The organism is Micromonospora sp. NPDC049049 (assembly GCF_040649115.1).
Taxonomy (GTDB): domain Bacteria; phylum Actinomycetota; class Actinomycetes; order Mycobacteriales; family Micromonosporaceae; genus Micromonospora.
This window is the reverse complement of sequence record NZ_JBEZEX010000026.1, coordinates 1-56,316: the sequence shown is the minus strand read 5'-3', so window position 1 is coordinate 56,316 and position 56,316 is coordinate 1. Positions and strand designations below refer to the sequence as shown.

Here is a 56,316-nt window from a genome sequence, read left to right as displayed (position 1 = left end):
ATCTTGCCGGATACGATCTGCGGCTTCGTCCCGTAGCAGGCTGAAGTCCTCACGTGCCGAGAAGCGATCACCTTCGTGCAGGGCGGTCAGCGCGCGCAGGGCCACGATCAGCAGGTTGCGCCCGCCCGGACGTTCCCGGGCCGCCAGCACCGCCCAGCGTCGGGCTTCCTTTGGCGCGCCGGCTTGCAGTGAGGCGAAAGCGAGCGTGGTTCGTGCGCGCTGGAGCGCGATCCCGTTACCAACTCGCCGGGCAATGCCTTCCGCTTCCGTCGCGTGAGCCACCGCCGCCTCGATGTCCCCTTCGGCGAGCAGTTGCTCCCCGAGCTGATCGAGGTACGCCGCGCGAGCCCGGTCATCGGTCTTCTCCTCTGCCGCGGCTGCTAGATGGTCCTGGGCCCGCGGGTCGCCGTCCATTGCATACCAACGCGCCAGGCGCAGGTTCAGCCGGAACCGCGTGCCGGCGCCGGCGTGCGCTAGGGCTCGGTGTAGGTGATCGAACGCGGAGTCGAGCTCGCCCCACCGGCGGTGACAGTTGGCGATTCCTTCCAGCGGGAGAACCTGCTCTGCCGGGTCAGGCCGCGTTTCGGCGGCAGCCAGCGCCTGCCGGTACCCGGCGAGGGCGTCTTTGGTGCGCCCCACTCGCATGAGTGCCGTGCCCAGGTTGACGTGCGTTGCCCAGGTCAGCTCCTTAGACGGAATCGAGGCTGCCAGAGTTTTGGCCCGCAGCAGGATCATCAGGGCCTCGCGATACAGGCCGTTCTCGAGGTAGATCTCGCCAAGGGCCGTGTCGTTGACGAACTCCAGGAAATCCCGGGGGAGTCGGCCGCGGAGCCGCAGGCGCTGCTGGAGCAACAGCGAGCTGCGATTCCAACGGACGAGATGCCGGTCGATTTCGTCGATGCGCCTGGCAGCGTCCTCGTACTCCTCGGCCGTGATCAGCGCGTTGATCGCGGCGATGGGATGGTCGAACTCGTCGGCGCTGCGGGGGCACGCCGGACGCTGCCGCCAGAGCACATCCGCAGCCGTGGTCAGCAGGGTCAAGCGGCCCCGGCGTGGCACGTCTCGAGTGTCGTCGTCTTCAAGCGGCATCCATCGCAATATGCGCTGCCGGTCCGGGTCCTGGAGGTAGAAGAGGCCCGCCACGGTGCTGACGGCGTTGCGCGAGACCAGCCAGCGCAGGATGTTGCTCAGTCGGCGTGGCTCGAGCGTGATCGTCGCAGCTTCAACGATCATGTGCTGGATCGTCGCCTCGTCAACCGGTGTCCCGAGCGCGGCCAGCGCCTCCAGGACGATCCTGGCGTGGCCGTCAAGAGCGGCAATGAACTCGTCGAAGACGTACTCCGCTGTACCAGTTGGATCGATTATCTCGAGTTCGGCCACCACTTCGTGGATGGTGTCGAAGCCGCGGGAGGCACGGGCGTAGACGAATTCAGCGAGCCGGGGGCGCCCGTGCAACAGCCGGCACGCGTCGGCGATGAGAGTGTCCGGCGTGGTGGGGGGCACCAGATCTGACCGGCGGTCGAGGTCCTGCAACAGCCGGCCGAAGCTCTCCGGATCGAGGCCGTTGTCGACGCGGACGTGCCGGGCGGTGAGCAGCCAATTACTGCGGTGCCGCGGCCGCGGCAGGTCGCGGGTAACCACCACGACCTTGAGGCGATGGCTGCGCAGCCGGGAGATCCGCTCGAGAACTTCGTCGAGGTCGAGGTCGAGCAGACCGGCGCCGTGTCGGTCGACGAGGTTCTCGAAGGAATCGATCGCGAGAACGGCGTCCGTGTCGCTGGCCAGGCCGAGGAGCTCATCGATGTCGGTAGCCAGGTAATCGCCGGCGGAGCCGTCCTGCTCGCGGGCCCGGGTCGGATCCGTGATGACGGACTCCAAGATCGCCGCGCCGAGCATCTTGCCGGGCCTAGCCACACGGTAGTGGATTGTCGGCCCATCCACGCTTTCGAGCTCCGCCAATTCGCTGCGGACGATCGCGGACTTGCCGATGCCCTCGGGCCCCGAAACGACGATGATGCCGACGTCCTCGCGGGAGAGGAAGCCGCGCAGGTCTTGGCGGGGCCGTTCGTGGCCATGCATCCGGATGGGCCAGGGATCGCCGCGTGTCTCGCCGGCGAGCCACGCCGGCGTCGCGGGCGTCCCTCCCCGTCCGCGCAGCTTTCGGTCCTGTGCTCGGTGCAGGCGGTAGCTCTTCAGCTGATCCTGCCCCTCGGGGCTCTGCCACTGACGGACGCGTTCGCGGAGCGTGGCCAGGCCGAGTTCGCGGCCCTGACTGAAGTCGATACTGCTGTACCGATCGGTGTACTCGTACGGCGGCGTGTCGGCCTCTATGTCGAGGACCGCGATCAACAAGGCGTTGTGATCGGCTACCTCGACCTCGAAGCGGCAGTACGGCGAGCTGAGACTGAATCGCGACCGAACGAAGAGCAGGATGTCGCAGCCGCGGATGAGTACCGGCAGGCTTTCCCGCCACGGCGGTCCGAGCGCGAGGTTCTTACGGTCGATGAGCGGATCGAGGACTGAGTCGGGCTCCTTGAGCTTGTCGTAGAGCCAGGAGGCGAACCGCCGATCGTCCGGTTCATGCGAGTAGCTGATGAACGCTTTCATTGCATGGCCGTCCCCGGGTTCATTGGGGCGAGCTTGTCCGCGTCGGGAATTTTTAGCTGGTGGCGTACGGCGCGGTAGAAGGCGAACAGGCCGTCGAGGGTCCGGTTGCGATGCCGAGCTGCGTCTTCGGGCTTCGTGGACGCCGTCATGCGCAGGCCGTGCGTGGATGCCACGACGCTGCGGGCTGCCGCCTGCACATCGAGCCCGCCGAGGATACGGACCTCCGCCATGTGTACCTGAAGCATGCGATGCTCGGCTTCGAGGGCACCTTCGTCGCCGGTCGGCTCCTCGGCCAGATCAATGATGCGGCGGGTGCAGGCGGCGAATTCGGCACATACCTTTTGCAGCTCCTGGTCCCAGCGGGTACGCAGCGCGGCTGCGTTCCTGATGCGCTCCAACAGTAGCGTCGGGAAGACGCCAATGACCGCGCCAGCAAGGACTGGGAGCAAGAGTTGGAGCAGTTGCGCCCATGTGACACCCATGCCCACCTCCGGAACGAGGGATAGCCGACGGCGCCGCTAGGGAGCGACTCTTCCCGATGGTGTGGATCGATGCAACGGCATCAGATAAGCCTGACGCGAACCTGACAGACCTGGTTACCGAAGCTGCTCGCAGCAGAGGGCACCGGTAACAACTTGGCTCGCCTGTTGCAGCCAGCCCCGAACGCGGTGGCTGCGAGATGCGCGCACTCGCGGCAGCGGCAGCGGTGGCAGGTGCAGCGGGCGAAGAGTAGGGCGTCGTACTTGGCGAGAAGGTGCTCGCCGGGCTGATCTTGAGTCCGCCCTACATAGCCTTACCCGCGCGCCGGCAGCTACCCCTGCCCAACGACAACTCATCCAGCCGCTCTCTTGTAGAGCTTGACCGATCGGCTCCAGCGGATATTCTTTCGACCTCGGTTCTCTCTGTGCACCTGTGGTTGGTATAGAAGAGGCGGTTCGTCAAGCTGGTCGCCCCTCACCGGTATACCCAGCCTCACTCGACCTGAGCTTTGCGCCCAACGGACCTGTCGATCAGCTAGGGAGTAAGCGGATCATGAACGATAGTGCTGCGATCATCCCTCCCCGCGACGACGAATTGGTCCGCCGTGTTGGCTGGGAGCTTCTCGAGCACGGCTTGAGTCGAGGCGGATCCCTTTTCACGCCCGGGCGTCCAGTCTGGAGTGCGGAAACAGCGAAAGAGCTGTTCGACCTGTACAACGAAAGGGTCGATACCGGCACGGATTCGTTCATGGTCAAGCTGCACAGGCAGCTCGACACTGGATCCGACCTCGCGATCCAACTGGCAGCGGAGCTGTTGACGCTGCAGGGATTACCGTTGGTCAACCTGAGCGCCGGCAAGCTGCGCGAACGGGTGAGCACAGTGCTCGGCTGGATGAAGGAGCCAGTAGCCATCCCTGAGCAGGTGCTGGCCGCGTTCGAGCAGGGGACATGGAACGGTGGCATCGGCGGTCACACGATGATCTGGAAGTGGCTGGCGGACGCAGTCGTCCTCCTGCGCCAGTGGTGGACTATCCCGGCCGACCGTCGGCAGCGTGCGCTGGCCGACCCCTGGGAGTGGCAGGCCCTGGTGGACGAGGCCAGCATCGTTCCATCCCTGCGAGAGTCGCTGCTCTATCTGCGGTTTCCCACGCACTTCCTGCCGATCGTTAACACTGGACACAAGCGGGCGATCCGCGACGCCTTCAGCGATCCAGGCGATCGCACGCCATCTATCAACCGCGATCTGCTCGGGATCACCGCCAGAATCCAGAGCGAGACCGGCCAGCCAGTGGACTACTACCTGCCGCCATTCGTCAATCAGTGGCGAGTCAAGGAGAGGCCGTCCGGTGAACGGCGAGCCTGGCTGGTCCGTCCGGGTCAAGGTGGTCCTAGCCTGTTGGCTGACTGGCTGAAGGAATCGTTCGTATCCCTCGGCGCCGCGCATCTCGGGGAGGTCACGTTAGGCGCGTCCCGAGCCGACATTCGGTCGGCCGTGGATAGCGGATACCAGCATCTCGACTACGCCCAACGTGTCAGCCACGCCAACGAGTTCCATGCTTTCCTGAGCCAGATGGAAAGTGAAGACATCGTGACGACCCTCATCGATGACCGGATGTATCTGGGAATCCTGGCCGGCGCGCCGGAGTTTCGTCTGGCCGCAGCCGGTAGTGAGCTGCGCCGGTCGGCCGAGTGGGCCGTCGCGTCGCTCGAGGCTGCCGCGCTTCCCGCGCCCCTGCCAGCGGAGCTGGATCAGCAGGGCAATGTGGTTGATCTGACCGGTGCACTGCCAGTGCTGAGCGAGCTCTTCGAGTCAATCAGCCAAGTAGAGCAGGAAACCGGCACGGCAAGCACGGCGAATGTCGTGGACCGAGCGGTCGGCCCCGCCACCCTGAAGCTCAACGCCGCCACCGTGGCGTTGGCTGAGCATGTACACATGAGCACCGACTGGCTCACCCGGCTGGTCGAGCTCTGGCAGGAGCGGTCGCAGATCATTCTGTACGGCCCACCAGGCACCGGCAAGACTTACCTGGCCCGAGCGCTGGCGAGCCACGTGGCCGAGCGGGACGCGATACGCCTCGTGCAGTTCCACCCGTCGTACGCCTACGAGGACTTCTTCGAAGGTTTCCGGCCGGTCGAGAACGTCGAGGGCGGCGCAGTGAGCTTTGTTAAGACACCGGGCCCGCTGCGGGAGATCGCTTCGCAGGCAAGAAACGACCGGCACCGCCCGTACGTGCTGATCATTGATGAGATCAATCGGGCGAACCTGGCAAAGGTCTTCGGTGAGCTTTACTTCTTGCTCGAGTATCGCGAATCCACGGTGCGGCTGCAGTACTCGCCGTCCGAGGCCTTCAACTTGCCGCCCAACGTGTTCATCATTGGGACGATGAACACGGCTGATCGGTCGATCGCGATGATCGACGCGGCCATTCGACGCCGCTTCGCGTTCTGCGAACTGCACCCGGACGAGGATCCGGTTCGCGATGTGCTCCAGAGCTGGCTTGCCGTCAATGGCCGCGAGGACGACGAGCGTGCCGGGCTGTTGGTCTCACTCAACACCCTGATCGGTGCCCAAGACCACGACTTCAAGATTGGGCCGTCATATCTCATGCGGCCCGGCCTCGACGATGAGGCTGCGCTTCAGCGCGTCTGGCGGCACGATCTGCTGCCGCTGCTCGAGGAGCACTACTACGGTCGACTCAGCCGGGCGCAGGTGCACAGCCGATTCGGACTGGCTGCGGTCCGTGCCCAAACCGCTTCCGTCGACGTGGCCGATGATTCGGATGATGTGCGGTAGCAGTGGACAGCGTGGATGCAATCATCCTGCCAGAACTGGATAACAGCGGTGTGCTGCGGCCCCTCGACGACGCTCAGGTTCGGACACTCCGGGCATCCGGCCTGGTCAAGCTGACTCCCGAGGGCAGGAGTTGGCGTATTCGACCCGGCGGCAAGGTGGGTGCGGTCCGCGCCGGAGACCTCGACGTCCAGGTGCAGCCGAAGGTCGGCGTGGTGAGGCTGCTGTTCTTTCTCGGGTACGCGAAAGATCCGCGGTTCCGCCCGGAGGATGTGACTGCGGCACCGGCGTCGGGGCTGTGGCCGGCAATGGCCGAGTCATTGATCCGTCAGGCCGAGCGGGCCCTCGCTGGTGGTCTCCTGCAGGGGTACACCTCGTTCGAGGAGGCACTCCCTCTGATCCGGGGGCGCGTTCGATTCGCCGAGCAGTTCGCCCGTCGGCCAGCCATACCGCTGCCGATCGAGGTGCAGTTCGACGACTGGACCGTCGACATCGTCGAGAACCGCCTGCTCCGAACCGCTGTACGCCGAATGTTAGCCGTGCCCCGGCTCCTGCCGTCCGCACGGGAGCGGCTGGAGCGGCTGGACGCACGCCTTGCCGGGGTACCCGTCCTTCCACCCCATGCGCCGGTTCCCCTGTGGAGCCCCAGTCGGATCAACATGAGGTATGTGCCCGCACTCCGGCTGGCCGAGCTGATCCTCGATAACCAGTCCGCTGAGCCGGATGCCGGCGGCATCGCAATCGCCGCCTTCGCCGTCAACATGGCCACAGTCTTCGAAAACTTCGTCGCCGCCGCGATCCGTGAAGCGCTCGGATCCTGTCCGGGAGTGGTGGAGGAGCAGTATCGGACGTATCTGGATGCCGAAAAGACCATCCCGATTCGGCCCGACCTGGTCTATCTGGTCGACGGCCGGCCCGTCGCGGTGTTCGATGCAAAGTACAAGCTTGAGCATCCAACGTCGGGTTTTCCGAACGGAGACACCTACCAGATGCTCGCCTACTGTGCTGCCCTCGATGTGCGAACTGGATGGCTGGTATACGCGAAGGGAACGACTCCGCCGGAGCGCAAGCACATCCGGAATACGACGATAGAGATCATTCATCACCCGCTCGACCTGTTGAGGCAGCCGCACGAGATTCTGGATGACGTTGCGGCGCTGGTCCGGCGCGCAGCCGCGCCGAGCGCCTACTGAGGAAGGCGACGACTTGCGCACGGCCGGTTACGAAAGAGCGGCGCGGCATCTGATCGCCGCGGACTGGGTCATCCCCGTCCGACGACATCGCAGGCTCGTTGCCGACGATGGCATGCGCCGTTACCGCGGTGCGAATCTGTGAACAGGATCCGATCATCAACGTGCGGAGAGGCGCTGCCTGATGACCTCCAACGCCTCTCCCGGCGGCGGTCGACCGGGCTCGGACTGGTTTTGGGCCGCCCTTGAGCGCCCGGATGTGGGAGCCGTCGATCACCGCCCTCGACATGTCCAGCTGATCGGTGGCCGGCAGCTTGCTGAGCAGGATCTCGTGCAGCCGATGCCACACGCCGGCGTCGTTCCAGTCCCGCAACCTGCGCCAGCAGGTCATCCCAGAGCCGAACCCCAATTCCTGGGCAGGCCCTCCCACGGAATCGCGGTGTGAAGCACGAACGGGACCCTGCCACAACACTCTGCGGTCGCCGAAGGGGCTTGCGGCCGGGGAACCGGCCGGCGTGGTGGTCGGGATGGCAGCAGTGGTTTGACCTTGGCCCAGAATTCGTCCGGGACGATCCACGGCGGCTGCTCACCCTCCTCACGTTCAGACAGAACGATCCTCGTATCCCGAGGACACGCCCACCATCACTTCGTGTTGGTGTCGATGGTGTAAACCACGTCTGACCCGACGTCGTGGCGGGTGACGCCGGGTACGTCGGGGATGTTGAGCAGTGGTTCGTATGGGGTGCCTTGAACCCGGTCGCGCAGCAGGACGACGCTGCGGATGCCGAGCTGGTGCAACCGATCCAAGGCCTGCTGGCTGGGGAAGGTCGTCATAACGTCGCGGATCGCCTGACGGTTGGGTGTGGTGTAGCTGGCCGCACCGTTGACTACCGCGGGAAAACCGTCGGTCGACCAAAGTAGGACGTGGAGGTCGATGCCGTCGTCGGACGGCAATACCATGGTCGGAGCGTGCGCGGAGGCTAGCGCCATCGCGGCCGGTTTGGCTGGGGTTTGGGGGTGCTGCAGGTCAGGCAGGCCCTCAGCTAGCACGAGGACCAGCAACGGAACGGTCAGTAGCCGTGCCTCTTCCACCGACCATTTCGGCTTGGCGCCCCTGCTAGCCACCTCGGCTAGTTGGGTAACCAGGCCGGCCGCGAGAATGGCCAGGCAGATAGTGGGCCACAAGATCAACCGCCCTGGTGTACGGGATCCGTCGAACCCGGGCACGTAAAGATAGAGCAGACGGTAGATCGGCCCGTTCGTGCCTAGCGCGAACAACACTCCGACGACCGCCCCAAACAGCAGCAGAAGACGTTGCACCGGTGACCAGCGGGACAGGAACAGGCCAGCGAAGGCCAGTAGATACAGTGCATACCCGCACAGCAGCACTTTCTCAGTGGGTGCGCCACCAAGTGCGGCGCGGGCCTCGTTGTGGAAGGTGCCCCAGGGCAGCGAGGACTGCGGAGCCACGAGAAGTCCGCGCAGTGTCGGGGAGAAAAACGCGACGTAGTCCCAGTCCCGGGTGACATGTGGATTGAGCTCGCGCACGTGTTGGTACGCGTACGCGAAGTATCCGGTCACCGCGGTGAAGACCAACCCGCCGACCAGATCACTGACGATCAGCCGGGGGCTAAGGCGTGGGCGGTGGATCAGCCAGGCTGTCAGTGTGATCAGGCAGAGGGCGGCGAGGACGTATACGAATCCAAGCCCCACGCCGAAGCCTAGGCTGACCTGCCAGGCCGCGACCAGCCAGCCAGCGAACGCCCAGCCCGGTCGGACTCGTTCGGCAAGGTAGCCGCGGGTGAACGAGAGTCCGTGGCCGCGCGCCAGCATCGCCAGGGCCAGGGTGATGCCACCGGTGGAGAGAATATTCAAATGGCCGTCGTGGCCGTAGCGCCAGGGCGCGTAGGCGAGGGCGGCCCCGGCTACCGCGGCGGCGACCTTATTGGCGCCAAGCTGGCGCAGGAGCGCGTAGCCGCCGAGGAAGGCGAGCGCGAAGGCCAGCACGAACAGGATGTTGTAGCGCAGCACGGCACCGACTACACCGCTGCCTATCAGCCCTGCCGGGGCATAGCCGAGCAGGCTGTCGTTCAGGGCTAGGCCGTACTTGTCGGGATAAAAGGCGTTGGTGTCCCACAGGCCACGCAGACCGTGGGTGAGAGTGTGGCCACCCCATCCCACCAGCCATGCTTGGGCCGTCGGGTCACCCGCGTCACCGACGATGGTGTGGGCCGGGTCGGCGATCGGCACAGTCTTGGCGCCGCGAGTCACCACGCGAACCGCGTACGGCGGGATCAGCCAGATCATCGCGACAGCGAGGAGCACCGAACCGAGGCCCGCGATGCTCAGTTCCCGCCGATGGACCCCACGTTTCAGCCAATCCCTCGTGCCTGAACTGGCCCGCGCGAGTCGGCCATTTTGTCCAATCTCGCTGAGAGTGACGGTTGATGTGGGGCCTCCTGCTGGTGGCTCTACCTGCGTCATCACATTGACCCTCACTGTTGAACCGCCGCAATAAATCATGAGTAGGGCGGCGCATAGAGTCAAGACCTCGATCAATGCCGTTCAGGTAGCCGGGCCTTAGGCTGCTTTTTCAAAGCCGTGTTGTCACGCAGGAGTCGCGAGCGGCGCAGCAGCGCATCTTGCCGCTGTCGAAACAGGACACGCCAGGGTTGCTGCAGGCCCTCGCCCCCGGTTCCGGAGGGATCGTGCACTTCTACGACACCCACTCCGTCGACATCGACGGCGAGCTCGCCCAGCTCGACACCGACGGCTACCGGCCGCTGCGACTGGCCCCCGGCCAGCGCGGTAAGCAGCTGACCGGGGGTGGGCCCTTGAGGGGCATGACGAGCGGGACCGCGTCTGGCTGCAGGATCGCGGCGTGTGCCAGGCCGGTGCTAGGCGGCGATGGTGGCGTCGCTGGCCGAGTTCGATGCGGCGGTTGCCGGTGTGATCGGCGCGGTTCCTTGAGGGCCCCGTTGAGCCCGGAGACCGAGGCGATGACCGCCATCAGAGCGATGCACACCGCGATCAGGATCGCGCGACGCTGGCGCGGGTCGTGAATCGTCGCGTCGGGGACGCTCACGCTTGGGGAACTGTCGAGGGCAGGCATGCGCGGGGTTCCTTCCACAAGGGCGCGATGGGGTACGGCGCCGGGGTGGACCTCGGTCCCGGCGTCGCAGAGAAAGTGGCTCAGGGGCGGCGGGTGGCGCGCACGACGACGTCGTGCAGCGAGACCGCATGGCCGCCGGGCCCGGGCGCCGGGCGCCGGTGCTCCTCGGCGGTGACGATCTCCCAGTCGGCCGCATTCAGGACGGCGGTGATGTCGGCGAGGGTAACCGTCGCCTCGGCGGGATGCTGATTCCCGTGCCCGTGCCCGTGGCCGGTGTGCAGGTGCCCGATGATCAGCAGGGTGCCGCCGGGCGCCACCCAGTCGGAGATGTGCTGGTAGAAGGCCAGTTGGGGCATCGCGGGGTGCGCGTAGTGGGTGGTGACCAGGTCGAAGCGCATGCCCGGTTCCCAGACGGTCAGGTCCGCCTCCACCCACCGGATGGACTCCGTCTGCCCGCTGGCGGTGGCGCGGTCGGCGGCGCGGGCGAGGGCGTCGGCGGAGATGTCGGCGGCGGTGAGCTGCCAGCCGTGGGAGGCGAGCCAGATCGCCTCGGCGCCGGCGCCGCACCCGGCGTCCAGGGCGGTGCCCGGTGCCAGGCCGGCGGTCTCCTGGGCGAGGTAGGGGTTGGGTGGGTTGCCGGCCATGGAGCCGGGCTTGTCGCCGTGGGTCTGCTGCCAGTGCTGTTGCCAGTAGTCCTTGTCGAAGCTGTGCGTCATCGGAGGTTCTCCTCGTTCGTCAGCCGGGTGACCGCCCGGTCGGTGTCCTCGGCGACGAGGTCAGCGTTGATGTGGGCTGCGGCGCGGGCGCCGCCCGCGGCGGCCGCACCGACCTGGGCGGACAGATCGGTGGAGTTGCCGGCCGCCCATACCCCGGGCACCGAGGTCCGGCCGGTCTCATCAGCGGCGATGAAGGAACCCACCGGGTGCTGCGTCGCGGTGATGCCGATACCGGCGAACGCCTCTGCTCGGGCGACCATCCGCGGCGCCACCGCCACGGTCTCGACCGGTATGACCTTGTCGTCGTCGAGACGGACCCCGGTCAGCCGGTCGTCGACGATCTCCAGCCCGGCGACGCCGCCAGCGATCACCGGGATGCCGAGCGCGTCGAGTTTCGCCCGGTCCTGATCGCTGAGTTCCTGGTCGCCGGTGAAGTACCGCACGTCATCGCTCAACTGCCGAAACAGCAGTGCCTGGTGCACCGACATCGGCCCCGTAGCGAGCACACCGATCGCCTGGTCGCGGACCTCCCAGCCGTGGCAGTACGGGCAGTGCAGCACATCACGGCCCCACCGCTGCCGCAATCCGGCGATGTCCGGCATCTCGTCAACCAGGCCGGTGGCTATCAGCAGCCGGCGCGCGTGCAGCACGGTACCGTCACGTGTTGTCACCGCGAACCCCAGCGACGTGCTCACTATGTCAGCAACTTCCGCGGAGATGATCTCGCCGCCGTAGCCGGTGACCTCATCGCGGCCGCGTCTGAGGAGCTCCAGCGGGCTCAGTCCGTCGAGGGCCAGCAGGCCGTGCACGGCCTGCGCCGGCGCGTTGCGCGGTGCGCCGGCGTCCAGGACCGTCACTCGCCGCCGCGAACGCGCCAGGATCAGCGCCGCGCTCAACCCGGCCGCGCCGCCACCGACCACGACCACGTCCCGCACGATCTCTGCTTGCTCCACCATCTGCCCTTCCCGCTGCACTACCTTCGCCGGTGACTTGATCCTGAGCCTCCCGGCGAATATGTGCAAAGATCTTTGCCAAATGGCAAAATGGGGTTGTGGACGACAATCTGGACCGCACCCTCGACGCGGTCGGCCCGCGGCTGAGGCAGCTGCGGCAGCGCCGCAACATCACCCTCACCGACCTGGCCGAGGAGACCGGCATCTCCGTCAGCACGCTGTCGCGGCTCGAAGCGGGCCTGCGGCGCCCTACGCTCGAACAGCTGCTCCCGCTCGCCCGCGCCCACAGCGTCACCATCGACGAACTCGTCGACGCGCCGCTGACCGGTGATCCCCGGATCAACTTGCGCCCCATCGCCGCCGGCGACGGATCCACCATCCTGCCCCTGACCCGCAGGCCGGGAGGCATCCAGGCCTACAAGTTCGTCCTGCCCGCCGGCGACGACAACCGCGTACCCGACCTGCGCACCCATGAGGGCTACGACTGGGTCTACGTCCTCAACGGCACCCTGCGCCTGGTCCTCGGCGACGACGACCTCATCCTGCAACCCGAAGAAGCCGCCGAGTTCGACACCCGCACCCCCCACTGGTTCGGTGCCACCAGCGCCGGGCCTGTCGAGTTCCTCAGCCTCATCGGCAGGCAAGGCGAACGCGCACACGTACGCGCCACACCCAAATCAGGCACGTCCCAATGAGCAGCAGAACTGCCTCCCCACTCACGCCAAGCTCCGGCAGGCGGCACGCCCTACTCTCGCGTAAACCCGCTGGCGCGCTGGGCGCTGCTGGTTGACGGCGTCCGTGATTGCGTCGAACTCTGTGGATGTCGCCAGACGGCGGAGGAGGGTTAGTCATGCGTATCTGCGTCGCCTGCCGAGTGGACCAGCGCACCGTTGTTCGTATCGGCAGTTGGGGCGTGCCGCACGGTACTCCGGGGCACCAGGTCAACTACCGCTGGACCAGCCTGTCTGCCTGTCCGTTGTGCGAGGCCGGGCTTCTCGTGTACTTCGATCATGACTGCTTCCACCAACCTTGGGAGGAGCCGTGGGACATGGACTGGTCGTGGCCGATCGCCGTTGACGGAGTTCAGTTGCTGAACGCTGCCCTTGCCCGATGTCCGGATCCGCTGCATCCGTCGTGCGAGTGCCCCGTGCACCGGTCGTTGCGCCACGGCATCGAGAGCGCACCGTCTCGTGAGGTTTCACTGACGGTTGCGCTGACCGAGGAAGGGCTGCCACAGATTCGGTCGACAGTCATGCCGTGAGGCGGGCGCGAAACGGTGGTAGGGCTAGCGGAGGCGACCAGACCTGGCGGCGCTCCGTGTGGGACCCCCATTTGCCCCCCAAAAAAGCCCCGCTAAGCAATGACGAAAGGTGACAAGGAGCGATAAGCGCGCCGGCAGGCCCGGCCCTCCGACGCGGCAGGCTGCGTAGATGTCATCGATGACGAGATCGGGTGGGCCGTCAGTGGCCCATGCGAAGAAGGGGCTGGTCCCCGCGGCGCACGGGCAACGCTCCGAGCATCGGCTATACGGCCGTCACAGTCGAAGCCTGGGACGGCCCCGCACCAGCAGAGACGGATGAGCGGGAGGCCCACGGCCGCGCCGAACTGCGCTCTACCGGCGGCACGCTCTGCATCAGCGCCCTGGACGAGCAGCTGCTCACCCCACCCCTGCCGATCGGCGAACCCGGACCGTGCACTGTGGACGTTTAAGTCACCGGTTGACATCGGCTGCGCACCCTGCACGGGCAGGACGCCTGGTACGCCGACGAGCCCTCGACCGGCGTCGAGCGATTCCGGGTCCGCGTCTGGCCACAGCCTTAACCACCTCGCGCGGGCCCTCCCCACCGATGCGGAAGGACCATAGGCCGCCTTTACTCACCGGGGCTGCCCCACGTCCAGGTCCGGCATGGGTGTGGTCACGCTGCGGCGGCAACCCGGCACCGGCCGCCCGGATAGGTCGGCCCCGAGAGATCACCTCGCACGACAGCGGCGGCCACCACATGCTCGGCCCGGCGGCGCATCCCACCGACGCGGTGACACCCTGCTCACCGAATGGTCTCGAAATCATATTCTGCCTGGCCGGACCGCCAGTGGCCGGACGCCCGTGGTGCAAGGCCAGCCGTTTGCAACGCCGAGCTCCGGTGTCAACAAGGGCGTGGGACGTCGGCTGGTGTCGGGGATGGGCAGAATGCCAAGGATGGATCTACGGCGAGCGCTCGACATCGTTTCCCAGCCCTGGACGTACGTCGGCGTCAGCGATGCGCAACTCTGCGCTGACGTGCAGGCGTACGCCGATCATGACCTTGGTGTGCGGGATGTGCCCGCACTCGATGGCGAGGCGACGGTGCGGCCATTGGACGTGCTGCTTCGGCTGGCAGTAGCGACGAAGCCCCAGTATCAGACAGATCTGTACGAGGTGCACCGTCACTGGTCGCTGCTGCGGTACCTGGGTCTGTTCGATCCGGACCCGGACGGGCAGTTGCGCCTGTCGTCCGCAGGCCGGCGGATCGTCGGAAACCAGCGGAGGGTCACCTCGGAGGAACTCGGCGTCGGCTTCGCCGTGCACCGGGCGCAGGAATGGATGGCCGCTCGTTGGCCCGGCGCCACGACCACCGGCGTCATCGACATCGACGTCGCGCTGTCCAGTGGCGTCATCAGGGCCGGCGCAGTCACCTCATCCGTCGTGCAGCGCGGGAGACGGCGCCCGGACTATCTCCTGATCGCGGAGAGCCCGGGCAGTGCGGACCGCTACCACTACGCGGTGGTCGAATGCAAAGGCACCAAGGGCTGGAGGTACGGCCTGGATCAGATGGCGTCGGCTTGTGTGCAGTTGCGTGGTGTGGCTGTCGAGGGTCGCCAACCTCCCGGGCTCGCCGTCGGTACGGTCCTGGCGGATGACTGGGTGTGGTGTAGAGCGCTCGAGCTGTCCCCCGAACGCCGTCGGCACCATGAGCCGACGGCGTACCCGGCGGAACTGCCGGAGCCAGTCGAGGACACGGCCGAGGTACACGTCGAGCGCGAGATGTTCGAGCGGGCCGTTCACGTCGACATGGATGAGGAAGCGCCGCTATCGGCGGAGAACCTGGTGCGGGCGGGGACGCAGGCCTCGTGGGCCAGCCTCGCCGATTTCGCCGGTAACGACTATGCCTTCCAGAGGTGGGCACCTCCGGTGTTCCGGACCAACCTGGATCGGGATGTACGGGCACGACCGCAGCGGGTCGCACGCCAGACCAGTGGCGGCTTGGATGTCGTCGGCGTCCGGAATCTGATCACGCTGCCGGGCGGAGAGCTGGAGGTGGTGTTCGGCTTGGTCGCGGAGGTGGACGAGGCGCTTGCCGACCGCGACGCGGACAGGGTGATCGAGGCCCAGAAGCTGGTGGCCGGGCGGCGAGCGCAGGAGCCTGATGTTGCGGGCCGCGAGCCAGGTGACGACGTCACCGCTGTCTCCGACGACGGGGCGGTGTTGATGCTCACCCCGCGATAATGGGGGAGTGGAGTGCGGCCTCAGTCAGGTCGGGGAACAGTGTAATTCGGCGTGGAATTCGGATGCCTTTCAGGCGTGTAGGGCGCGCCGGACCTCGATCTCCAAAGCCGGTGACTGCCGGGAACCCGGTGGTTCACTTGACCGCTTCCCGCTTCGAGGCGACGTCGGGAAGTACCCGTCGAACAGTTCCCTGGTCTCGCCCGTACGGCCCAACTGGTGACGACCGGGGTCTCGTCGGTGAAGTCGACGACGGCGCCCTGCCCGGCGTCGTCTAGCCCTTCGAACGTGGAACGGCTGGCCCAGGATCGACACGACCGCGGAAGAACCTCTCGCCGATCATCGGTCCGCCGGCCGGCGGATCCGCCCGGTATGGATCGCATGGACGACACAACAGGAACCTCGCCAGCGAAACTGGGTACCTTCGCGTGATGCCAGCTCCCAGGCCACGGCGCAGGCGACGCCGAGCCGGATCCACGGCTCAGGCGGGCGGCGACGCGCCCAGGACGATGCACGTACACGCCGCCGGCGACGTGTACGTCGACAGCAGCATCAGCAACAGGAGCAGTGTCAACAGCAGTACCGTCAGCTACGCCCCGGATCGGACGAGCGTGGCCGACGACCTGATGCCAGCCGTGCTGACGGCGCTCCCGCTGCTGCTGGTGCTGCTCCTGCTGTCGATGACCGGCCAGCACGTCCTCCTCCGTTCGATCGTGCAGGAGGGAAACCCGCTCGGCCTGACGGCGCTGCTGCTTCCGCTTTTCCTGCCGACCATCGCGGCATCGCTCGTCTACCTCGCCCGGCAACGCGGCTGGCTGGGCTGGACCCTCCGTGCCACCAACTGGGCGGCGGCCGGCCTCGCCGCCGGCTTCGCGATCTTCGTTCCGATGAACTACCTGCTGTTACAGCTCGTCGTCTTCCTGGTGAGTCTCGGGTGGATCTGGGCCCGGCGCCGGCTGGCGCGGCACCGCCCGGGCATCGCGATCGTCGCGATCACTCTGCTCGCGGCTCTGGTCGTCGAGGAAGGGCTCGCCGCGTCCGGGTGGCCCCGCTACAGCTTGTCCCGAATCGCGGTCGGGCGTGTGGTGGACGGTCTGACGCGGATGAACCTCGATGACGCCAACGCGAAGCCGGAACGCTCCGTGCTCGTGGTGAGCGTCAACGACGGCTACGCGATCGTAGCCTCGGCCGGCTACCCACCCAGGATGGAGAGCATGGCCCCGAGCAAGCTGGCAAGCGGCCGGATCTGCCAGCGCAGGCCCCGAGGGATGCAACTCAGTCCTTTCCAGTGGATCGGCAGGGTGGTCCCGGCGGACCCTGCGGTGCTCCCCGCCGCGGAATACTGCGTCGACCCCTAGCCATCGGCCTGCTGCAAGCGGGGATGGTGCGGAGGGAATCGCGCGGACGGTGAGGGCTTCGGCGAAGGCGGCGTACCGGTCGTTGCGGAGCAGCCATCCCCGTTGGACTGCGACGCCGCCGACGGGCACGGGCCACGGTGTGATGCGCCCGTCGTCATCCTCGGACGGACTCGGGCCACCGCCCACCGGGTAGCTTCGAATGGTCGCCGACCTGCGTGGCGATGTTTCGGATACAGCCACTGGCTGATGAACTCCGACTTGACGACGGACTCGTCGACCGCAGATCTCCGCTTGAGTGCCTTGGCGTGTTAGGCACTCGCGGCGTCGCCGGTCCACTTGGGAAGGTTCTCGTTCGCTGAGTCGGTGGTGGCGGACGATGAGGAACTGATGCCCACGGCCAGCCTCGGCACATTCATCCCACTGGAGTGACGTCAGGCGACCCGAGGGCCTGCCGGTGTTCGGCCGGGCTGAGACCGCGTACCCGTTTGAAAGCCGCGCTGAGTGCGAATGAGCTGCCGTAGCCGACCTGGCGGGCCACCGCGCCGACGGTGGCGTCCGGTTCGCGCAGCAGGTCGGCGGCCAGCGCGAGCCGCCAGTTGGTGAGGTACGCCATCGGAGGCTCGCCGACCAGTTCGGTGAACCGGCGGGCCAGCACCGCCCGTGAGATACCGGTGCCGGCCGCGAGGGTGGCCACCGTCCAGGGCTTTGCCGGGTGGTCATGCAACAGTCGCAACGCCCTGCCGACCACCGGATCGCCGTGTGCCCGGTACCACGAGGGCGCCGCCGCCTCGGGCCGGGAGAACCAGGCCCGAAGTACGGCGATGAGCAGTAGGTCGAGCAGCCGGTCCAGGACCACATCCTGCCCCGGCTCGTCCTTGGTCATCTCGTCGCCGAGCAAGGGGATGAGCGGGCTGTCCAGTGCTCCGGCCGGCAGCACCAGGAGATGGGGCAGGACCCTCAGCAGCCGTTGGCTGACCTCGCCCTGCAACTGGTACGTGCCACTGAGCAGCACCGCCATCCCGTCAGCGCGTTCGCCCCAGGTCCGGACACCCAGGTCCATCACTTCGCACAACTCGTCCCCGGTGGGCGTGGTGCTGTGCTCACCGGGATGGATCACTGCCCGCGGTGCCGTGGCCGGGTCGTCGGCGATGGTGTACGGCTCCGGGCCACGGATGATCCCGACATCGCCCGGGCGTAGCGGCACCGGAGCGCCCCGATCCGGCACCACCCACGCCGTGCCGCGCAGCATGGTGACCAGTGTGAGGGGCGCTCGGTCCTGGATCCGTACCGACCAGGGCGGGTCGAACACCGACCGCATCAGGAACGCACCGCGCGCCCTCGGCCCGTCCAGCAGCCCCGCGAGCGCGTCCATGCGCTCAGGTTAGCCCTGTGAGGTGGGCGGTCGAGACGTCGGGACATGCGATCGAGAGCCTCGCCCATTCCCGGTGCGCTCACTCCCGACTTGACTGGTTGCCATGACGAAGACCGTTGATGAGCAGCCAATCCTCGTACTGGGCGGCACCGGCAAGACGGGCCGACGGGTGGTGGACCGGCTCACCAGACTCGACCGGCCGGTACGGGTCGGCTCCCGCTCCGGCGAGCCGCCGTTCGACTGGACCGACCAGCGCACCTGGGCGCCCGTACTGGACGGGGTTTCGTCGGTCTACCTGGTGTACTACCCGGACCTGGTCGCGCCGGACGCCCTCGCGACGATCCGTTCGTTCACGGAACTGGCGGTGTCCGGCGGGATCGAACGGTTGGTTCTGCTTTCCGGCCGGGGCGAGGAGGAGGCCACACTCAGCGAGCGTGTGGTCCAGGACTCCGGAGTGGCCTGGACGATCGTGCGGGCGAGCTGGTTCAGCCAGAACTTCAGCGAGGACTTCCTGACCGACTCGATACGCGGCGGCGAGGTCGTCCTCCCGGCCGGGAACGTGCCGGAGCCGTTCGTCGACGCCCTCGACATCGCCGACATCGTGGTCGCTGCGCTGACCGACGACGGGCACGCGGGGCAGCTCTACGAGGTGACCGGGCCGCGACTTCTCACCTTCGCCGAGGCGACCTCGGAGATCGGCAACGCGCTCGGGCGGGAGATCCGCTACCGATCGGTGTCACCAGAGGAGTACGCCGCCGTGATGGCCGGGTACGACGTGCCGGCGGAGCTCACGGCGGTGCTGATCGAGCTGTTCGGCAAGGTGTTGGACGGCCGCAACGCACAGCTCGCCGATGGTGTGCAACGGGCGCTGGGCCGCAGGCCGCGCGACTTCACCGACTATGCCCGGGACGCCGCCGCCGCTGGTGCATGGGACAACTCACCCGGTGGAGACTGGGCATGAACACCACCCTGGCTGCCTGGTCGGCAGCGGTGACCCTGGTGGTGACGGGTGCGATCACCGGTGTCTACTACGCCTTTTCGGTGGCGGTGATGCCCGGTCTGAACGCCGCCGACGCTGGCACCGCGATCCGGGCCATGACGAGCATCAACCAGAGGATCCAGAATCCGCTGTTCTTCGTCACGTTCGTCGGCCCGCTCGTCGCCGCCACGGTGACCGGTGTGTTCCTGTTGATCCTCGGGAATCGGTCGGCGGGTGTGCTGTTCCTGGTGGCCGCCGGGGTGTACCTGGTGGGCGCGTTCATCCCGACGGTGGTCGTCAACGTGCCGATGAACGAGACGCTCGACGCCGCAGGCGTGCCAACCGATCCTGCGGAGGCGGTACGGGCATGGGCTTCCTACTCGTCCGCTTGGACGTGGTGGAACTCGGTACGCGCCGGTGCCAGCCTGATCAGCCTGCTGCTGGCTGGCCTCGGGCTCTACTTCTCGAACACATCCCCATGACGTCGTCGCCCGGCGCGGGCAGGGGGTGGCCAGTTCCGGGCGGCCGGGGAAACGCGGCGCGTCGCGTGTGCTCCGACCTGCGAATACAGAAAAATCAGCGAAGCCGTGCAGACGGCGGGGGAATGCTTCGGGTTATACCGACTGCAAGGAGCGCACCCGGATGCCCGCCACGCTGAGCACCACTCCTACGGCGTTCGTCACCGATCTGGTGAGTCGCTTCGCTCTGTCCGAGGAAGACTTCGACCGTTCGTACGCCGAGCAGGACGCCTACGACGAACTGCTCGAGAACGTCACCCGGCTGGGTACCGCGGCGTCCGCCGGGGACACCGATGCCCAGTTCGCACAGCAGTACCTGCTGGCGAAGATCTACGGTCTGCACACCCAGTTGGGGGCGGAATCGACAGCCGAGGCGTCCACCGTCCTGCACGCGGTGACGCGACAGTTGGAGCGGGACACCGCGCGGGACGAGGACAGCTGGATCGACGAGAGCATCTACGCCTCGATCCCGGACGACCCGGAGCGGTTCGTGCCATGGCTCAAGAACATGACGCGGGAGCACCGGGTGTTCAAGCACCCCTATTACCACTCCTTCCTGCGTGAGCGGGCCACCCCGGCGGACTTCCGCAGCTTCGTGTTGCAGGAGTCGTCGGTGGACGCCCGGTTCGACGACCTGCTGGCCATGATGCAGGTCGGGTCGGATGGTGAGACCAAGATGGAGATCGCCAAGAACTTCTGGGACGAGATGGGCAACGGCGACCCCGCGATGGTCCACACCACGCTGTTCGGCCGGATCCTCGCCCACTTCGGCATCACCGACGACGAGCTCAAGGAGAGCCTGTCGACGGAGGCGCTGCTCGGCGGGAACCTACCGGTGCTGATCTGCCGGTACCGGAACCTGTTCGGCGAGGCCGTCGGCCACCTCGCCGTTGCGGAGTGGCTGGCGCCGGACCGGTTCTCCCAGGTGCTGCACGGCTGGGAGCGCCTCGGGCTGCCCGCCGACGGCATCACGTACCACCGGCTGCACATCGGCATCGACGCCCACCACGCGAGCGCGTGGTTCGCCCACGTCGTCAAGCCGATGGCGGCCGAGCCGCAGACCCGCCGGGCCATGGCACGCGGTGCGCTGTGGAGGCTGAACTCCTCCTGCCGGTACCTCGACCGCATCCTCGCCCAGAACCCGGCCTAGCGCGTGCGTCGACGCCCCTGGCCGGACCGCGGCCTGGACTCCGCCTCGGCGCGACCGAGGACGTCGACGCCCGCCCTGACGATGGCCCGGCCGACTGCCGACCGGTGGCGCATCGCCGCGGCGCTGCTCGCGGTGTGGCTGCTCTGGGGTTCGACCTTCCTCGGTATCCGAGTGGTCGTCCAGGAGGTGCCGCCCCTGTTCGCTGCCGGGGTCCGCTTCTCCGTGGCGGGGGCGCTGCTGCTCGGCGGGCTGTGCTGGCACTGGCGCCGGCGCGGCCAGCCGGGACTGGCGGTGCGCTTGCGGGGGCATACCGGGCGGTTGACCCTGCTCGGGCTCATGCACTTCCTCGGCGCGAACGGGCTGGTCAGTGTCGCCTCCGAGGATCTGCCGTCGGCGGCGGCCGGCACCTACTTCGCCACCGTACCCATCTGGGTGCTGGTGATGGGGGGCCGGCCGCGAGGGCGGGACCTGGGCGCGGCCACGGTCGGACTGGCCGGCGTGGCGATCCTTCTCGGTTTCCAGCCGGGCCCGCTGCTGCCCTCGCTGCTCGTGCTGGCCGCGGCGCTGACGTGGGCCGTGGCGGGGCGGATCGCCGCCGCCTCGGCGGGGCGCGGCACCCCCGGCGACATCGTGCCGGGCGCCGCCCTGTCCAGCGCGGTGCAGATGCTCGGCGGCGGCCTGGCGCTGCTGGTCGTCTCCGGGCTGACCGGAGAGTGGGGCCGGCTGGACGTCGGCCACCTGCACCCCACCGTGTGGTTGGCGCAGCTGCATCTCGTGCTGCTCGGGTCGCTGGTGGGTTTCCTCGCGTACACGTGGCTCGTCACCCGGGTGGACCAGCGGTTGGCCAGCACCTACTCGTACGTCAACCCGCTCGTGGCGGTGGCGCTGGGAGCGCTGGTCCTCGGTGAGGACCTGACCTCGGCCACCGTGGTGGGCACCGCCTGCCTGGTGGCGGCGGTGGCCTGGACGGTGCGGGCCGCCGCCCGGCCGGCCGCCCCGCGCACCTCCGATGTCCCGACCGCGCCGGCCGTCCCGGCCAGCCGGTAACCGCACCCGCCGCACCGGTACGGCCGCGCCCGGTCGTACCCGTGTCACCCGAGACCGTTCAGGAGTCAGCCGATGACCCGTCCCACCGCCGAGAGCGTCCGTGACCGCCTCGCCGACACCCTCGCCACCATCAAGAAGCGCGACGTCTCGGCCGAGCTGGCCGCCGACGACAACTTCATGCGCGCGCTCAACCTGGACTCACTCGACGCTGTGGAGCTCACCGTCCGGCTCGGCAGCGAGTACGGCATCGAGTTCGGGGAGGAGATCGAGGACCTCGACGCGTTGGAGAGCCTGTCGACGTTGGTCGCCCTCGTCGAGCGGCGTGCGACCCGATGACCATGCTCGTCGAGCCCTCGACGCCGCAGGCCGGCGCGCCGACGCCGGTCGGCTGGTCCCTCATGGCGGCGCTCGCCGCGCACGCCGCCACCGGGCCGGACCTGCCCGCGCTCACCGGACCGGACGCGACCCTCACCCGCGCCGAGCTGTGGCAGCGGGTGCTGCGGGTCGCCGCGGGTCTGCGCAGCCGTGGGGTGCGCCGCGGTGACCTGGTCGCCGTCCACGGCGAGAAGACCGCCGCCACGGTGACGGCGCTGCTGGGCGCAGTCGCCGCCGGCGCCGCCTACCTGCCGATCGATCCCTCGGCGCCCGCGGACCGGCGGCGCGCGTTGCTGCTGGACTGCGGCAGCCCACGCCTGCTGGCCCGCCGCGCGGCGGTGGCCCGGCTGGTCGACCAGGCGCTGCCCGTGCCGGTGGTGGCGGTGGAGGAACTCGGCACCGAGGCGGACGCGCACCTCGACGACCTGCCGGTGGCCACGGCGCCGGATGACGGGGTGTATGTGCTGTACACCTCCGGCAGCACCGGACGACCGAAGGGCGTCCGGATCCCGCACAGCGCGCTGGAGGCGTTCTTCGCCGCGGTCGACCCGGTGCTCGGTATCGCCGATCGGGCACGCTGCCTGAACACGACAGCCCTGCACTTCGACGGTTCGGTGGCGGACCTGCTCTTGCCGCTGCTCAAGGGGGCGCACGTGCGGCTCGGCCCGGCGTTCGTCGTGCCGGCTCGGGTGCTGGACCTCATCGAACGGGACCGGATCACCCACTTCACCGCAGTGGTCTCCACGTTGACGCTGCTGGCCCGGACGGAGCCCGGGTTGTCCGGGCGTGACCTGAGCGCGCTGCGCCGAATCCTCACCGGCGCGGAGGTGCTGAACCCGGCCACCGTCCAGGACTGGCTGCACGCGGCCCCGAACCTCGTGGTGGTCAACGGCTACGGGCCGACCGAGGCGACGTGCGGGGTGACCTTCCACCCGATCGCCGAGCGGGAACCGGGCCGCACCGAGGCGTACCCCATCGGGCCGCCGTTGCCGGGGGTGACGATCCGTTTCCGGGACGCCGACGGCCGGCTCACCACGGACGGCCCGGGTGAGATCGCCATTGCCGGGGCGCAGCTGATGAGCGGGTACCTGGACCGCCCGACGGAGGAGGCGGCGGTCTTCCTCGACCACGAGGGAACGCGCTTCTACCTCACCGGCGACATCGGGGAACGCGGCGCTGACGGGGCGCTGCGCTTCGCGGGCAGGCGCGACGACGAGGTGAAGATCAAGGGCTACCGGATCAACCTCAACGAGGTGCGCCGCGCCGTGGAGACGCACCCGGCGGTCGGCAGCGCGTTCGTGGCGGCCGTCCCGGATCCGCGCGACGGGCTGTCGCTGGCGTGCGCCGTGGTGCTGCGCCCCCACGCGACCGTCGACCAGCCGGACCCCGGCCCGGCCGCCGCCCTGCTGCCACTGCCCGGAGACACGGTGGAGGCCCTGCTCAGGCACGTGGGCAACCTCCTGCCCCGATACATGGTGCCGCGGGAGCTGTACCGGCTGCCGGCCGTGCCGGTGCTGTCCACCGGCAAACCGGACCGCGCCCGCATCGCCGCGCTGCTGCTCGACGAGGCACCGTGAGAACCGCGGCCCTCACCGTCGCGGCCCGCACCGGCTGGTTCACGCCCGCCGAGGACGAGCTGCGGGCCCGCCTCACCGAGCACCTCGCGGCCACCGTCGTACCCATGGTCGACGCCTGGGAGCGGCACGGCGCGGTCCCCCTGCGCGAGGTCCTGACCGGCTTGGCCGCGCGAGGCTGGCTCGGTATGCGGTTCGCCGTCGACCAGGGCGGCGCCGGCGGCACCGCCTGGGAGCACGTGGTCCTCGCCGAATGCCTCGGCGCGTTGTTGTTCGACAGCGTGGGCATGGGGGTGACGGTCCACAACGACATGGTCGCCCCCATGCTGGCCGAGGCGGGCGGGCCGGAGGCCGTCGAGCGTTTCCTGCGCCCGGCCCTGGCGGGGCGCTGCCTGCTCGGGCACGCGGTCTCCGAGCCGGGCGCCGGCGCGGACGTGGCAGCCGTCGCCACCACGGCCACCCCCGAGCCGGGCGGGTACCGGCTGACCGGCGCCAAGCGGTGGGTCGTGGCCGGGCTCACCGCGGACGCCTTCGCGGTGCTGGCCCGGCTGCCCGAGGCTCGTGGGACCTTCGGCCACGTCCTGCTGATGGTGCCGGCCGACGCCCCGGGCGTGAGCAGGGAACCGGCGGACGCCACGCTCGGGCTGCGGACCGCCGGCGTCGCCGGGCAGCTCCGCTTCGACGGCGTGTTCGTGCCCGACGGGCACCGCCTCGGCGGGCACGGCCTCGGACTGGTCACCCAGCTGCGCCAGTTCGAACCGGAGCGCATCCTGTCCGCCTGCCGCGCGGTCGCCATGGCGGACACCCTGCTGCTGCGGACCGCCGAGCGGCTGCGGGAGCGGCGGACCTTCGGCGTGCCGATCGCCGACCGTCAGCAGCCCGCCGCGCAGCTGGCACGCCTGCGCGCCGAGGTGGAGGCGGTTCGCCAGCTCGCGTACACCGGCATCGACAGGTGGGTGACCGGTGGTGCGGTGAACACCCTGTCCGCAGCGGTCAAGCTGCGCTCCAGCCGTCTCACCCGTGAGGTAGCCCGCACCTGCCTGCACCTGCACGGCGCCGAGGGGCAGCTCAGCACCCACCCGGTCAACCGTGCCTTCCGCGACACCCGGCTGTTGTCCATCTCCACCGGATCGGACGAGATGATGCTCACCGCCCTCGCCCGCCTGCGCGGGTGGCCCCAGTGACCGCCGCGTCGGTGCTGGCCTCGACCGTCGGGTCGCGTCGTCCGCAGGGTGCCGCCGACGTCGAATTCGCGACGCGGCTCGACGCCTTCACCGACCGGCACCGCGACGGTCTGCTCGCGGCGGGCGTCTGGGAGTCGGCCGGCCCGCCCGTACGGGAACTGCTGCGCGCCGTCGGCGAGGCCGGCCTGCTGCGCGACGCGTGGGCCGAGCGTGGCGGCGACCGCGCCGCCGCCCTGTGGCGTGCCGCCGCGGTGCACCGCGCGTTCGCCCGGGTCGGTAACGGTGCGCCGGGCGCGGCGCTGCTCACCCACCTGGAGGTGGGGACACGCCTGCTCGGCGTCCTGCCGACGACACCGGTGGGGATGGTGGCGGACGCCCTGGCCGGCTCGGCGACCAGTGCGCTGGCCGCCACCGAACCGGACGGCGGCAGCGACCTGACCGCCCTGAAGACCACTGTGGGCGTCGGGGCGGCCGGTGGGCTGACCGTGACCGGAACGAAGTGGTTCATCAGCAACGCCCCGTACGCCGACCACCTGCTCGTACTGGCCGACGACCGCGACGGGCGCACCGGCCGGCGTGGGCCGACGCTCCTGCTGGTGTCCGCCGGGCCGCGCGTCGGGGTGAGCACCCTGGACGGCCTGGGACACACCGGCCTGACCGGTGCGGTGGTGCTCGACGCGGCCCCGGTAGCCGCCGTGCTCGCCGTCGGCGGGCACGGACTGCTGGTGCTGATGCGTCACTGGATCCACGAACGCGTGATGCTCGCCGTCCGGATGGCCGAACTGGCCGAGTCGGTCCTGGACCACGCGGTCGCCGACGCCGGCCAGCGGATCACCTTCGGGGTTCCGCTGATCACCAACCAGCACGTCCGATTCACGCTCGCCCGGCTCGACGCCGCCATCCAGGAGGTGCAGGCGATGGCCGGGCAGAGCCTTCGGCTGCTCGCCGCGGGCGCCTGCCCGGGCGGCTGGGCGGCCGCCGGCAAACACCGGGCAGCCGCGGTGCTGGCCGAGGTTGCCGACGAGGCGCTGCAACTCGCCGGTGCTGACGGCTACCGACGCGGCCATCCGGCGGAACGGGCCCTGCGTGACGCGACCGGCCTGGCACTCGCTGGCGGCACCACCGAACTCATGCTCCAACAGATCGATCGAGGGTGACATGATGACACAGCACTCCGTTAACCAGTCCCGGCCCGACCCCGGGTGGGACGCCGACCGCTACGACCGCCAGTTCGGCTACGTGTCCGCGCTGGCCGGCGGTGTCGTCGAGCTGCTCGCCCCGGTGCCCGGCGAGACAGTCCTCGACCTGGGGTGCGGCACCGGTGAGCTGGCCGCCACGATCGCGGCCAGCGGCGCGCGGGTGATCGCGGTCGACGGCGACCCCGCCATGGTCGCCTCGGCCACCGCCCGGCTGGGATCCGACGTGCTGCTCGCGGACGGCCACGACTTCCAGATCGACGAGCAGGTCGACGCGGTGTTCTCCAACGCCGCGCTGCACTGGATGACCCGTCCGGCGGACGTCGTCGTCGCCGTCCGTCGCGCGCTGCGCCCGGGTGGACGTTTCGTCGCCGAACTCGGCGGCGCGCACAACGTGGCCGAGATCCTCGCCGCCGTCCGCGCCGCGCTGGCCGAGCAGGGTCTGACCGAGGGCGCGCGGATGCCCTGGTACTTCCCGAGCCCTGGGGAGTACGCCACCCTGCTGGAGGCGCACGGCTTCCAGGTGCTGCGGATGGACTACTTCGCCCGGCCCACCGAGTTGACCGACTGCCCGGGTGGCGTCGCCGACTGGGTCGCCATGTTCGGCGCGGCCCTGATCGGCCACGTGCCGCCGGAACGGCGCGATGCCGTCCTGGCGCGGATCAACGAGCTGGCCGCGCCGACGTTGCTGCGCGACGGCCGCTGGTACGCCGACTACCATCGGCTGCGCTTCGCCGCCGTGCGGGAGCCGGCCGGAGCGCCGGACGCGGCGGTGATGCGGTGACCGCGCCCGCGCGCAACGGCGCCGACCGCGATTTCGGGACGCCCGCGTTCCAGCTCGACCCCTACCCCGTGTACGCGGCGCTGCGGGCGCAGGGCCAGCTCGTCCACTCGACGTCGCGCCGTACCTGGTTTGCCACCGACCACGCCGCCGCCGGTGCGGTACTGCGGGACCGGCGCTCCAGTGTGGAGAGCCCGTTCCGGGCGACCCGGGTGCTGTTCGGTCGCACCGTGACCGACGTGGAGGGGGAGGAGCATGTCCGGCTGCGAGCGTTGACCAACCGGAGCTTCTCCGCGTCGGCCATCCCCGGGTACCTCGACGAACTCGTCCCGGCGGCGGTGCGCGGCGTGCTCGACGACCTCGACACGGCGGCCGGTGATGGCCCGGCCGACTACGTGACGGGCTTCGCGAACGCCGTACCGATCCGGGTGATGTCGCGCATCATCGGCCTGCGACCGGCGGACGTGCCGCAGTTCCAGAACTGCAGCGACGCGGTGATCGCCTTCATCGACTCGGCCGATCCGGTGCGCCGACGGGCCGCCGTCGCCGCGTGGGCACGCATGAGCGCCCTGTTGCACAGCCGGGTCGCCGAGCTGCGACCCGCACCGGACGACAGCGTCATCGGGCAGCTGCTGTCCTCCGCCGCGGAGGGTGCCGACGTCGACGACGACGAGATCGTCCGCCAGGTCGGGCTGCTCATCCCCGCCGCCATCGACACGAGCAACCGGCTGATCGCGAACGTCCTGCACACCCTGTGTTCGCGCCCGGAGCTGATGGCGCAGGTCGCCGCGGACGGCGACCTCGTCGAGGCGGTGGTGGACGAGACCCTGCGGTACGAGGCGCCGATCCACAGCACCATCCGCATCTGGGGTGGCGGGGAGCTTCTCGGCCAGGACATCCCGAAGGGTTCGTTGCTGACCGTCCTGCTCGGCTCGGCCAACCGTGACCCGGCGGTGTTCCCGGACCCGGACACGTTCGACCCGGGCCGGCCGGGAAACCAGCGCCTGCTCTCCTTCGGCGCCGGGCGCCACCAGTGCATGGGTCGCCGGATGGCCCTGGCAGAGGTGACCACCGCGCTGCGCCTGCTGCTCGAACGCCGCCCCGGCCTGCGCTTCGCCGACGTCACGCCGAGCCCCGTGCAGGGGCTCAGCTTCCGCTCACCCGCCACCCTCCGCCTCGCCTTCGGGAGACGCCCGTGACCACCACCGTCGACGGTCCCAGGACCAACAGCCCGACGAGCGACGCCGTGACAGTGGCCTTCGAGCCCGAGCCCGAGCCCGAGCCCGAGCCCGAGCCCGAGCCCATCGCCGTCGCACACCCGACCCGCGACGTCCCTGGGGTGACCGCCCACCAGTCGGAGGTCACCGGCCGGCACTGGAACGCCGTGGAGAGCGTCTACTACGACTGCCACATCGTCAGCCTGACCCAGCTCCTGCCGCCTCGCCTGCTCGCGGCGTTCCTCCTGGTCGCCGGTGCCCCGACGCTGCGCGCCGAGTGGGGTGGCCTGTCCTGCCGCAACCTTCTCGACAGCGAGGCCGCCCGCGACGCCCTGTTGCTGGGGGAGTGGGGCGTGGACAAGCACCACCTGCCCGTCGACGGTGACATCGAGGTGACGTTGCGCGCCGCCGTGCGCGACCACGGGCACTGCGTCGCCCGCGTCGACAGCTACTACCACGAGCACTTCGACGAGTACTACCTGCGCGAGCACCGCACCAACGGGCACAAGGTGACGGTCGTCGACTTCGACGAGAACTCGTACCTCGGCATCGACAACGTCGGCGTCCGTACCCTGGTGCTGCGCTTCGACCGGGCCCTGTTCGTCGAGGCGATCCGCTCCAACCTGTTCCACGTCTACGACAAGCACGACTCGCTCTACCGGCTGCACCTGGGCGAGCGGACCCAGACCGCCCTGGCCGACGGGACGGTTCACCGCCGTGAACGCGCCGCCGTCGACGCCCTTCTCGCCGACCGGCGGACGCTGCCCCAGCAGCTGTCCCGGTACCGCGACGCGTTCGTGCCGGCGCTCACCGCACCCGGCCAGCGCCGGCACGCGCAACTGACCAACACGTACCACTCGGCGCTGATGATCGAGCGGGCGTACCTGGCGGTGGCGGAGGCGTACCGGCGAACCGGCGAACCATGGACGGGGCTGGTCGGTGCCGGCGAGCCGTTCATCGAAGGGCTCGCCGCCGCCACGAAGAGTTGGCGCGCGCTGAAGATGCTGTGCCGCACGGCGCTCAGCGGGGGGACCGTGGCCGACCGTACCCTGGTCGCCGCCTTCGACCGGATGTACGCCGCCGAGCTCGCCGTCCCGGCGACCGCGACACCGTGACCGTCGCGGCGAGCCGGCTGTTCCTGCTGCCCCCCGCGGGTGGCTCGGCCGGCGTCTTCCGCGGTTGGGACGACCGACTCGGGGAGCTGCTGGGCGACGCCCTGTCGGTCGTCGCACCGGAGCTGCCGGGCCGCGGCGCGCGGATCGCCGAGCGGCCGCCGCCCGAGGTCGACGGCTACGTGCGGGACCTGGACCAGCGGTACGCGCCCGCCCCCGGCGAACGCTGGGCCGTCGTCGGCCACAGCTTCGGCGCCCTGCTCGCCGCGTCCTGGGCGGCGGTCGCCCACCAGTCGGGCAGGGGCCCCGCCCTGGTGGTGGTCAGCGGCGCCGCGGCGCCGTGGCGGCACAGCACGGCAGCCCTCCTCGACGGCAGCGACGACGAGATCTGGGACCGGGTGGGTGCCCTCGGCGGGCTGCCGGCGCAGATCCGGGCGACGCCGCTGGGCCGGCGGCTGGTCGAGCGGGCCCTCGTCGGCGACGTGCGGGCATCGGCCCGCTACCGGCCGGCCGGGCCGGCGCCGGTCGGCTGCCCCGTCCTGGCGGTTCGCGGTGCCGACGACCCGCTCGTCAGCGACGAGCTGACGACCGCCTGGTCGGCCCTAACGACCGCCGCATTCACCTTCCGGGTCCTGCCCGGAGGCCACTTCTACCGCTCCGGCATGGAGGACTTGGTGCCGTTGCTCGCGGACGTCCTGTCCGCACCGACCCTGCCGGCTACTGCCGAACGAAGGTGACCGCTGTGACCATCGAGACCACCGACACCCGACCCGATCAACTCGCCGACCTCGCCGACTTCTACCGCTCGCGGTCCGGCGACGACGTCAGCCTCTTCGACATCTGGGAGACCGGGGGCGCGCGCGGCGACTCTGTCACCCCCTCCACCCACTCGCCGGCCTATCGGACCTGGATGCTGGAGCTGCTCAACGGCGAGCTGACGCGGGCCGGCAGCCGCCGGTTGGTCAGCCTGGGCAGCGGCAACGCGGTGGTGGAGGGTCACCTGGCCGCGGCCGGGGTCGAGGTGCTGGCAGTGGACGCGATGGCCGAGGCCGTCACCATGTCAACGGCCAAGGGCGTCCGGTCGATCGAAGCCGACGTGACGACCTGGACGCCGACCGAGCCGTGGCCGGTGGCCTATCTCGACGGGTTGCTCGGCCACCTCTACGACGCCCGTACCGCAACCCTGCCGATCATGGCGCACGTACGGAGCTGGCTCGGCGTGGACGGCCGCGGCATCCTCGTGGCCTCCAACGACGCCACCCGCGACGGCAGCCCGGTCCAGGCGGCGCCGGGGGTGACCGGCTTCCACTGGCTCGCCGTCGACTACCTGCGGGAGCAGGCTCAGCTGGCCGGCTTCGACGACGTCAGCGTGGACAGCTACGTCTACCGACGCCCCCTCTCGGGCGACCGTGTCCGCTCGGTGATCATCGCGCGGTTCGGCTACTGACTCCGAACCACCCGCCCTTGGCAGAAAGCGAGCCCGACAGATGCCCGTGAGCCCCGCGTTCCAGGCACGTCTGGACGACGCCCTACCGCGCGCCGTCGAGCGTTTCGGCACTCCGTTTCACCTCTACGACGAGCAGGGCATCGACGAGACCTGTACGGCCTTCGACCGGGCGTTCCGGTCGGTGGGCTACACCGAGTACTTCGCGGTCAAGGCGCTGCCCAATCCGGCGATCCTGCGCATCCTGGCCCGGCACGGCTTCGGCTTCGACGTCAGTTCGGGGCCCGAGCTGACACTGGCGCTGCGGGCCGGCGCGCGCGGCCGGCAGATCTGCTACAACTCGAACAACACCAGCCGGGCGGAGCTGACCGCGGCACTGCGCGCGGACGCGCTGATCACCGTCGACGACGCAACGGTCCTCAAGAAGATCGCCGAACTGGGCACCGTGCCGGACACCCTGGCGTTCCGTGTCAACCCGGGTGACGACGCGCACCGGGGCTCCCGCCGGCACGCGGACACCTTCCTCGGCGACCCGGCCGACGCCAAGTTCGGCGTCCCCGCCGACCGGCTCACCGACGTGGTGGCGCGCGCCGTGACGCTCGGGGTTCGCACCGTGGGCCTGCACATGATGCTGGCCTCCAACTCGCTCACCGCAGCGCCGGTGCTGCTCACCCTCGAACTGCTTCTGGAGCAGGTCGTCGCCCTGCACCGCGACACGGGCGTCGCGGTGCGGACGCTGAACCTGGGCGGCGGCATCGGTATCCCTTACCGGCCGGGCGAACCGACTGCCGACATCGACGCGCTCGGCCGGGCGCTCCGCGAGCGTCTCGACCGGTGGCAGCAGGAGTACGGCCTGCCCGCGCCGCGTCTGTGTTTCGAAAGCGGCCGTTTCATCACCGGACCGCACGGGGTGCTCGCCACCCGGGTGGTGAACCGGATGTCCAAGTGGCGCGAGTACGCCGGGGTGGACGCCAGCATGACGGCGCTGATGCGTCCGGCGCTCTACCGCGACGCGTACCACCACATCACGGTGCCCTTCGCGCGGGCGGCCGGACCCACGGAGTCGGTGGACGTGACCGGGCCGCTGTGCGAGAACAACGACCGGTTCGGCAGGAACCGCCCGTTGCCGGCGCTGCGGGAGGGTGATCTGCTGCTGATCCACGACACCGGTGCGCATGGCCATTCGATGGGCTTCACCTACAACGGTCGCCTGCGTCCGCAGGAGCTGCTTCTGCGCCGCGACGGCAGCATCGAGATGATCCGCCGGGCCGAGGATGAACACGACCACTTCGCCACCCTCGAGTTCCCGCCCGCCGTGGTGCCCGCCCCCGCGCTGGTGACCATGGCCGGCGTTGCGGTGCCGTGCTGAGCGCCCCGCCGTCGCGCGAGGAGCTGCTCGACCTGGCGCGCGGGTCGGGGTCGGCACTGCTCGACCTGTCGCTGGGGGTTCCCGCCGATCCGCCGCCGGTGACACCCGGCGAGCTGCCCGGGCAGGAACCGTCCGGCTATCCACCCAGTGCCGGGACCGAAGAGCTGCGGCTGGCGGCCGCCAGCTACCTGCGCCGCCGGTTCGGGGTCGCGCTCGCGCCGGACGCCGTCGCGGCCTGCGCCGGCGCCAAGGAGTTCATCTCCACCCTGCCGCTGTTCCTGCGCGACGCCGGACTCGTCCCGCCGGGGCGTGACACGGTGCTCGTCCCGCAGCTCTGCTACCCCGCGTACGAGAACGGGGCGCGTCTCGCCGGCTTCGCCACCCACCGGGTACCGGCCGACGCCGACCACCGCATGCGGCCCGACCTGCTGCCCGCCGCGGTACGCGACCGCGCGCTGTGCCTGTGGGTGAACAGCCCGAGCAACCCCACCGGTGCGCTCGAACCGTTGGACACCCTCATCGCCTGGGGCCGACGGTACGGGGTGCTCGTGCTCTCCGACGAGGCGTACACCGAGTCGACCTGGTCCGGGTCGCCACGGACCGCGTTGGCGCACGGCGCCGCCGGGGTCCTCGCCGTGCACAGCCTGTCGAAGCGGTCGAACAGCCCGGGGCTGCGCGTCGGCTTCTACGCCGGCGATCCCGCCGTGGTCGAGCGGTTGGTGCCGTGCCGCCGCGCGGCCGGGCTGATGGCGGGCGCGGCCGCCCAGCGGTCGGCCGCGTACCTGCTCGGCGACGACGAGCACGCCCGGATCCAGTACGAGCGGGGCGCCACCCGGGTGGCCGATCTGGTGCGACTGCTCACCGTCAACGGGGCGGCGGCACGGAGTCCCGACGGTGGCTTCTTCGTGTGGACCGCCGCGCCGGGTGGGGACGGCGACACCTGGGCGAGGAGCCTTGCCAGCCGCGCCGGCATCGTGGTGATGCCCGGCGGCGCATACGGACCGGCGGGTCGGGGACATGTCCGCTTCGCCGCCGTCCGCGACATCGCCGAGATCACCCCCCGGGCGGGTGCCCTGGGGCCGCTTGAATCCGACCAGAGAAGGGCGGCGCATGTCTGACGCCACCGTCGTGCCGAACGCCCCGACCGGGGCGCCCCTGCCGGCCGAGATCGACGAGCTGTGGGACCGCCGGGACACGGTGACCACCGACGATCCGACCGGCCACGCCGTCGTCACCGCCGCCGTGGACCAACTGGACAGCGGGGTGAGCCGGGTCGCCGCCGTCGATCCGGTCACCGACGAGGTGGTCGTGGACCAGCGGGCGAAACGCGCCATCCTGCTGGCGTTCCGGGTCCTCGGGCTGGAGCCGTCCGAGGCCGGGCCGTTCCGTTACCACGACCGGCTCCCACTCAAGCGCACCTTCGACGGGGTGCGGGTGGTGCCCGGCGCTATCGCCCGGTGGGGCAGCCACCATGCGCCCGGGGTGGTGCTGATGCCCTCGTACACCAACATCGGCGCCTGGGTGGGCGCCGGCACCATGGTGGACACCTGGGCCACGGTGGGCTCGTGCGCACAGATCGGCCGCAACGTCCACCTCTCCGGCGGGGTGGGCATCGGCGGGGTGTTGGAACCGGCCTCCGCGGTACCGGTCGTGGTGGAGGACGAGGCATTCGTCGGTTCCCGGTCGATCGTGGTGGAGGGGGGCCGGGTGCGGCGCGGCGCCAAGCTCGGCGCCGGCGTCATCCTGACGGCCAGCACCCGTGTCTTCGACGCGGAGACCGGGGTGGAACTGCCACGCGGGCAGGCACCCGCGTGGTCGGTCTGCGTCGGCGCGACCCGGTCCAGGTCGTTTCCCGGTGGTGAGTTCGGCATGCCGTGCCTGCTGGTGCTGCGCCGACTCGCCGACGGGCAGACCTTCGACAAGGTCGCCATCGACGAGCTCTTCCGAAGCCACGGCGTAGCCACCTGACCGGCGTCCCTATCGGACGCCGCTCAGCACCGCGCCGTCGTTGGCCATCGTCCCGCCAGCGAGCACCGCGCACTGGGCTGCCTGTAGCAGGGGGCCCGGGTCGACGCCGAGTTCCTCGGTGAGGATCCGCCGCCCCGCCTGGTAGACGTCGAGCGAGTCGGCCTGGCGACCCGAGCGACACAGCGCGATCATCAGCTGAGCCCGAAGCCGCTCCCGCAGCGGATACCGGGCGACCAGGCCGGTCAGCTCGCAGACCAGCCGGCCGTGCTCCCCGAGCAGGAGGTCGGCCTCCGCGCGGCCCTCCAGGGCCTCGAGCTGTAGCTCCTCCAGTCGTGGCCGTTCGGCTGCCGCCAAGTGGGAGGTGACGTCGGTGAGGGCGTCTCCGCGCCAGAGGAGCAGGGCGCGGCGCAGTTGCGGCGCGGCCCGTTCGGGATGCCCCTGGGCCAGCGCCTGCCGGCCTGCGGTCGTGAGGCGAAGGAATTCGGCGTAGTCGACCCGCAGGTGCTCACTGATCAGCCGGTAGCCCCGCCCGACCCGCAGCAGCGGCACCTCGCGGCCCAGCTCGCGACGCAGCCGGGAGGCGTACGTGTGCAGTTGTCCGATGGCAGTGGTGGGCGGCCGGCTGCCCCACAGCAGCTCACTGAGCCGGTCATCGCCAACCGCGCCGTCTCTGGCGAGCAAGAGGACGGCGAGCACCGTGCGGGGCTTGGTGCCCCCCAGGTCGCTCTCCCGCATGGTCGTGGTCTGGCCGCCGGACCGGTCGTCGACGCGCGCCCGCACTGGCCCTAGGATATTGATGTCCATATGTTCTTCCCCCGATTTGCGCACCACGGACCGTCACGCGTTGGCGTCCGTGATCGTTCTGCCGGCCACCGGGCGACATCGTTGTGAGCGGTGGCGTGCTCACGGTAGGTCGGCGATGGCAAGGGCAGTGGCCACGCCCGTGAGACACGCGCGTCCACTGTGGCGCGATTCGCGGTACATGTCAGGGCGGCTGGTCGGATCGGCGGGAAGGACGGTTGTGAGCAGGGGGCCGATCGGGTATGCCCGTCGGTGGGCGACACCGTCCTTGGTCGGCCGACCGCGGGTACCCTCTCCGGGATCCGTGTCACAGCCCCCTGGCCGGCCCGCAACGGGCTCTGGCGACGACCCGGCCGCAGGGGAGATTCGTCCGGTGTCAGGATGCCGGTCCCCGCACCGGGTGCGCACCCGTGGCCCGACATGCGGGAAGTGTTCGACATCCGACAGGAGTCCACCAGGCGGGCGGCGACGCTGATTCTGGTCGCCGGCTCACCGCATGGACGCCCTCACGGTCCGCGACAAGGATGCGGAGTGTGCGCTTAACCGGACAAGAGAATTCCTCCTGGCGCCCGTGGAATTCGGGGCACCGCAACTCGCTTGACTGGTGCCGTCCCCCGCGATTGGGTGGCGCCGTGAGTAAACTGTGGACCACCCCTGAGGACGACCCCAGGACCTTCGGTCAGCCTGTCGGCGAAAAGGCGACCTACCGGGAGTACCTCGGCAACTACCGTCTGACCATAGAAATGAAGTGCGACGGACTGGACGCCGAGCAGCTCGGCCGACGCTCGGTGCCGCCCAGCACCCTGAGCTTGCTCGGCCTGGTCCGCCATCTGGGTCAGATGGAGCACCAATGGTTCCAGCGTGTACTGCAAGGGCGGACCGACGCACCGTGCCTTTACCAGCACGAGGACGAGCCGGACTGGGACTTGGGGGGTGCGGTCCCCGATCCAGCGGTGGTGAAGGAAGCCTTCGCGATCTGGAAGGCCGAGATCGCCAAGGCCGACGAATGGCTCGATGCCCTTGAGGAGGCCGACCTGGGCCGCGAGGTGCCGGTCGACGGTGGCAGCCACGCCACGCGTGACGTGCTCCTCCATGTGATCGAGGAGTATGCGCGGCACGCTGGCCACGCCGACCTCCTGCGCGAGTGCATCGACGGGCGAACGGGCGTCTGACCCACCGGAGCGGTGGGTCACCACACCTGACTGACACAAGACGCGAAACGCGCTCCCATGTGTTGATGGTGCTTTGTGTGCGTCGGACAATTCGCGCCTGAACGAATGGGCCTGGCACCTGGAAAGGCCGGGACCGCAAACAGGCACCAACCCTCCTCGGTCGGCCGTAAGGTTGCCGAGAGACTGCCGTCGGGACATCTTCCACGCTGAAGGGGAGTCGGTCGCGATGCGGGAAATCAGTGACGAGTTCTTTTTGACTATGGCAGAAGTCTCCGCTGCTCTTGTCGGCACACTTCTCGTCGGAGTCTTCTTCTACCTCGACTCCGACCTGCACAAGAACCGCCAGGGCGCAGCCGCAGCCGACCGCTACATGCGCTCGGGAGTGCGGTGGATCTTCTTGGTGTCGGCCGTGCCGCTCATCGTGTCCCTCACACTCGCCGGCCTGGAGCCGTTCTGGGGTGCTCTCACCTTCATCGCGCTCTCGGTCGTGCTGGTTGCCCCGACTGCCAACACGACCTACCGCACAGTCGCTCGCGGCGCCTCGGCTATATCGACCGCGTTCGTTATCAACGAAGTCGCCACCACGGCTGCGGTCATCGTCCTTGTCACGCTGCCCTGGGTGCTTGGTGGCTGGGTGCCACCGCCATCTGCCTTCGTACCCTCGCTTCTGCTGGCCTTGGGATCCGGCTTCTTCAGCATCGTGGCGCTCGTCATGACTCTCTTCGGGCCGGCCCGGCAGGACGACACCCCTGCATAGCACCCACAGCGGCGTGGCTCGGGCAGCCCACCGACCACCCGGACGTCACTGTGCCTCGGTCGGCGCCCTTTCGCCCGTCAGCGAGGGTGGACCAGGCCGTTGTCGTACGCGAAGATCACCGCCTGGATCCGGTCGCGGGCGCCGATCTTGAACAGGACCCGTCCGACGTGCTTCTTCACTGTCGACTCGGTCAGCGTGAAGCGTTCGGCGATCTCGGTGTTGGTGGCGCCTTGGCCGATCGCCTCGAGCACCTCGCGCTCCCGCTCGCTCAACGTGCCCAGGCGGGGATCCTCGGACGTAGCCGGCGCCGATTCCTGCAGGTAGGCGTCCATCAGCTTGCGGGTCAGGCTGGGAGCGACCACCGAGTCGCCAGCAGCCACGGCGCGGATGGCCGCGATGAGCTCTTCGGGCCGGGCGTCCTTGAGCAGGAAGCCGCTCGCCCCGGCCCGCAACCCGGCATAGACGTATTCGTCCAGTTCGAAGGTGGTCAGGATCAGGACGCGGGTGCGTGAGCCGGCCGCCGTTATGCGGCGGGTCGCCTCGATGCCGTCCATGCCGGGCATGCGTACGTCCATCAGCACCACGTCAGGGCGGCTCTGGTCGATCATCCGGACCGCCTCGGCGCCGCCCGAGGCCTCGCCGACCACGGTCATTCCGGGGGTTCCATCGAGCAGCATCTTGAAACCCATGCGCTGCAGCGGCTGGTCGTCGGCGATCAGCACGGTTGTCATGTGGGCTCCTTGAGGACGACGTCGACCACCCAGCCGTGCTCGGCCGGGCCGGCGGTCACCACCCCGCCGTACATGGCCCCGCGCTCACGCATGCCGAGCAGACCGTGGCTCGGGGCGGCGGGGGCGCCCCGGCCGTTGTCGCGCACGCGGACCCGTACCTCTCCGTCGGAGACACTGAGACTCACGTCAGCGGTCGCGCCCCGTCCGGCGTGTTTGAGGATGTTGGTGAGCGCTTCCTGGACGATGCGGTAGACCGCGAGCTGCAGCCCCTTGCTGAGGGTGTGCAGCTCACCCGAGGTGGAGTAGGTGACTGGCAGCCCGGCTGCCCGCACGCTCGGCAGCAGCCGGTCAAGGTCGTCGATGTCGGGCTGCGGCCTCAGCTGCGGATCGGTGTCCTCCCCGCGCAGCACGCCCAGCACCCGGCGCAGCTCCGCGAGCGCCTGGCGGCCGGTTTCGCCGATCAGTCGGAGCGGTTCGGCGGTCTGCTCCTGCCGCGATCTGGCGAGGGCGGCGCTGCCGTCGGCGAGGCCGACGATCACCGACACGTGATGGCCGACGATGTCGTGCATCTCCCGGGCCACCCGGGCCCGCTCCTCAGCGACGGCCAGGCGGGCCTGCTGATCCCGTTCAATCTCGAGGCGGGCGGCCCGGTCCTCCAGGGCGATGAGGTACGCCCGGCGGGTGCGTACCGCGACGCCGGACGCGACCGCCGCCACTGTCGCCCCGAGAGCCAGCAACGACGTGAGGGTGCGGTTCTGCGTGACCGACCCGAACAGGTAGATCTCAGCGAGAAGCTGGGCCACCGTGATCCCGGACGCCCAGCCCAGCGACCGCCAGGTACCCCGGGAGGCCACCCCGAAGAGCACCACCAGCAGGATCACCCCGGCGCCGACGCTGATGCCCAGCCCGCTAAGGAGCAGGTCGGTGGCCACGGTGGCCAGGAACGCCGGGAACGGGTACCGCCGCCGCCAGTAGAGCGGTGGCAGCAGCACCAGCGTCGCGATGGTCGCCGACAGGGGTTTCTCGATGATGTTCGGGATGCTGAAGAGCACGATCGGGACGGCCGCCAGGGTGTCCGTGACCCACGGGTGGCGCCGGTCGAACGCCCGCAGCCGTGCCTGCCGGTCCACGAGCCATCCCTGCGTGCTCACCGCCCGAGTCTCCCTTACGCGTCGGTCTTCTTGAGCCGATAAGCGGCGGCAGCGAGCGTCACGACCACGTACCCGGCGAAGACCGCGAGACCGGCCCACGGACCCAGCGTGCCGTCCGTGGGAGTCAGTGCCATCACGGCGCCGCCCGCGTTGCTGGGAAGGTACGGGGTGACGGCATCGGCGATCGAGTCCGGCAGCAGCGGGGCCAGACCGGGCACGATCAACAGCAGACCGGCAAGGATCGTGATGGCGCCGGCGCTGGAGCGGACGAGCATGCCGAGCGCGACGCCGAGCACCGCGACCAGGCCGAGATAGACGCCGGCACCGATCAGGGCCCGCAGCACACCGTCGTCACCGAGGCCCAAGGCGTCGACCTTGTCGTTGAGTACGGCCGACCCTGCCGCGAAAGCGGCGAAAGCGCCGACGGTCATCGTGACGAAGGCGGCCAAGCCAGCCACGAGGCTCTTCGACCACAGCACCGGCAACCGGCGCGGCACCGCGGCGAGGGTCGCCCGGATCATGCCGGTGGTGTATTCGCTCGCACCCAGCAGCACGCCGAGCACACCGACGGACAGGGCGGCCAGGATGCTGCCAGACAGGATCAGGCCCACCGAGCTCATGTTGTCGCCCGAGAAGGACGCCGAGGCGATCATGCCGAAGGCGATCAGGAGGAAGACGGAGATGCCGGTCGTGATCCAGGTGGAGCGCAGGGAGGAGAACTTGGTCCATTCGGCGGCGACGACGCCACCAGGGGTGATCTTCATCGGGCGGCCTCGTATTCAACAGCGTCGCGGGTCAGGTCCATGAACGCCTCTTCCAGCGAGGCGTTCTGCGGGGTGAGCTCGAACAGCGGGATGCCGCGGGCGGCCGCGGCCAGCCCGATCACGCGGGCGGAGGCGCCGGCGACGAGCAGTTCCTCGGCACCTGTCGAGGTGACCGTGATGCCCGGGCCGGCAATCGTCGTGCGCAGTGCGTCCGGGGTGGGAGTGACGACCCGGACGCCCTCGGCGGTCACGAAGTCGGCCACGGTGGTGTCGGCCAGCAGCTTGCCCCGCCCGATGATGACCAGGTGGTCCGCGATCCGCGAGACCTCGCTCATCAGGTGCGAGGACAGCATCACGGTGCGGCCTTCAGCGGCCAGGCCGGTGAGCAGGTTGCGCACCCAGAGGACACCCTCGGGGTCGAGGCCGTTGACCGGCTCGTCGAGCATCACCACGGCCGGGTCGCCGAGCAGCGCGGCGGCGATGCCGAGCCGCTGGCCCATGCCGAGGGAGAATGCGCCGACCCGTTTGTGGGCGACGGCCGAGAGGCCGACCAGGTCGAGCACCTCGTCGACGCGTGAGCGCGGAATGCCGTTCGTCCGAGCCATGGAGAGAAGGTGGCTGACCGCCGTGCGACCCGGGTGCACGGCCTTGGCCTCGAGCAGAACGCCGATCTCGTGCAGCGGCGCCTTCGACGATGTGTAGGGCTTGCCGTTGACCAGCACGTCACCCGAGGTCGGCGCATCGAGACCGACGATCATCCGCATGGTCGTCGACTTGCCGGCGCCGTTGGGTCCGAGGAAGCCAGTGACCTGTCCGGGCTCCGCGGTGAATGACAGCTGGTCGACGACAGTCTTCGCGCCGTACCGCTTGGTTACCTCGCGTACCTGAATCATGCTCACCACGCTAGGTCTGGGCGCAGCCCTCATCGTGGTACCGCAGTCGGCTCTTCCGACCCGCCGGTGGTACCCAGGTTCTATCGGCCGTCGCCGTATCAGGCGCGGCGGATCGGCACCCGTTGCCACCAGGTGAGGCACCGCCAGAGCCATTCGAGCGGGCCGTGCCGGAACCAGCGCAGCCACAACACGCTGAAGATCGCCTGCACGACCCCGATCGCCAGACCCAGTCCGACGACGGCCGAGTAGGAGGACCGGGAGCCGATGTCGAGCAGCGCGTCACCGGCCACGATCAGGAACGACGCGGCGACGTAGTTGGTGAGCGCCACCCGACCGAGCGGCGACAGCAGCGCGCCGAGCGGCCGTCGCAGGGCGGTTCGCATCAGCAGCAGGAACCCGACGGTGAAGAGGAAGGCGAAGGCGAGGCCGGCCGGCAGGATGCGGTAGTTGGCGGTCGGGCCGACTCCGGCCCGGAACTGCAACCAGCCCATGACCGCGGCGACCGGCACCGCGACGGCGAGGGCGACCGCGAGGTGCCGGCCCCGCGCTGGCAGCGTGTCCGGGATGCCGTACTCCGCGATCGCCAGGCCGAGCAGGAAGAGCCCCGGGATGATGAAGACACCGTTGAAGGTCAGCGCGGCGGCGAGGGTCAACACGATGCCCAGCCCGAGCGCCCAGCGCCGGGACAGGTACGACGCCGGCAGGAGCACGACCAGCCCGAACGCGGCGTAGAACTTCAGCACCTCACCGGGCTGGATCACTGTGTGCAGCGCGCCGAAAAGACCCAGCCAGAGCAGCCGGCGCAGCAGCACCAGTCGGGGTCGGTCGGTGCGCCGAGCCGCCGTCCGCAGGAAGAGCGAGAAGCTGATCCCGAAGAGCAGCGAGAAGATCGGGAACGGTCGCTGGACGAAGAGCAGCTCCCAGAGGTACGCGCCGACGTGCTCACCGGCCGGCCCGGAAACCCGGGTCAGGTGGGTCATCTGGACGATGTTGAACATGACGATGCCGAGGAGCGCGAGCCCACGCAGCGCGTCAAGTTCGTCGATGCGGTGGGGCCCAGCCGGTTGCGCCACGGGATCGGTCGAGTGTGCCATCCGTCAATGCCACCGCAGTGGTGTCCGGTCGGGACAGGCCCGGAGGTCGCCTCCGCGACCTACCTTCGTCGCGTCCGCCGGTTCCTTCGTCGGTACTGCTGTTGCTCGCCGCGCCGATCCTGTCCGGCCCGGCTAACGTGCAACGCATGAGCGCGGTGGACCGCCGGAAGGTGCCGCCGCTCGCCGTCGACGTGCTGCTGGTCGTCGTAGCGGCGGCGGCCGGCGTGGCCCGTGAGGTCGCTTTCCCGAGCGCCGGGTCGAGGCATCTCCCGGCCCCCGTCTGGGTCTACGCGGTGGTGCAGGTCGCCGTGGCGGCCACCCTGCTGCTGCGTCGGCGCCGGCCGTACCCGATGGCTCTGGTCATCGCCGGCGTCAGCCTGCTGGTGCCGGCGTCGGCCGTCTTCCTCGTGCCGTACGCGGTGATCGTTCACGGCCGCGACCGCCGGCGGTCCTGGGCGGTGATCGCGGTGCTCGGGGTGTGCTGGCTGCTCGGCGCGCGGCTGTGGACGGTCGACGACCCGTTCAGCGGGCCCGGACTGCTGGCCATCTCCGCCCTGCTCGGCCTCTACGTGAGTGCCCGCCGCCGGCTCGTCGCGGAGCTGCTCGACCGCGCCGAACGCGCCGAGCAGGAGCGGCTGCTCCTTGCCGAGCAGGCCCGTAGCGACGAGCGGCTCCGGATTGCCGGCGAGATGCACGACGTGGTGACCCACCGGATCAACCTCATGGTGCTGCACGCCGGGGCGCTCGGCACCAGCACCACGGATCCCGCCGTTCGCAGCGCCGCCGAGGAGTTGCGGACGACGGGCTGCCAGGCGCTGGCCGAGTTGCGCGACCTGGTCGGAGTGCTGCGGCACGGCGACCCACCGACGATCCGCGTCGCGACGGAGGACCCGGCTGCGGAAGGCGACCTGCGCGATCTCGTGACGGACTCTCGCGCGGTCGGTCTGCCGGTCCGTCTCGACGAGGAGGGTGACCCGTCGGCGCTGGCACCGGCCATGCGGCGCACCCTCTTCCGGGTGGTGCAGGAATCGCTGACGAACGTGCACAAGCACGCGCCGGGCTCGCAGGTGACCGTGTCGATCCGCTATCAGCCGGATCTGGTCCGCGCGACAGTGACCAACGACCGGCCCGACCGTGCCCCCGACCCGGACCTCGCCGCCGCCGGCGGGGGCTGCGGTCTGGCCGGCCTGCGGAGTCGGGTCGACGTGCTGGGCGGCACCCTGGCCGCCGCGGCGACCCCGGAGGGCGGCTTCGTGGTGCGGGCGACCCTTCCCGGGTACGTGCCGCGATGATCCGGATCCTGCTCGTCGACGACGAACGGATGGTCTGCGCCTACCTGCGGACGATTCTCGAAGTGGCCCCCGACGTCGAGGTCGTCGGCGAGGCGTACGACGGCGCGGAGGCCGTGGAGGCGGTGACCCGGTACCGGCCGGACCTGGTTCTGATGGACCTGCGGATGCCGGGCGTCGACGGGCTCACCGCCATCGAGCACCTCAACCGGTCCTCGGCGCCACCGAGGATCGTCGCGCTGACCACGTTCGACCTCGACGAGTACGTGCTGCGGGCGATGCGGGCGGGTGCCGTCGGTTTCCTGCTCAAGTCGACGGCGCCGGAGGATCTCGTCAACCTGGTACGGGTCGCCGCCGCCGGGCACACGGTGCTGTCCCCGACCGCGACCCAGCGGCTGGTGTTGAGCCGGCACGGCGGAGAACGGGTCCGCGAGCTGGTCGCCACGCTCACCGCCCGGGAGGTCGAGGTCCTCGGCTGTCTCGGCGCCGGCCGCTCCAACCAGCAGATCGCCCGACGACTGTGCCTCTCCGAGGCGACGGTCAAGGGGTACGTCTCCCGACTGTTGGAGAAGCTCGGCTGCGACAACCGCACCCAGGCGGGCCTGCTGGCGCACCGGGCCGGCGTCCCGGCGAACTGAGAGCACGTCGTCGGGCAGCATGAACCGCGTCCAGCCGATCCGCCCGAGGCGACCGGGACCTGATCCGCGGTGCCCCCGGCGACATCACCTGAAGAGGTTGCCGGTGATGTCGGCGTAGAAGAGGGCGGGGTCGCCTGAGAGGGAGGCCTTGACGTTGGCGGTGGGCTTGTCGGCGATGACTTCGATCTTGCCCGCTTCCAGTCCGTCGAGGGCCTGGCTGACCACCTCGTGGGGCGCGAGCTTGGGGATGTCGATGCCGGCCATCATGTCCGTGTCGGCGATCGCCAGCGCCAGGGCGGTGACCAGGGTCTTCTGGCCGGCCAACTCGAGTCGGATGCCGTTCGTCAGGGACCACTCCGCAGCCTTGGAGGCGGCGTAGCCGTTGCTGCTGGGGGCGAAGGTGTACCAGCTCAGCGCCGAGATGACGTTGAGGATGGCGCCACCGGCCAGCCTCGGTGCGAAGGTGCGGGTGACGTTGAGGGTGCCCCAGAAGTTGGTGTCGAAGTCGTGGCGGATGTTGTCCAGGGAGGGGCCGAGCAGCGGGGCTTCGGTGGAGGTGCCGGCGTTGTTGATGAGGATGTTGAGGTCGCCCACCTTGCCTGCCGCGGCCTCGATGGACGCCGGATCGGTGATGTCCATCTGGAGGGCGACGGCACCGGGGATGTCGATGCTTTCCACGCGACGGGCGGTCGCGTAGACGGTGGCGCCGCGGGCCAGGAGTGCCTCGGCGAAGGCCTTGCCGAGCCCGCGGTTGGCACCGGTCACGAGAGCTGTTGAGCCGTTGATCTGCATGCCACCACGCTAAAACCTCACGCTAACGTGAGAGGCAAGTACTGCGAGGTGGATCACGGCCGGCACGGGCGGCGGCCGGCCCTCGGCAGCGCGATCGGGCGGCTCCCGCTGGCCCGGTTGGCACTGGTCTCAGTGCGACTCCGGCAGCGGGAGCATGGCCAGGGGCACATGGTGCTGCCCGGCGTGGATGTCGCGGTCGCGCAGGCTGCCCTGCGCCACGGGGCGCGGGAACGAAATCTTGACGACGTTCAGCGCCGGTATCCGGAAGATGCGGATGGCGTCAGCCGGTACGCCGTAGAGGCGGGCGATCAGCGAGGCGTCCAGGAAGCCCGGGTCGGCTACCACGGCGTACCCGGAAGTGTCGCGCATGAACAGCTCCATCGTCACCCAGAACGGGCCGGCGTTCTTCGACCGAACCTCCAGCGCGAGGTCGGCGACGGTGCGGGGGTGGGTGTTAGCGGGCATCGCTGTCCTCCGGGAGGTGGATGCGGAAGAGGCTGGTGGGCGAGTCCACGTCGACGACGTGGTTGAGGACGAACTCGTACGCTGCCCCGCGCTCGGTCTCTGCGGGGGAGTAGGGGAACGCCAGGCTGGGCAGGTAGTCCATGTCGGGCGTGGGCAGGTGCAGCATGAGCGGATTGGCGATCTTCGCGACGGCGGTGGCCGTCTGCTGATCCACGGCGCTGACCAGGAGCATCACGCCGACCTCCCGGGGTGTCCGCGTGTCCGGGTCCTTTGCCTCCAGCACGGCGTCGTAGCCGTACAGGCGAATGTCGAAGGCGTAGTCGTCGGCGCTGAGCCCGAGCGTCTGGGCGACCCGATCCTCGGTGACCCGGCGCAGCAGCTGCGCCCAGGTGGTGATCTGGCCGAGGATGTGCGGGTCGCGGATGGCGGTGAACGACATTGTCTCGTAGCCGGTGATCCGGGCCCCCTCAAGCTTGTTCGTGTACGGGGCCGGCTCGAACCGGGAGCCCTCCACCCGTACCCGCCGCTCGTCCAGGGCCCGGTAGGTGGCGTCGGCGACCATCAGCGTGCCGGCCGGTTCCCGCATCGAGAACGGGTCGGCGGTCTCGTAGAGCATGTGCGCCGCGACCGAGGTGGGCGTGCAGGCGACGGCCGGGTCGAGCGGCTCGATGGTGAAGCCGGTGGCGTCGATGGTGGCGAAGACACCGCTGGAGCGCGGGTTCGTGGTGCACTGCGCGCCGCACTCGATGATCTTGGCGGCGTGCCAGGTCGGGCCGGCCGGCATGCCGGCCATCAGCGGGAAGGCGGCGGCCAGGGCGGTGTCGGTGGCGCGCCCGGCCAGTACCACGTCGGCTCCGCCCGCCAGCGCCTCAGCGATCGGCTCGTGGCCCATCATCGCGACGATGTGCTGGCAGCTGTCCAACGTCGCCGGGTCGAGGTCGCCGGCCGGCGGGAGCGGGTGGATCCGGCCCTTGTCGAGATGGTCCTTGAGGTCGATGGCCCGCTGCTCGCTGTAGACGGTGGCGACCCGCAGGTCCAGCCCCTCCTCGGCCAGGATGCCGCGGGCGATCCCGGCGACCCAGTCCACGCCGGAGTCGGTGCCGCTGGTGCCGCACGAGCCGACGATCAGCGGAATGCGCGCCTTCGCCGCCGCCCGGAGCAGGAGGCGCAGGTCGCGGGCCACGGCCGCGGCGGTGGTCTTGGCCGTGCCGGTGCCCAGATAGTACGGGCCGGAGTCGGTGGACCCTCCGTCCACGGCGATGACGTCGGCACCGAGTTCCAGTCCACGGTCGACGATCTCGGGTGGGAATCCCGAGCCGAGCATGCCGGAGGGCACGAGAATGCGTACGCGGTCGCGGGTCACGGTTTCCTCATTTCGCGGGTACGAGCCGGTCATCCGACGGAGGTGGCCACGGCGCGGCCGGCCTGGCGGCCGGAGAAGAGGCAGCCGCCCAGGAAGGTGCCTTCCAGCGCGCGGTAGCCGTGCATGCCGCCACCGCCGAACCCACTGGCCTCGCCGGCGGCGTAGAGCCCGGGCACCGGCTGGCCGGTGGCGTCCAGCACCCGACCGTCGAGGTCGGTGTGCAGGCCGCCGAGGGTCTTGCGGGTGAGCACATGCAGGCGCACGGCGATCAGCGGCCCGGCCTTCGGGTCGAGGAACCGGTGCGGCGCCGCGGTCCGCATGAGCCGGTCGCCCCGGTAGTTTCGGAAGTTGCGGATGGCGGCGATCTGCATGTCCTTGGTGAAGCTGTTGGCCAGCTCCCGGTCGCGTGCCTCGATCGTGCGCTGGATGTCGAGCGGGTCCAGCAGAGGCTCGTCGGTGAGCGCGTTCATGCCCTTCACCAGCTCGTCCAGCCGGTTGGCCACGACGAAGTCGGCGCCCTGCCGCTTGAATGCCTCCACCGGTGCCGGTGCGCCGCCACGGAGGCGGCCGAGTACCTGTTTGACGCTGCGACCGGTCAGGTCCGGGTTCTGCTCCGAGCCGGAGAGCGCGAACTCCTTCTCGATGATCTTCTGGGTGAGGATGAACCAGCTGTGGTCGTGGCCGGTGGTGCGCAGGTGGGCGAGCGTGCCGAGGGTGTCGAACCCGGGGTAGAGCGGCACCGGCAGCCGTCGTCCGCGCGCATCGAGCCAGACGGAGGACGGCCCGGGCAGGATCCTGATGCCGTGCTTGTCCCAGATGGGGTTCCAGTTCTGGATGCCCTCGACGTAGTGCCACATCCGGTCGGGGTTGATCACCGCGCCACCGGCGTCCTGCGTGATGGTCAACATGCGGCCGTCCACGTGGGCAGGCACGCCGCTGATCATGTGTGTGGGCGGGGTGCCGAGGCGGGTGGGCCAGTTGCGGCGGACCAGGTCGTGGTTGCCGCCGATGCCGCCGGAGGTGACGATGACGGCTTGCGCGGTGTAGGCGAAGTCGCCGATCGCCTTCCGCGAGCTGGCGGTGCCGCGGGCGGCGTCGCTGGGCTCCAGGACGTGACCGCTGGCGCCCACCACCGCGCCGTCGCTCATTGTCAGCGCGTCGACCCGGTGCCGGAAGGCGAACCGGACGAGGCCGCGTTCGGCGGCCTCCCGCACGATCGCGATGAACGGTTCGAGCAGGCCCGGCCCGGTACCCCAGGTGACGTGGAAGCGGGGCACCGAGTTGCCGTGTCCGGTGGCGTCGTAGCCCCCGCGCTCGGCCCAGCCGACGATGGGGAACATCTTGACGCCGAGGCCCCGCAACCACGCGCGTTTCTCGCCGGCGGCAAAGTCGACGTACGCCTCGGCCCACCGCCGTGGCCACGCGTCCTCAGGGCGATCGAACCCGGCGCTGCCCTGCCAGTCCTGCCAGGCGAGTTCGGTTGAGTCGCGGATGCCCATCCGGCGCTGCTCGGGGGAATCGACCAGGAACAGGCCGCCGAACGACCAGAACGCCTGGCCGCCGAGGCTCTGCTCGGGCTCCTGGTCGAGCAGCAGGACGGATCGGCCGGCGGTGACGAGTTCGGCGGTGGCCACCAGCCCGGCGAGGCCTGCGCCGATCACCATCACGTCCGCGTCCGCTGTCCTGGTGGTCATGCCGGCTCCTTCAATTCGGTGAGCGAGTGGGCGGGCCGGCCGTCGAGGGCGGCGACGAGTTCCTTGGCACCCTCCATCCCTGCGGCCAGCCGGGCCTCGGCAGTCTGCCCGGCCATGTGCGAGTAGACAGTGATGCCGGCCACGCCGCGCAGGATGCTGTCGGCGGGCAGCGGCTCCACGTCCACCACGTCGAGGGCTGCGCCCGCCAGCCGGCCGGACCGGACCGCCTCGACCAGGGCGGCCTCGTCGACGAGCGGCCCGCGTGCGGTGTTGATCAGGTGTGCGCCCGGCTTCATCCGGGCCAGCGCCGCAGTGCCGATGAGGTGGCGCGTGAGCGGGGTCAGTGCGGTGTGGACGGACACGAAGTCGGCGTCGCGCAGCAACTTGTCGAGCGTGACCCGGGTGACCGGCGCGGGCAGGCTGCCGGTGCACAGCACCGTCATGCCGAAGACGGCGGCCAGCGGCGCCACCCGCTGGGCCACCGCGCCCCGCCCGATCAGGCCGAGCGTCTTGCCGCGCAGCTCCTGGCCGTCGGTGCGGGGCCAGCCGCCGGCGGCCACCCCGGCGGCCATCGGCACCAGGCACCTGGCCTGGGCGAGCAGCAACCCCATGGTGTACTCGGCCACCGCGTTGGCGTTGATCCCGGGAAGGTTGCTCACGCTGATCCCGAGCCGCCCGGCGGCGGCCACATCGACGGAGTCGTACCCCACTCCGGTACGCACGACGGCCCGCAGGTCCGATGCTTGGCGCAGCACCTCCGCGCTCATCGGCTCGTTGGCGATCAGCGCCCCCTCGACCCCGGCCAGGGCCGCGATCAGCTGCTCCGGCCGGCGTGGTCCCCGCATGGGGTCGTGCCGCGTCGTGAAGCCGAGCCCGGTCAGGTAGGTGTCCACCTCGTCGCCGGGGGTGAGGTAGTCAGTGGTGATGAGGATGGTCGACATCATTCGCTTCCGGTGAGGGTGACGGCCCGGTTTGCCCGGTGCGCACGCTGCAGGCGTTCGAGACGTACGACGACGAGCATGGCGAGTACGGCGAGCACGGCGATGTAGAGCAGCATCCCGTCCCAGCCGACCATGTCGATCACCGCGCCGATCAGGGCGGGGCCGCCGAAGCCGCCCAGGTACCAGGTGACCGCGTACAGGCCGGTGTAGGCCCCGAACACCCGGCTGGACGGCGCCAGGTTCCACAGCGCCACCGCCGCGTTGATCGTGAAGGCGGCGGCGCCGGCCGAGGCCACGCAGAACGCGACGACCGTACTGGTGGCGGTCTGTACGACGGCGCCTGCCGCCAGCGCGACGGCGAAGACGGTGATGCCCACGGCGATGATCCGCAGTCGTCCGAAGCGCTCGGCCAGCAGCGCGGCCGGATAGGCGGCAGCCACGTAGACGATGCCGCTGGGCAAGGTGAGCCCGCCCGCCTCGCCGCGGCTCAGGCCCAGCGCCTCCATGCCGTACGGGGTGATCAGCGACCGTGAGGCGAACCATGCCCCGCCGAAGAGCAGGACGGTCAGCAGCAGTAGGAGCCGGCGGCGGTCCTGGTCGGTGAACAGTCCGGCGACGATCTGCCGCAGCGGTTGGCTGACCGCGGCGGGACCGGCGGAGGCCTCCTCGGCCACCGCGGCCTGGTAGGCCGCCGACTGGCTGTCGCGCACGTTGGCCAGCAGCACGAACGTGGCGGCCAGCATGATCACCGACGGGATGACGAAGGCGGCCCTCGGATGCTCGTCCACCACGAGCAGGCTGATCAGCGACGCGACGATGATGGTCAGTGCGGTCGCGATCTTCACGACGGCGTTCGCCCGGCTGCGCCGTTGCGGGGGCAGGAAGTCCGGCACCAACGACTCCGCCAGCGGTCGTGTGGTGTTGGCGATCAGCGCGTAACAGAACATCACCACGACCAACGTGGCCAGCGACGTGGTCCACGGCAGGAGGACGAAGACCAGCGCGGCCAGGGGCATGCCCACCGCGAGGTACGGGATTCGCCGCCCCCACCGGGTCCGGGTGTTGTCGGACCGGTTGCCGATCCAGGGCTGGATGAAGATGCCCAGCAGGTTGTCCATCCCCATCAGCGCGCCCACGAGCGCCGCGCTCGTCACGTGCTCGCGCAGCAGCACGGGCACCTGATTGTCATAGAAGTTCCAGGTCGACTCCTGGGCGAAGAGTGCGAGGGCTATGAAGAACGTGATCCGCCGGTTGGACACACGTCCACCTCCTTGTGTCCCCGGTCACGGTAATTTGCTGTAGCAAACTCGTCAACAGTTGCAAACGAGCTTGCTATCTCATGCGCTAGAGTGCGTCCATGACGACAGCCGGGACGCTCGCCGATCAGGCGTACCGACAAGTCCGCACCGCGATCGCCAACGGCGAACTCGCCCCGGGAGAAAAAGTCACCGAGCGCGGCATGGCCGAGCGCCTCGCGGTCAGCCCGACACCGGTCCGCGAGGCCCTGCGCCGGCTGGAGCTCGACGGGCTGATCGAGCGGATCGGCCCGCGTACCGTGCTGGTCGCCGCCATTCGCGACGCCGCCATCGACGACCTCGCCGAGGTGGAGGTCGGCCTGCGTGGCCTCGTCGCCCGCTTCGCCGCCCGACACGCCACCGCCGAGCAGCTCGACGCGCTGGACGCCATTCTCGACCGCGCCGACGACCTGCTGATCCTCCTCAAGGAGCGGTCGGGGCAGGGCGGGCCGGTCGAGCGGCACCTCACCGAGCTGCTCGACAGCATGCAGCAGTTCAACGACACGGTGAGCGCCTGCGCACACAACCCGGTGCTGATCCGGATGCTCGAGCAGAGCCGCGTGTTCTCCCGCCCGCAGCGCCGCGAGCTGCTTCTGCAACGGGTGGCGGAGGACAACACGTTCGGCCTGGAGCGATACACCAGCCATCGGGCGCTGGTCCGGGCGCTCCGCGCGGGCGACTCCGCCGCCGCGGAACGCATCGCTATCGAGGACTCGCAGGGCGGCCTCGCAGCGCTTCGGGAGGTGCCGTGACCACGCACCGGATCGCCGTCATCCCCGGTGACGGCATCGGCAAGGAGGTCGTCCCGGCCGGCCTCGACGCGCTGCACGCCACGGCGAGTCGATTCGGCCTGACGCTCGACTTCGACAGCTTCGACTTCGCCAGCGCCGACTACTGGCAGCGGCACGGCGACATGCTGCCGCCCGATTGGGAACAGACGCTGCGTGGCTACGACGCCATCTACTTCGGCGCGGTGGGCTGGCCGGAGGTCGTACCCGACCATGTCTCGCTCTGGGGCAGCCTCCTGCGGTTCCGGCGGGTCTTCGACCAGTACGTGAACCTGCGCCCCTGCCGGCTCATGCCCGGCGTCCGCAGCCCCCTGGCCGGCCGGCTCCCGGGCGACATCGACTTCGTCGTCGTCCGGGAGAACACCGAGGGCGAGTACTCCAGCGTGGGTGGGCGGATCTTCGAGGGCACCGACCGGGAAACCGTCCTACAGGAGACGATCATGACGCGCGTCGGCGTCGACCGTGTCCTGCGCTTCGCCTTCGAGCTGGCCAACCGTCGCCCGAAACGGCACCTGACGTCCGCCACCAAGAGCAACGGCATCTCCATCTCCATGCCGTACTGGGACGAGCGGGTGGCCGCGATGGGCGAGCGGTTCTCCGACGTTCGCCTCGACAAGTTCCACATCGACGCGCTCGCGGCGCAGTTCGTGCTCCATCCGGAGTGGTTCGACGTGGTCGTGGCCAGCAACCTGTTCGGCGACATCCTCTCCGACCTCGGCCCGGCCTGCACCGGCACACTCGGCATCGCCCCGAGCGCCAACATCAACCCTGAGCGTGAGCACCCGAGCCTGTTCGAGCCCGTGCACGGCTCCGCACCCGACATCGCAGGGAAAGGTATCGCCAACCCGATCGGCCAGATCTGGTGCGGCTCGATGATGCTGGAGCACCTCGGCCATCCGGAGGCCGCCGCCCACCTGCTCGGCGCGGTCGAGGACGTCCTGGCGTACGGGCCCGGACACGCGCCTCTGACCCCCGACCTGCACGGCACCGGCACGACGGCGGAGCTGGGCCGAGCGATCGCCGAGAGGGTCAGCGAACGCCCGTCCGGCACCGCATGAGGTCGTCGTCCCGCTCCACCGGCTGACCGTAGTGGCCGGCGGTGCCCGACCACCCGGAAATCAGTCGCTCCACCACCTGACCCAGGCCGCCCGGTTCGAAAGATCGACCGGGACCGGCCGGTCAGGCGGTCATGCGGTCGACGGGGTGATGAGTTCATCGGCGACCCACCGCGCGACGCCAGCCGGGTAGGGCGCCGGCAGTGTGGCGGGTCAGCGGCAGGCGGACGCGTAGGCGTACGTCCGCCTGCCGTCTGGTCGCCGGCGTGCCGAGTGATCAGCGGCGGCGCAGCGCCGGCTCGAGCAGCGCGGGCGGGGTGTCGTTCTTCTCGTGGGCGGCGAGGTCGACGCCGGGAGCCACGATCGCGTCGATCGCGTCGAGCACGTCGGCCGAGAGCACCGTGTCCGCGGCGGCGAGCTGCGAGCTGAGGTGGTCCATCGTGCGGGGACCGATGATCGCGCTGGTGACGCCCGGGTGCGCGGTGACGAAGCCGAGCGCGAGCTGGATCATGCTGAGGCCGGCCTGGTCGGCAACCTTCGCGAGCTGCTCGACGGCGTCGAGCTTGGCGCGGTTGGCGGGGATGCTGACGTCGAAGCGATGCTGCATGAAGCCCGAGCGGTTCGTGCTGATCTCCTGGTCGGCGCGGATCGCCCCGGACAGCCAGCCCGACGCCAGTGGACTCCAGGCCAGCACGCCCATGCCGTACTCCTGGGTCGCGGGCAGGACGTGGGTCTCGATGCCACGCTGGAGGATCGAGTAGTTCGGCTGCTCGGTCACGTAACGGCTCAGACGGCCCTCGCGGGCGGCCCACTGCGCCTGCACGATGCGGTAGGCAGGGAAGGTCGAGGAGCCGAAGTAGCGGATCTTGCCCGCGCGTTGCAGGTCCGTCAGCGCCGACAGCGTCTCGTCGTCGCTGGTCGTCGGATCCCACCGGTGCATCTGGTAGAGGTCGACGTGGTCGACGCCGAGGCGGCGCAGGCTGTTCTCCAGCGCGGTGACCAGCCAGCGGCGGGAGCCGCCCCGCTGGTTGCGCTCGTCGCCCATCGGCAGCGTCGCCTTGGTGGCCAGGATGACGTCGTCGCGGCGGCCGGCGATGGCCTTGCCGACCATCTCCTCGGACTGGCCACCGCTGTAGGCGTCGGCGGTGTCGATGAGGTTGATTCCCGCATCGAGCGCGCCGTCGACGATGGCGGCGACGTCCTCCTGGGTGGTGTTGCCGATCTTGCCGAAGTTCATTGCGCCGAGTACGAGGGTGCTGACCTGCACACCAGTGCGTCCCAAGGTGCGGTACTGCATGACTGTTACTCCTCCAGGCGTTCAACGTCCACGGTTTGGTGGCAGCCCGCCCGGTTCAGCGTGACCGGCAACCGGAGCGGTGTTCCGGTAATCAACATACGGAACGCGGTTCCGGATGCCAAGGGGAGTGACGGAGGTAACGCGACGTAGCCGGCATCGACAGCAGCGCGGAGCAACCGCTCCCACGCCAGCGGGGCCGACGCCCGGCGCAACCTGAGACGGGGTGGTTTCGGATCGCCGATCTCACGCCGCCGTCCACAAGGCCCTTCTCAAACACGCTCTCGCGGGACCTCATCGGTTCATGCCCGGAACCTATTCGGTCGCGCAGGTGGCAGGCGAAGACTGAGCCGAGCGCGAAGAATGGATCCGCATCAGTGTCGCTCAGCATCGAGGTCTTGATGGTGATCCCGCCGGGGTGACACGGTCTCCTGCGCCCGGGTCAGCGGGCGACGGGTCCGCGGTGTCTGCGGGCCCCTGATCCCGGATGTCCGTCAGAACGGGTCACGCCCTCTGGCCTTGCCGATCAAGCCGAGGTGGGTGTGCTCGAATCCCTCGGCCGTCTTGAGGCCGTAGCCGAGGCCGCGATCGACGGCGATGTGAAACACCCAGGCAAGGGCCAGAATGCCGAGCCAGCCGATCTCATCGCCGAACCCGGCCGCGGCCACGGCCACCGCGCCCAGCGCAGCTGGCAGCGTGTAGGAGTGCGCCAGGTTGTAGCAGAAGGCCCCGAGGCGTGGCCCCCGCAGGTAGCCGAGCATTGACAGGTCGAAGACGAGGAAGAGGGCAAGCAGCGACCACCACGGGTACCCGGCGGTGACGGTCACGACGACAGCGAGAGCCGCGACGGCGAGGCCCTCGACGCGTTGCACTGCGACCGGACTCAGATAGGGCATCTCGCACCTCGATGTCACTCAGGGACACGGGTGGGTTGCCTTCCCGTCGCTGGCCTGACCTCGGACAGAGGATAGACCGGGAATGGCGACCCTCGTGCTCCGTTGGCTCCTGCGGTCCGAGGCCGAGCAGGCGAGCTGTCCTACGACGTTGCGCGTGATCCGCGTGGGCCGGTCCGGGTCTCGGCAACCCTGTCCACGAGTTCGTACTGCAGCGCTCCCGAGGGGCAGCGCTCCACCACTTCGGCCAGGCGCTCGGCCTCGGCGCCGTCGGGCCGGATCCACGGGCGCTGGCTGGTGTCGAAGACCTCCGGCAAGCCGCGGACGCACTCGGCGGCGTGCAGGCACCGCCTCGCCTCGAACGTGACAGTGATCTTCTGGCCCTCGTACGTCTTCTTTGCGGTTGCGCTGCTCATCGCGGCCTCCGTCGTCGCCATGCTCGGCCGTTCAGTCACTGACCCTGCTTCGGGCCTGATACACCAGGTCCTGGTACTCGGGGTGCCTGGCGATCCACCCCGCGATGAACGGGCAGGTGGCCAGGACCAGCAGGTTCGCGGCGCGCGCCTCGTCGAGGGCGGCGCGGGCCAGTGCCGCCCCGACTCCCTTGCCCTCGTACGCCGGCGAGACCTCGGTGTGTACGAACGCGACGAGTTCCGCGGTACGGATGTACTGCGCGACGCCCGCGACCGTCGACTCGCCGTCGAGGCGAGCCTCATATCGCCTGGCCTCGGGGACATCGATCACTTCTACTGCCATGGGTCCTCCCTCTGTCTTTGCTTTCGGGCACAGCCGTCCTCGCGGTGGAGCGCGGTGATCCCACCGTCACCACCCCAGTGTCCGGCAGCGGTCGGCCGCGACCAGTGACACCGCGTCACGTGCGCTGATGACACGGCATCACTGGCGGTTCGGCTGGGTACGCGTTTCACGGACGCCTGTCCACCAACCTGTCGTCGAAGTCCCGGATCTACGTCCGGGCGAGGCGCTCGCAGCGCCTGGGTGACCTGCGTCCCAACCCCTTGCCGAAACGCGCCGCTGAGTTGAAGGTTCAACTCAGAACTCGTATCCGCGAGCAACGGAAGGGCATGTCATGACCACGCAACTAACAGGCCGTAGCTACCGCTTCGACCTGGGCGACCTGAAGGTGCGGTTCACCTTTGATTCGCCGACCCAGGGCAGCTTCATCGTGGTGCAGGGCGCGGGGCTCGCGCCCGATGGTCACGCTGAAACGGTGGCTCTGAACCTGCAGAAAATCCGTGAAGGCGTCTACCTGAACTCCTGGACCGAGGCGAGCGGGGCCACCGTTACGCACCTGGAGGACTTCGAGAACGGGACGGTCTATTCCAACGTGACCGTCGGCGGCAAGCTCTACAGCTTCGTCGGAACGATCAAGGAGGCCTGAACATGACCCAGCACCCCGTCACTCAAGGCGATCAGGCGCAGCGGAACACCGAAATCGTGCTCACCGCAATGCGAGAGCTGTTCGCGGAAGAGGACCTCACCGCGATCGACCGATACTGGGCCGAGCCGTACGTCCAGCACAGCCCGCGGATGCCCAACGGGCTTGACACCTTGCGCAGTGTCGTCCCAGGGCTGGAGGGCTTCTCCTGGGAACCGCAGCGGGTCGCCGCTCAGGGCGATCTGGTCTTCACCCACAGCATCGTCCATGGCTGGGCCCCGAACCCGGTGGCCATTGTCGACATCTTCCGGCTGGAGAACGGACGCATCGTGGAACACTGGGACGTCGTTCAGGACATTGTCGCCGCCGAAGCCTCCGCCAGCGGCAACGCCATGGTGTAGGGGCGCGGAAGGTCGACATGCCGGTGCGTCGACGCAAAAATGACACCGTGACAAAGCGACGTGACGACGACCTCGACCGGGCCACAATATGGCAGGACTTCGTGCTGGCGGCCCACCTCCTCGAGGTCGCGCTGGAACGGCAATCTCAGCGCGACGGCAACATCTCGCACGGGCATTTCAAGTTGCTGGTCCTGCTCAACGCTGCGGAAAATCAGACCCTGGGCCTGAAAGCGCTCGCCGGCATGCTGCGCTTTTCGCCCAGCCGCGTCAGCCATACGCTGAACGTCCTGGAACGCCAGGGTCTCGTCACCCGGGGTCGTGTCCCAACGGGTCGACGTGCGTACGAAGCCACCTTGACCTCGCAAGGTCGGTTGCTCGTGGTGCGTGTGCTACGCGCGCAGCGCGCAGAAATTCGAGACGTCCTCTTCGACAGCCTGGGCGCGGCTGATGCCGCCGCCCTCGGCAGGATCAGCGCGCGTGTTGTTCGAGTTTTCGACGAGGCAGAAGCCTAGAACGGTCTCGGGCGACCGCACACTCGGGGGCCACCCCGTGTCACGTCCGCCGGCTCCGAGATCCACAGGATCTCGGAGCCCGCGGTGCACCACCGGCCCCCCGCGCACACCCGGCGCCACCCCCCCGCCCGGCCCCAAAAGCGAGACCCCCCGGTTGTGGATAG

General features: G+C 69.6%; 53 protein-coding genes (1 of these 53 only partly in view). 31 read left to right on the top strand and 22 right to left on the bottom strand.

Going from position 1 to position 56,316, the window contains the following annotated elements:
* On the bottom strand, window positions 1-2,607 hold the 5' portion of the coding sequence (locus AB0B68_RS24115) for a TIR domain-containing protein (RefSeq protein ID WP_357262841.1). Its footprint begins 252 nt before the window's first position; the window shows 2,607 of its 2,859 coding nt (coding positions 1-2,607); it begins with the start codon at window positions 2,605-2,607; its stop codon lies beyond the left edge, outside the window.
* The gene (locus AB0B68_RS24110) at window positions 2,604-3,089 is read right to left on the bottom strand and encodes a hypothetical protein (RefSeq protein WP_357262838.1); all 486 of its coding nucleotides are present in this window, start codon (window positions 3,087-3,089) and stop codon (window positions 2,604-2,606) included. The genes AB0B68_RS24115 and AB0B68_RS24110 overlap by 4 nt, the downstream gene beginning before the upstream one ends.
* Window positions 3,090-3,639: 550 nt before the next feature.
* Here AB0B68_RS24110 and AB0B68_RS24105 point away from each other — a divergent pair.
* Together AB0B68_RS24105 and AB0B68_RS24100 are read left to right on the top strand one after the other, a co-directional pair.
* Window positions 3,640-5,880: an AAA family ATPase gene (locus AB0B68_RS24105; RefSeq protein WP_357262835.1), complete on the top strand. Its 2,241-nt coding sequence runs from the start codon at window positions 3,640-3,642 to the stop codon at window positions 5,878-5,880.
* A 2-nt stretch (window positions 5,881-5,882) separates the two neighbouring features.
* Window positions 5,883-7,070, top strand: coding sequence for a restriction endonuclease (locus AB0B68_RS24100; RefSeq protein ID WP_357262832.1), 1,188 nt, complete (start codon window positions 5,883-5,885; stop codon window positions 7,068-7,070).
* A gap of 639 nt (window positions 7,071-7,709) precedes the next feature.
* Here AB0B68_RS24100 and AB0B68_RS24095 read toward each other — a convergent pair.
* The 3 genes from AB0B68_RS24095 to AB0B68_RS24085 form a co-directional block, all read right to left on the bottom strand.
* Entirely contained in the window at window positions 7,710-9,374 is a 1,665-nt protein-coding gene (locus tag AB0B68_RS24095; RefSeq protein ID WP_357262829.1) for a hypothetical protein, read from the bottom strand.
* Between the two features lie 885 nt (window positions 9,375-10,259).
* Window positions 10,260-10,895, bottom strand: coding sequence for a class I SAM-dependent methyltransferase (locus tag AB0B68_RS24090; protein WP_357262826.1), 636 nt, complete (start codon window positions 10,893-10,895; stop codon window positions 10,260-10,262).
* Complete coding sequence (locus AB0B68_RS24085; RefSeq protein WP_357262823.1) at window positions 10,892-11,851, bottom strand: NAD(P)/FAD-dependent oxidoreductase; 960 nt, start codon at window positions 11,849-11,851, stop codon at window positions 10,892-10,894. Before AB0B68_RS24085 ends, AB0B68_RS24090 begins: the two co-directional genes overlap by 4 nt.
* A gap of 95 nt (window positions 11,852-11,946) precedes the next feature.
* Between AB0B68_RS24085 and AB0B68_RS24080 the strand changes: the two genes are divergently transcribed.
* The 4 genes from AB0B68_RS24080 to AB0B68_RS24065 all read left to right on the top strand — a co-directional run bounded on the left by AB0B68_RS24080 (window position 11,947) and on the right by AB0B68_RS24065 (window position 16,687).
* Window positions 11,947-12,543: an XRE family transcriptional regulator gene (locus AB0B68_RS24080; protein WP_357262820.1), complete on the top strand. Its 597-nt coding sequence runs from the start codon at window positions 11,947-11,949 to the stop codon at window positions 12,541-12,543.
* A 155-nt stretch (window positions 12,544-12,698) separates the two neighbouring features.
* Window positions 12,699-13,109, top strand: a complete 411-nt coding sequence (locus tag AB0B68_RS24075) for a hypothetical protein (RefSeq protein WP_357262817.1) — start codon at window positions 12,699-12,701, stop codon at window positions 13,107-13,109.
* A 936-nt stretch (window positions 13,110-14,045) separates the two neighbouring features.
* Complete coding sequence (locus tag AB0B68_RS24070; protein WP_357262814.1) at window positions 14,046-15,332, top strand: hypothetical protein; 1,287 nt, start codon at window positions 14,046-14,048, stop codon at window positions 15,330-15,332.
* Between the two features lie 608 nt (window positions 15,333-15,940).
* A complete protein-coding gene (locus AB0B68_RS24065) occupies window positions 15,941-16,687 on the top strand; it encodes a hypothetical protein (RefSeq protein ID WP_357262811.1) in 747 nt (248 codons plus the stop codon).
* A 412-nt stretch (window positions 16,688-17,099) separates the two neighbouring features.
* On the opposite strand, the gene AB0B68_RS24060 is transcribed toward AB0B68_RS24065, so the two are convergent.
* Window positions 17,100-18,059, bottom strand: a complete 960-nt coding sequence (locus AB0B68_RS24060; RefSeq protein WP_357198856.1) for an AraC family transcriptional regulator — start codon at window positions 18,057-18,059, stop codon at window positions 17,100-17,102.
* Window positions 18,060-18,162: 103 nt separating this feature from the next.
* On the opposite strand from AB0B68_RS24060, the gene AB0B68_RS24055 reads away from it, so the two are divergent.
* The 16 genes from AB0B68_RS24055 (at window position 18,163) to AB0B68_RS23980 (ending at window position 33,973) form a co-directional block, all read left to right on the top strand.
* Window positions 18,163-19,020 carry an NmrA family transcriptional regulator gene (locus tag AB0B68_RS24055; RefSeq protein WP_357198859.1) on the top strand — a complete coding sequence of 286 codons (858 nt, stop codon included), beginning with the start codon at window positions 18,163-18,165 and terminating at the stop codon, window positions 19,018-19,020.
* A complete protein-coding gene (locus tag AB0B68_RS24050) occupies window positions 19,017-19,520 on the top strand; it encodes an anthrone oxygenase family protein (protein ID WP_357262807.1) in 504 nt (167 codons plus the stop codon). The genes AB0B68_RS24055 and AB0B68_RS24050 overlap by 4 nt, the downstream gene beginning before the upstream one ends.
* Window positions 19,521-19,680: 160 nt before the next feature.
* Window positions 19,681-20,706 (top strand): iron-containing redox enzyme family protein, encoded by a 1,026-nt coding sequence (locus AB0B68_RS24045; RefSeq protein ID WP_357262804.1) that lies wholly within the window; start codon window positions 19,681-19,683, stop codon window positions 20,704-20,706.
* A gap of 81 nt (window positions 20,707-20,787) precedes the next feature.
* The gene (locus AB0B68_RS24040; protein WP_357262801.1) at window positions 20,788-21,753 is read left to right on the top strand and encodes an EamA family transporter; all 966 of its coding nucleotides are present in this window, start codon (window positions 20,788-20,790) and stop codon (window positions 21,751-21,753) included.
* Window positions 21,754-21,825: 72 nt separating this feature from the next.
* Window positions 21,826-22,089, top strand: coding sequence for an acyl carrier protein (locus AB0B68_RS24035; RefSeq protein ID WP_355008489.1), 264 nt, complete (start codon window positions 21,826-21,828; stop codon window positions 22,087-22,089).
* A complete protein-coding gene (locus AB0B68_RS24030) occupies window positions 22,086-23,705 on the top strand; it encodes an amino acid adenylation domain-containing protein (protein ID WP_357262798.1) in 1,620 nt (539 codons plus the stop codon). The genes AB0B68_RS24035 and AB0B68_RS24030 overlap by 4 nt, the downstream gene beginning before the upstream one ends.
* Entirely contained in the window at window positions 23,702-24,886 is a 1,185-nt protein-coding gene (locus AB0B68_RS24025; protein WP_357262795.1) for an acyl-CoA dehydrogenase family protein, read from the top strand. The genes AB0B68_RS24030 and AB0B68_RS24025 overlap by 4 nt, the downstream gene beginning before the upstream one ends.
* The gene (locus AB0B68_RS24020) at window positions 24,883-26,043 is read left to right on the top strand and encodes an acyl-CoA dehydrogenase family protein (protein WP_357262792.1); all 1,161 of its coding nucleotides are present in this window, start codon (window positions 24,883-24,885) and stop codon (window positions 26,041-26,043) included. The genes AB0B68_RS24025 and AB0B68_RS24020 overlap by 4 nt, the downstream gene beginning before the upstream one ends.
* A 4-nt stretch (window positions 26,044-26,047) precedes the next feature.
* Window positions 26,048-26,866, top strand: a complete 819-nt coding sequence (locus tag AB0B68_RS24015) for a methyltransferase domain-containing protein (protein ID WP_357262789.1) — start codon at window positions 26,048-26,050, stop codon at window positions 26,864-26,866.
* A complete protein-coding gene (locus AB0B68_RS24010; RefSeq protein WP_357262786.1) occupies window positions 26,863-28,062 on the top strand; it encodes a cytochrome P450 in 1,200 nt (399 codons plus the stop codon). Before AB0B68_RS24015 ends, AB0B68_RS24010 begins: the two co-directional genes overlap by 4 nt.
* Window positions 28,059-29,195 carry a hypothetical protein gene (locus AB0B68_RS24005; protein ID WP_357262783.1) on the top strand — a complete coding sequence of 379 codons (1,137 nt, stop codon included), beginning with the start codon at window positions 28,059-28,061 and terminating at the stop codon, window positions 29,193-29,195. The genes AB0B68_RS24010 and AB0B68_RS24005 overlap by 4 nt, the downstream gene beginning before the upstream one ends.
* Complete coding sequence (locus AB0B68_RS24000) at window positions 29,192-29,929, top strand: alpha/beta fold hydrolase (protein ID WP_357262780.1); 738 nt, start codon at window positions 29,192-29,194, stop codon at window positions 29,927-29,929. The genes AB0B68_RS24005 and AB0B68_RS24000 overlap by 4 nt, the downstream gene beginning before the upstream one ends.
* A 5-nt stretch (window positions 29,930-29,934) precedes the next feature.
* The gene (locus tag AB0B68_RS23995) at window positions 29,935-30,639 is read left to right on the top strand and encodes a class I SAM-dependent methyltransferase (protein ID WP_357262777.1); all 705 of its coding nucleotides are present in this window, start codon (window positions 29,935-29,937) and stop codon (window positions 30,637-30,639) included.
* 40 nt (window positions 30,640-30,679) lie between these two features.
* Entirely contained in the window at window positions 30,680-32,005 is a 1,326-nt protein-coding gene (lysA, locus tag AB0B68_RS23990; RefSeq protein ID WP_357262774.1) for a diaminopimelate decarboxylase, read from the top strand.
* A complete protein-coding gene (locus AB0B68_RS23985; RefSeq protein WP_357201913.1) occupies window positions 31,999-33,123 on the top strand; it encodes an aminotransferase class I/II-fold pyridoxal phosphate-dependent enzyme in 1,125 nt (374 codons plus the stop codon). The genes lysA and AB0B68_RS23985 overlap by 7 nt, the downstream gene beginning before the upstream one ends.
* Window positions 33,116-33,973 (top strand): 2,3,4,5-tetrahydropyridine-2,6-dicarboxylate N-succinyltransferase, encoded by an 858-nt coding sequence (locus tag AB0B68_RS23980; RefSeq protein WP_357201916.1) that lies wholly within the window; start codon window positions 33,116-33,118, stop codon window positions 33,971-33,973. Before AB0B68_RS23985 ends, AB0B68_RS23980 begins: the two co-directional genes overlap by 8 nt.
* A 9-nt stretch (window positions 33,974-33,982) precedes the next feature.
* On the opposite strand, the gene AB0B68_RS23975 is transcribed toward AB0B68_RS23980, so the two are convergent.
* On the bottom strand, window positions 33,983-34,753 hold the full coding sequence (locus tag AB0B68_RS23975; protein ID WP_357201919.1) for an AfsR/SARP family transcriptional regulator: 771 nt from the start codon (window positions 34,751-34,753) through the stop codon (window positions 33,983-33,985).
* A 653-nt stretch (window positions 34,754-35,406) separates the two neighbouring features.
* Between AB0B68_RS23975 and AB0B68_RS23970 the strand changes: the two genes are divergently transcribed.
* Window positions 35,407-35,946, top strand: a complete 540-nt coding sequence (locus AB0B68_RS23970; protein ID WP_357201922.1) for a DinB family protein — start codon at window positions 35,407-35,409, stop codon at window positions 35,944-35,946.
* A gap of 226 nt (window positions 35,947-36,172) precedes the next feature.
* The gene (locus AB0B68_RS23965) at window positions 36,173-36,703 is read left to right on the top strand and encodes a hypothetical protein (RefSeq protein ID WP_357201925.1); all 531 of its coding nucleotides are present in this window, start codon (window positions 36,173-36,175) and stop codon (window positions 36,701-36,703) included.
* A gap of 77 nt (window positions 36,704-36,780) precedes the next feature.
* Here the strand turns inward: AB0B68_RS23965 and AB0B68_RS23960 are convergent, their stop codons facing one another.
* The 5 genes from AB0B68_RS23960 to AB0B68_RS23940 form a co-directional block, all read right to left on the bottom strand.
* Window positions 36,781-37,434, bottom strand: a complete 654-nt coding sequence (locus AB0B68_RS23960; RefSeq protein WP_357201928.1) for a response regulator transcription factor — start codon at window positions 37,432-37,434, stop codon at window positions 36,781-36,783.
* Window positions 37,431-38,585 carry a sensor histidine kinase gene (locus tag AB0B68_RS23955; protein ID WP_357201931.1) on the bottom strand — a complete coding sequence of 385 codons (1,155 nt, stop codon included), beginning with the start codon at window positions 38,583-38,585 and terminating at the stop codon, window positions 37,431-37,433. Before AB0B68_RS23955 ends, AB0B68_RS23960 begins: the two co-directional genes overlap by 4 nt.
* A 14-nt stretch (window positions 38,586-38,599) precedes the next feature.
* The gene (locus AB0B68_RS23950) at window positions 38,600-39,349 is read right to left on the bottom strand and encodes an ABC transporter permease (protein WP_357201934.1); all 750 of its coding nucleotides are present in this window, start codon (window positions 39,347-39,349) and stop codon (window positions 38,600-38,602) included.
* Window positions 39,346-40,242 carry an ABC transporter ATP-binding protein gene (locus tag AB0B68_RS23945; RefSeq protein WP_357201990.1) on the bottom strand — a complete coding sequence of 299 codons (897 nt, stop codon included), beginning with the start codon at window positions 40,240-40,242 and terminating at the stop codon, window positions 39,346-39,348. The genes AB0B68_RS23950 and AB0B68_RS23945 overlap by 4 nt, the downstream gene beginning before the upstream one ends.
* Window positions 40,243-40,340: 98 nt before the next feature.
* A complete protein-coding gene (locus AB0B68_RS23940) occupies window positions 40,341-41,336 on the bottom strand; it encodes a DUF418 domain-containing protein (RefSeq protein WP_357262770.1) in 996 nt (331 codons plus the stop codon).
* Between the two features lie 146 nt (window positions 41,337-41,482).
* Here AB0B68_RS23940 and AB0B68_RS23935 point away from each other — a divergent pair, with 146 nt between their 5' ends.
* Window positions 41,483-42,628 (top strand): histidine kinase, encoded by a 1,146-nt coding sequence (locus AB0B68_RS23935; RefSeq protein ID WP_357201940.1) that lies wholly within the window; start codon window positions 41,483-41,485, stop codon window positions 42,626-42,628.
* Window positions 42,625-43,263, top strand: coding sequence for a response regulator transcription factor (locus tag AB0B68_RS23930; protein WP_357201943.1), 639 nt, complete (start codon window positions 42,625-42,627; stop codon window positions 43,261-43,263). Before AB0B68_RS23935 ends, AB0B68_RS23930 begins: the two co-directional genes overlap by 4 nt.
* Window positions 43,264-43,347: 84 nt before the next feature.
* Here the strand turns inward: AB0B68_RS23930 and AB0B68_RS23925 are convergent, their stop codons facing one another.
* The 6 genes from AB0B68_RS23925 to AB0B68_RS23900 all read right to left on the bottom strand — a co-directional run bounded on the left by AB0B68_RS23925 (window position 43,348) and on the right by AB0B68_RS23900 (window position 49,777).
* Window positions 43,348-44,055 (bottom strand): SDR family oxidoreductase, encoded by a 708-nt coding sequence (locus AB0B68_RS23925; RefSeq protein WP_357201946.1) that lies wholly within the window; start codon window positions 44,053-44,055, stop codon window positions 43,348-43,350.
* Between the two features lie 129 nt (window positions 44,056-44,184).
* On the bottom strand, window positions 44,185-44,520 hold the full coding sequence (locus AB0B68_RS23920) for a DUF4387 domain-containing protein (protein ID WP_357201949.1): 336 nt from the start codon (window positions 44,518-44,520) through the stop codon (window positions 44,185-44,187).
* Entirely contained in the window at window positions 44,510-45,883 is a 1,374-nt protein-coding gene (locus tag AB0B68_RS23915; protein ID WP_357262767.1) for an acyclic terpene utilization AtuA family protein, read from the bottom strand. The genes AB0B68_RS23920 and AB0B68_RS23915 overlap by 11 nt, the downstream gene beginning before the upstream one ends.
* Window positions 45,884-45,912: 29 nt before the next feature.
* A complete protein-coding gene (locus AB0B68_RS23910; RefSeq protein WP_357262764.1) occupies window positions 45,913-47,577 on the bottom strand; it encodes an FAD-binding dehydrogenase in 1,665 nt (554 codons plus the stop codon).
* Window positions 47,574-48,518: an NAD(P)-dependent oxidoreductase gene (locus AB0B68_RS23905; protein WP_357201958.1), complete on the bottom strand. Its 945-nt coding sequence runs from the start codon at window positions 48,516-48,518 to the stop codon at window positions 47,574-47,576. The genes AB0B68_RS23910 and AB0B68_RS23905 overlap by 4 nt, the downstream gene beginning before the upstream one ends.
* On the bottom strand, window positions 48,518-49,777 hold the full coding sequence (locus tag AB0B68_RS23900) for an MFS transporter (protein WP_357201961.1): 1,260 nt from the start codon (window positions 49,775-49,777) through the stop codon (window positions 48,518-48,520). Before AB0B68_RS23900 ends, AB0B68_RS23905 begins: the two co-directional genes overlap by 1 nt.
* A gap of 98 nt (window positions 49,778-49,875) precedes the next feature.
* Between AB0B68_RS23900 and AB0B68_RS23895 the strand changes: the two genes are divergently transcribed.
* Window positions 49,876-50,565, top strand: coding sequence for a GntR family transcriptional regulator (locus AB0B68_RS23895; protein WP_357201964.1), 690 nt, complete (start codon window positions 49,876-49,878; stop codon window positions 50,563-50,565).
* The gene (locus tag AB0B68_RS23890) at window positions 50,562-51,659 is read left to right on the top strand and encodes a tartrate dehydrogenase (protein ID WP_357262761.1); all 1,098 of its coding nucleotides are present in this window, start codon (window positions 50,562-50,564) and stop codon (window positions 51,657-51,659) included. Before AB0B68_RS23895 ends, AB0B68_RS23890 begins: the two co-directional genes overlap by 4 nt.
* Window positions 51,660-51,933: 274 nt before the next feature.
* Here the strand turns inward: AB0B68_RS23890 and AB0B68_RS23885 are convergent, their stop codons facing one another.
* From AB0B68_RS23885 to AB0B68_RS23870, 4 genes are all read right to left on the bottom strand, one after another.
* Window positions 51,934-52,953 carry an aldo/keto reductase gene (locus AB0B68_RS23885; RefSeq protein WP_357262758.1) on the bottom strand — a complete coding sequence of 340 codons (1,020 nt, stop codon included), beginning with the start codon at window positions 52,951-52,953 and terminating at the stop codon, window positions 51,934-51,936.
* A 491-nt stretch (window positions 52,954-53,444) separates the two neighbouring features.
* Window positions 53,445-53,846, bottom strand: coding sequence for a DUF4260 domain-containing protein (locus AB0B68_RS23880; RefSeq protein ID WP_357201973.1), 402 nt, complete (start codon window positions 53,844-53,846; stop codon window positions 53,445-53,447).
* 140 nt (window positions 53,847-53,986) lie between these two features.
* Window positions 53,987-54,259, bottom strand: a complete 273-nt coding sequence (locus AB0B68_RS23875; protein WP_357201976.1) for a (4Fe-4S)-binding protein — start codon at window positions 54,257-54,259, stop codon at window positions 53,987-53,989.
* A gap of 31 nt (window positions 54,260-54,290) precedes the next feature.
* Window positions 54,291-54,599 (bottom strand): GNAT family N-acetyltransferase, encoded by a 309-nt coding sequence (locus AB0B68_RS23870; protein ID WP_357262755.1) that lies wholly within the window; start codon window positions 54,597-54,599, stop codon window positions 54,291-54,293.
* A 331-nt stretch (window positions 54,600-54,930) separates the two neighbouring features.
* Between AB0B68_RS23870 and AB0B68_RS23865 the strand changes: the two genes are divergently transcribed.
* From AB0B68_RS23865 to AB0B68_RS23855, 3 genes are read left to right on the top strand one after another with little or no spacing between them, the layout of a single operon-like run.
* Window positions 54,931-55,242, top strand: coding sequence for a hypothetical protein (locus tag AB0B68_RS23865; protein ID WP_357262752.1), 312 nt, complete (start codon window positions 54,931-54,933; stop codon window positions 55,240-55,242).
* 2 nt (window positions 55,243-55,244) lie between these two features.
* Window positions 55,245-55,640 carry a nuclear transport factor 2 family protein gene (locus tag AB0B68_RS23860; protein WP_357262749.1) on the top strand — a complete coding sequence of 132 codons (396 nt, stop codon included), beginning with the start codon at window positions 55,245-55,247 and terminating at the stop codon, window positions 55,638-55,640.
* Between the two features lie 47 nt (window positions 55,641-55,687).
* Window positions 55,688-56,152: a MarR family transcriptional regulator gene (locus AB0B68_RS23855; RefSeq protein WP_357201988.1), complete on the top strand. Its 465-nt coding sequence runs from the start codon at window positions 55,688-55,690 to the stop codon at window positions 56,150-56,152.
* Window positions 56,153-56,316: the final 164 nt, after the last annotated feature.

Coding starts and splice junctions, on each gene's coding strand:
- AB0B68_RS24070 (WP_357262814.1), top strand. CDS start 14,046: ATGGATCTACGGCGAGCGCTCGACATCGTTTCCCAGCCCTGGACGTAC.
- AB0B68_RS24085 (WP_357262823.1), bottom strand. CDS start 11,851: ATGGTGGAGCAAGCAGAGATCGTGCGGGACGTGGTCGTGGTCGGTGGC.
- AB0B68_RS24015 (WP_357262789.1), top strand. CDS start 26,048: ATGACACAGCACTCCGTTAACCAGTCCCGGCCCGACCCCGGGTGGGAC.
- AB0B68_RS24055 (WP_357198859.1), top strand. CDS start 18,163: ATGACGAAGACCGTTGATGAGCAGCCAATCCTCGTACTGGGCGGCACC.
- AB0B68_RS24110 (WP_357262838.1), bottom strand. CDS start 3,089: ATGGGTGTCACATGGGCGCAACTGCTCCAACTCTTGCTCCCAGTCCTT.
- AB0B68_RS24050 (WP_357262807.1), top strand. CDS start 19,017: ATGAACACCACCCTGGCTGCCTGGTCGGCAGCGGTGACCCTGGTGGTG.
- AB0B68_RS23875 (WP_357201976.1), bottom strand. CDS start 54,259: ATGAGCAGCGCAACCGCAAAGAAGACGTACGAGGGCCAGAAGATCACT.
- AB0B68_RS23960 (WP_357201928.1), bottom strand. CDS start 37,434: ATGACAACCGTGCTGATCGCCGACGACCAGCCGCTGCAGCGCATGGGT.
- AB0B68_RS23980 (WP_357201916.1), top strand. CDS start 33,116: ATGTCTGACGCCACCGTCGTGCCGAACGCCCCGACCGGGGCGCCCCTG.
- AB0B68_RS23905 (WP_357201958.1), bottom strand. CDS start 48,518: ATGTCGACCATCCTCATCACCACTGACTACCTCACCCCCGGCGACGAG.
- AB0B68_RS23930 (WP_357201943.1), top strand. CDS start 42,625: ATGATCCGGATCCTGCTCGTCGACGACGAACGGATGGTCTGCGCCTAC.
- AB0B68_RS23910 (WP_357262764.1), bottom strand. CDS start 47,577: ATGACCACCAGGACAGCGGACGCGGACGTGATGGTGATCGGCGCAGGC.
- AB0B68_RS24095 (WP_357262829.1), bottom strand. CDS start 9,374: ATGATCTGGCTGATCCCGCCGTACGCGGTTCGCGTGGTGACTCGCGGC.
- AB0B68_RS23965 (WP_357201925.1), top strand. CDS start 36,173: ATGCGGGAAATCAGTGACGAGTTCTTTTTGACTATGGCAGAAGTCTCC.
- AB0B68_RS23945 (WP_357201990.1), bottom strand. CDS start 40,242: ATGATTCAGGTACGCGAGGTAACCAAGCGGTACGGCGCGAAGACTGTC.
- AB0B68_RS23860 (WP_357262749.1), top strand. CDS start 55,245: ATGACCCAGCACCCCGTCACTCAAGGCGATCAGGCGCAGCGGAACACC.
- AB0B68_RS24075 (WP_357262817.1), top strand. CDS start 12,699: ATGCGTATCTGCGTCGCCTGCCGAGTGGACCAGCGCACCGTTGTTCGT.
- AB0B68_RS24045 (WP_357262804.1), top strand. CDS start 19,681: ATGCCCGCCACGCTGAGCACCACTCCTACGGCGTTCGTCACCGATCTG.
- AB0B68_RS23885 (WP_357262758.1), bottom strand. CDS start 52,953: ATGCAGTACCGCACCTTGGGACGCACTGGTGTGCAGGTCAGCACCCTC.
- AB0B68_RS24090 (WP_357262826.1), bottom strand. CDS start 10,895: ATGACGCACAGCTTCGACAAGGACTACTGGCAACAGCACTGGCAGCAG.
- AB0B68_RS23935 (WP_357201940.1), top strand. CDS start 41,483: ATGAGCGCGGTGGACCGCCGGAAGGTGCCGCCGCTCGCCGTCGACGTG.
- AB0B68_RS24040 (WP_357262801.1), top strand. CDS start 20,788: ATGGCCCGGCCGACTGCCGACCGGTGGCGCATCGCCGCGGCGCTGCTC.
- AB0B68_RS23920 (WP_357201949.1), bottom strand. CDS start 44,520: ATGCCCGCTAACACCCACCCCCGCACCGTCGCCGACCTCGCGCTGGAG.
- AB0B68_RS24035 (WP_355008489.1), top strand. CDS start 21,826: ATGACCCGTCCCACCGCCGAGAGCGTCCGTGACCGCCTCGCCGACACC.
- lysA (WP_357262774.1), top strand. CDS start 30,680: ATGCCCGTGAGCCCCGCGTTCCAGGCACGTCTGGACGACGCCCTACCG.
- AB0B68_RS23940 (WP_357262770.1), bottom strand. CDS start 41,336: ATGGCACACTCGACCGATCCCGTGGCGCAACCGGCTGGGCCCCACCGC.
- AB0B68_RS23880 (WP_357201973.1), bottom strand. CDS start 53,846: ATGCCCTATCTGAGTCCGGTCGCAGTGCAACGCGTCGAGGGCCTCGCC.
- AB0B68_RS23925 (WP_357201946.1), bottom strand. CDS start 44,055: ATGCAGATCAACGGCTCAACAGCTCTCGTGACCGGTGCCAACCGCGGG.
- AB0B68_RS24060 (WP_357198856.1), bottom strand. CDS start 18,059: ATGGACGCGCTCGCGGGGCTGCTGGACGGGCCGAGGGCGCGCGGTGCG.
- AB0B68_RS24030 (WP_357262798.1), top strand. CDS start 22,086: ATGACCATGCTCGTCGAGCCCTCGACGCCGCAGGCCGGCGCGCCGACG.
- AB0B68_RS23870 (WP_357262755.1), bottom strand. CDS start 54,599: ATGGCAGTAGAAGTGATCGATGTCCCCGAGGCCAGGCGATATGAGGCT.
- AB0B68_RS23895 (WP_357201964.1), top strand. CDS start 49,876: ATGACGACAGCCGGGACGCTCGCCGATCAGGCGTACCGACAAGTCCGC.
- AB0B68_RS23950 (WP_357201934.1), bottom strand. CDS start 39,349: ATGAAGATCACCCCTGGTGGCGTCGTCGCCGCCGAATGGACCAAGTTC.
- AB0B68_RS24105 (WP_357262835.1), top strand. CDS start 3,640: ATGAACGATAGTGCTGCGATCATCCCTCCCCGCGACGACGAATTGGTC.
- AB0B68_RS23865 (WP_357262752.1), top strand. CDS start 54,931: ATGACCACGCAACTAACAGGCCGTAGCTACCGCTTCGACCTGGGCGAC.